General features: G+C 71.0%; 47 protein-coding genes. 18 read left to right on the forward strand and 29 right to left on the reverse strand.

Annotation, left to right across the window (positions count from 1 at the left end; translation table 11 throughout):
• A partial coding sequence (locus ABZV34_RS29460) for a radical SAM protein (protein WP_356283091.1) occupies positions 1-593 on the reverse strand: 593 nt, incomplete at its 3' end.
• Positions 594-788: 195 nt separating this feature from the next.
• On the opposite strand from ABZV34_RS29460, the gene ABZV34_RS29465 reads away from it, so the two are divergent.
• The gene (locus ABZV34_RS29465; protein ID WP_356283094.1) at positions 789-1,496 is read left to right on the forward strand and encodes a DUF3515 family protein; all 708 of its coding nucleotides are present in this window, start codon (positions 789-791) and stop codon (positions 1,494-1,496) included.
• 47 nt (positions 1,497-1,543) lie between these two features.
• On the opposite strand, the gene ABZV34_RS29470 is transcribed toward ABZV34_RS29465, so the two are convergent.
• The 6 genes from ABZV34_RS29470 to ABZV34_RS29495 form a co-directional block, all read right to left on the reverse strand.
• Positions 1,544-2,101, reverse strand: coding sequence for a TlpA disulfide reductase family protein (locus tag ABZV34_RS29470; RefSeq protein WP_356283097.1), 558 nt, complete (start codon positions 2,099-2,101; stop codon positions 1,544-1,546).
• Positions 2,102-2,412: 311 nt separating this feature from the next.
• Complete coding sequence (locus ABZV34_RS29475; RefSeq protein WP_356283100.1) at positions 2,413-2,694, reverse strand: hypothetical protein; 282 nt, start codon at positions 2,692-2,694, stop codon at positions 2,413-2,415.
• A 302-nt stretch (positions 2,695-2,996) separates the two neighbouring features.
• Positions 2,997-3,452, reverse strand: a complete 456-nt coding sequence (locus ABZV34_RS29480) for an Lrp/AsnC family transcriptional regulator (RefSeq protein ID WP_148009934.1) — start codon at positions 3,450-3,452, stop codon at positions 2,997-2,999.
• A 153-nt stretch (positions 3,453-3,605) separates the two neighbouring features.
• Positions 3,606-4,289, reverse strand: coding sequence for a UbiX family flavin prenyltransferase (locus ABZV34_RS29485; protein ID WP_356283102.1), 684 nt, complete (start codon positions 4,287-4,289; stop codon positions 3,606-3,608).
• A gap of 31 nt (positions 4,290-4,320) precedes the next feature.
• Positions 4,321-5,223, reverse strand: a complete 903-nt coding sequence (mqnP, locus tag ABZV34_RS29490; protein WP_356283105.1) for a menaquinone biosynthesis prenyltransferase MqnP — start codon at positions 5,221-5,223, stop codon at positions 4,321-4,323.
• Positions 5,220-6,671 carry a menaquinone biosynthesis decarboxylase gene (locus ABZV34_RS29495; RefSeq protein WP_356283108.1) on the reverse strand — a complete coding sequence of 484 codons (1,452 nt, stop codon included), beginning with the start codon at positions 6,669-6,671 and terminating at the stop codon, positions 5,220-5,222. Before ABZV34_RS29495 ends, mqnP begins: the two co-directional genes overlap by 4 nt.
• A gap of 186 nt (positions 6,672-6,857) precedes the next feature.
• Between ABZV34_RS29495 and ABZV34_RS29500 the strand changes: the two genes are divergently transcribed.
• The 6 genes from ABZV34_RS29500 (at position 6,858) to ABZV34_RS29525 (ending at position 13,965) form a co-directional block, all read left to right on the forward strand.
• Positions 6,858-7,268, forward strand: a complete 411-nt coding sequence (locus ABZV34_RS29500) for a PLD nuclease N-terminal domain-containing protein (protein WP_356283111.1) — start codon at positions 6,858-6,860, stop codon at positions 7,266-7,268.
• 73 nt (positions 7,269-7,341) lie between these two features.
• The gene (locus tag ABZV34_RS29505) at positions 7,342-8,574 is read left to right on the forward strand and encodes a methyltransferase domain-containing protein (RefSeq protein ID WP_356283114.1); all 1,233 of its coding nucleotides are present in this window, start codon (positions 7,342-7,344) and stop codon (positions 8,572-8,574) included.
• A 78-nt stretch (positions 8,575-8,652) separates the two neighbouring features.
• The gene (locus ABZV34_RS29510) at positions 8,653-9,135 is read left to right on the forward strand and encodes a nucleoside deaminase (RefSeq protein WP_356283117.1); all 483 of its coding nucleotides are present in this window, start codon (positions 8,653-8,655) and stop codon (positions 9,133-9,135) included.
• Positions 9,136-9,149: 14 nt separating this feature from the next.
• Positions 9,150-10,151: a 2-oxoglutarate and iron-dependent oxygenase domain-containing protein gene (locus tag ABZV34_RS29515; RefSeq protein WP_356283120.1), complete on the forward strand. Its 1,002-nt coding sequence runs from the start codon at positions 9,150-9,152 to the stop codon at positions 10,149-10,151.
• A 141-nt stretch (positions 10,152-10,292) separates the two neighbouring features.
• Positions 10,293-12,401, forward strand: coding sequence for a hypothetical protein (locus ABZV34_RS29520; RefSeq protein ID WP_356283123.1), 2,109 nt, complete (start codon positions 10,293-10,295; stop codon positions 12,399-12,401).
• A 19-nt stretch (positions 12,402-12,420) separates the two neighbouring features.
• Positions 12,421-13,965 (forward strand): ABC transporter substrate-binding protein, encoded by a 1,545-nt coding sequence (locus ABZV34_RS29525; protein ID WP_356283207.1) that lies wholly within the window; start codon positions 12,421-12,423, stop codon positions 13,963-13,965.
• A gap of 49 nt (positions 13,966-14,014) precedes the next feature.
• Here the strand turns inward: ABZV34_RS29525 and ABZV34_RS29530 are convergent, their stop codons facing one another.
• The 9 genes from ABZV34_RS29530 to ABZV34_RS29570 form a co-directional block, all read right to left on the reverse strand.
• Positions 14,015-14,416: a hypothetical protein gene (locus tag ABZV34_RS29530; protein WP_356283125.1), complete on the reverse strand. Its 402-nt coding sequence runs from the start codon at positions 14,414-14,416 to the stop codon at positions 14,015-14,017.
• A gap of 58 nt (positions 14,417-14,474) precedes the next feature.
• Positions 14,475-15,551, reverse strand: coding sequence for a c-type cytochrome biogenesis protein CcsB (gene ccsB / locus ABZV34_RS29535; protein WP_356283128.1), 1,077 nt, complete (start codon positions 15,549-15,551; stop codon positions 14,475-14,477).
• On the reverse strand, positions 15,548-17,407 hold the full coding sequence (locus ABZV34_RS29540; protein WP_356283131.1) for a cytochrome c biogenesis protein ResB: 1,860 nt from the start codon (positions 17,405-17,407) through the stop codon (positions 15,548-15,550). Before ABZV34_RS29540 ends, ccsB begins: the two co-directional genes overlap by 4 nt.
• A gap of 3 nt (positions 17,408-17,410) precedes the next feature.
• Complete coding sequence (locus ABZV34_RS29545) at positions 17,411-18,148, reverse strand: cytochrome c biogenesis protein CcdA (protein WP_356283210.1); 738 nt, start codon at positions 18,146-18,148, stop codon at positions 17,411-17,413.
• Between the two features lie 45 nt (positions 18,149-18,193).
• Positions 18,194-18,817 carry a TlpA disulfide reductase family protein gene (locus tag ABZV34_RS29550; protein WP_356283134.1) on the reverse strand — a complete coding sequence of 208 codons (624 nt, stop codon included), beginning with the start codon at positions 18,815-18,817 and terminating at the stop codon, positions 18,194-18,196.
• A gap of 66 nt (positions 18,818-18,883) precedes the next feature.
• Positions 18,884-20,185, reverse strand: a complete 1,302-nt coding sequence (locus ABZV34_RS29555) for a hypothetical protein (RefSeq protein ID WP_356283137.1) — start codon at positions 20,183-20,185, stop codon at positions 18,884-18,886.
• A 173-nt stretch (positions 20,186-20,358) separates the two neighbouring features.
• Complete coding sequence (locus ABZV34_RS29560) at positions 20,359-21,072, reverse strand: histidine phosphatase family protein (RefSeq protein WP_356283140.1); 714 nt, start codon at positions 21,070-21,072, stop codon at positions 20,359-20,361.
• Positions 21,069-22,385 (reverse strand): glutamate-1-semialdehyde 2,1-aminomutase, encoded by a 1,317-nt coding sequence (gene hemL / locus ABZV34_RS29565; RefSeq protein ID WP_356283143.1) that lies wholly within the window; start codon positions 22,383-22,385, stop codon positions 21,069-21,071. Before hemL ends, ABZV34_RS29560 begins: the two co-directional genes overlap by 4 nt.
• A gap of 237 nt (positions 22,386-22,622) precedes the next feature.
• Positions 22,623-24,386 carry a recombinase family protein gene (locus ABZV34_RS29570; RefSeq protein WP_356283146.1) on the reverse strand — a complete coding sequence of 588 codons (1,764 nt, stop codon included), beginning with the start codon at positions 24,384-24,386 and terminating at the stop codon, positions 22,623-22,625.
• Between the two features lie 200 nt (positions 24,387-24,586).
• Here ABZV34_RS29570 and ABZV34_RS29575 point away from each other — a divergent pair, with 200 nt between their 5' ends.
• Positions 24,587-25,273 carry a hypothetical protein gene (locus ABZV34_RS29575; RefSeq protein WP_356283149.1) on the forward strand — a complete coding sequence of 229 codons (687 nt, stop codon included), beginning with the start codon at positions 24,587-24,589 and terminating at the stop codon, positions 25,271-25,273.
• A gap of 378 nt (positions 25,274-25,651) precedes the next feature.
• Positions 25,652-26,524 (forward strand): hypothetical protein, encoded by an 873-nt coding sequence (locus tag ABZV34_RS29580; protein ID WP_356283152.1) that lies wholly within the window; start codon positions 25,652-25,654, stop codon positions 26,522-26,524.
• A 62-nt stretch (positions 26,525-26,586) separates the two neighbouring features.
• Here ABZV34_RS29580 and ABZV34_RS29585 read toward each other — a convergent pair whose 3' ends face one another.
• The 6 genes from ABZV34_RS29585 to kdpF all read right to left on the reverse strand — a co-directional run bounded on the left by ABZV34_RS29585 (position 26,587) and on the right by kdpF (position 33,906).
• On the reverse strand, positions 26,587-28,401 hold the full coding sequence (locus tag ABZV34_RS29585; RefSeq protein ID WP_356283155.1) for an APC family permease: 1,815 nt from the start codon (positions 28,399-28,401) through the stop codon (positions 26,587-26,589).
• A 231-nt stretch (positions 28,402-28,632) separates the two neighbouring features.
• Positions 28,633-29,322 carry a response regulator gene (locus ABZV34_RS29590; RefSeq protein ID WP_356283158.1) on the reverse strand — a complete coding sequence of 230 codons (690 nt, stop codon included), beginning with the start codon at positions 29,320-29,322 and terminating at the stop codon, positions 28,633-28,635.
• Positions 29,323-29,343: 21 nt separating this feature from the next.
• The gene (locus ABZV34_RS29595) at positions 29,344-30,009 is read right to left on the reverse strand and encodes a potassium-transporting ATPase subunit C (protein ID WP_356283161.1); all 666 of its coding nucleotides are present in this window, start codon (positions 30,007-30,009) and stop codon (positions 29,344-29,346) included.
• 5 nt (positions 30,010-30,014) lie between these two features.
• A complete protein-coding gene (gene kdpB, locus ABZV34_RS29600) occupies positions 30,015-32,147 on the reverse strand; it encodes a potassium-transporting ATPase subunit KdpB (protein WP_356283164.1) in 2,133 nt (710 codons plus the stop codon).
• Positions 32,144-33,808 carry a potassium-transporting ATPase subunit KdpA gene (kdpA, locus tag ABZV34_RS29605; RefSeq protein ID WP_356283167.1) on the reverse strand — a complete coding sequence of 555 codons (1,665 nt, stop codon included), beginning with the start codon at positions 33,806-33,808 and terminating at the stop codon, positions 32,144-32,146. The genes kdpB and kdpA overlap by 4 nt, the downstream gene beginning before the upstream one ends.
• Before the next feature lie 8 nt (positions 33,809-33,816).
• Positions 33,817-33,906 carry a K(+)-transporting ATPase subunit F gene (gene kdpF / locus ABZV34_RS29610; RefSeq protein WP_055544543.1) on the reverse strand — a complete coding sequence of 30 codons (90 nt, stop codon included), beginning with the start codon at positions 33,904-33,906 and terminating at the stop codon, positions 33,817-33,819.
• Positions 33,907-34,257: 351 nt separating this feature from the next.
• Here kdpF and ABZV34_RS29615 point away from each other — a divergent pair, with 351 nt between their 5' ends.
• Together ABZV34_RS29615 and ABZV34_RS29620 are read left to right on the forward strand one after the other, a co-directional pair.
• Complete coding sequence (locus tag ABZV34_RS29615) at positions 34,258-34,815, forward strand: hypothetical protein (protein ID WP_356283171.1); 558 nt, start codon at positions 34,258-34,260, stop codon at positions 34,813-34,815.
• Positions 34,816-35,139: 324 nt separating this feature from the next.
• On the forward strand, positions 35,140-37,164 hold the full coding sequence (locus ABZV34_RS29620; protein WP_356283174.1) for an APC family permease: 2,025 nt from the start codon (positions 35,140-35,142) through the stop codon (positions 37,162-37,164).
• Between the two features lie 70 nt (positions 37,165-37,234).
• On the opposite strand, the gene ABZV34_RS29625 is transcribed toward ABZV34_RS29620, so the two are convergent.
• Positions 37,235-39,808 carry an ATP-binding protein gene (locus ABZV34_RS29625; protein WP_356283177.1) on the reverse strand — a complete coding sequence of 858 codons (2,574 nt, stop codon included), beginning with the start codon at positions 39,806-39,808 and terminating at the stop codon, positions 37,235-37,237.
• 435 nt (positions 39,809-40,243) lie between these two features.
• Here ABZV34_RS29625 and ABZV34_RS29630 point away from each other — a divergent pair, with 435 nt between their 5' ends.
• The gene (locus ABZV34_RS29630; protein ID WP_356283180.1) at positions 40,244-42,196 is read left to right on the forward strand and encodes an amino acid transporter; all 1,953 of its coding nucleotides are present in this window, start codon (positions 40,244-40,246) and stop codon (positions 42,194-42,196) included.
• Positions 42,197-42,205: 9 nt separating this feature from the next.
• Here ABZV34_RS29630 and ABZV34_RS29635 read toward each other — a convergent pair whose 3' ends face one another.
• The 5 genes from ABZV34_RS29635 to ABZV34_RS29655 all read right to left on the reverse strand — a co-directional run bounded on the left by ABZV34_RS29635 (position 42,206) and on the right by ABZV34_RS29655 (position 47,430).
• Positions 42,206-43,747, reverse strand: coding sequence for a HAMP domain-containing sensor histidine kinase (locus tag ABZV34_RS29635; protein ID WP_356283183.1), 1,542 nt, complete (start codon positions 43,745-43,747; stop codon positions 42,206-42,208).
• Positions 43,748-44,485, reverse strand: coding sequence for a response regulator transcription factor (locus ABZV34_RS29640; protein WP_356283213.1), 738 nt, complete (start codon positions 44,483-44,485; stop codon positions 43,748-43,750).
• Positions 44,486-44,737: 252 nt separating this feature from the next.
• On the reverse strand, positions 44,738-45,544 hold the full coding sequence (locus tag ABZV34_RS29645) for a CE1759 family FMN reductase (RefSeq protein WP_356283186.1): 807 nt from the start codon (positions 45,542-45,544) through the stop codon (positions 44,738-44,740).
• The gene (locus ABZV34_RS29650; protein ID WP_356283189.1) at positions 45,541-46,629 is read right to left on the reverse strand and encodes an LLM class flavin-dependent oxidoreductase; all 1,089 of its coding nucleotides are present in this window, start codon (positions 46,627-46,629) and stop codon (positions 45,541-45,543) included. Before ABZV34_RS29650 ends, ABZV34_RS29645 begins: the two co-directional genes overlap by 4 nt.
• A 333-nt stretch (positions 46,630-46,962) precedes the next feature.
• Positions 46,963-47,430, reverse strand: a complete 468-nt coding sequence (locus ABZV34_RS29655; protein WP_356283192.1) for a hypothetical protein — start codon at positions 47,428-47,430, stop codon at positions 46,963-46,965.
• Between the two features lie 132 nt (positions 47,431-47,562).
• Here ABZV34_RS29655 and ABZV34_RS29660 point away from each other — a divergent pair, with 132 nt between their 5' ends.
• From ABZV34_RS29660 to ABZV34_RS29670, 3 genes are all read left to right on the forward strand, one after another.
• Positions 47,563-47,901, forward strand: a complete 339-nt coding sequence (locus ABZV34_RS29660) for a YnfA family protein (protein ID WP_356283195.1) — start codon at positions 47,563-47,565, stop codon at positions 47,899-47,901.
• 145 nt (positions 47,902-48,046) lie between these two features.
• The gene (locus ABZV34_RS29665; RefSeq protein WP_356283216.1) at positions 48,047-48,823 is read left to right on the forward strand and encodes an SDR family NAD(P)-dependent oxidoreductase; all 777 of its coding nucleotides are present in this window, start codon (positions 48,047-48,049) and stop codon (positions 48,821-48,823) included.
• Positions 48,823-48,981: a hypothetical protein gene (locus ABZV34_RS29670; RefSeq protein ID WP_356283196.1), complete on the forward strand. Its 159-nt coding sequence runs from the start codon at positions 48,823-48,825 to the stop codon at positions 48,979-48,981. The genes ABZV34_RS29665 and ABZV34_RS29670 overlap by 1 nt, the downstream gene beginning before the upstream one ends.
• A gap of 59 nt (positions 48,982-49,040) precedes the next feature.
• Here the strand turns inward: ABZV34_RS29670 and ABZV34_RS29675 are convergent, their stop codons facing one another.
• On the reverse strand, positions 49,041-50,234 hold the full coding sequence (locus ABZV34_RS29675; protein ID WP_356283199.1) for an RtcB family protein: 1,194 nt from the start codon (positions 50,232-50,234) through the stop codon (positions 49,041-49,043).
• A gap of 214 nt (positions 50,235-50,448) precedes the next feature.
• Here ABZV34_RS29675 and ABZV34_RS29680 point away from each other — a divergent pair, with 214 nt between their 5' ends.
• The 3 genes from ABZV34_RS29680 to ABZV34_RS29690 form a co-directional block, all read left to right on the forward strand.
• Positions 50,449-51,315, forward strand: a complete 867-nt coding sequence (locus ABZV34_RS29680) for a DUF3558 domain-containing protein (protein WP_356283202.1) — start codon at positions 50,449-50,451, stop codon at positions 51,313-51,315.
• A gap of 146 nt (positions 51,316-51,461) precedes the next feature.
• On the forward strand, positions 51,462-52,385 hold the full coding sequence (locus ABZV34_RS29685) for a DUF3558 family protein (RefSeq protein ID WP_356283204.1): 924 nt from the start codon (positions 51,462-51,464) through the stop codon (positions 52,383-52,385).
• A gap of 174 nt (positions 52,386-52,559) precedes the next feature.
• On the forward strand, positions 52,560-52,714 hold a 155-nt coding region (locus ABZV34_RS29690), incomplete at its 3' end, for a DUF2637 domain-containing protein (RefSeq protein WP_356283219.1).

The raw sequence follows: 52,714 nt of genomic DNA on the forward strand, positions 1-52,714 counted from the left end.
CAGTCCTCCCAGTGGGTGCGGTGGTCGACGATGTGCTGCCGCACCTCCCAGTCGAAGATCTCCGCGCCGCCGCCGGTCAGCGACTCCAGGCCCGCCTCGATCAGCTCGTCCAGGATGTCGGAGGCCGACATCCCGGAGATCGTCTCGAAGTGGTGGATCTCCGTCGCCGTGAACGCCTTCAGCGAGACGTTCGGCAGTGCCTTCTTCAGCTCGCTGAGGGAACGCGGGTAGTAGCGCCACGGGAGACTCGGGTGCAGGCCGTTGACGATGTGCAGCTCGGTGAGGTTCTCGTTCTCCATCGCCTTGGCGAGGCGGACGGCCTCCTCGATGCGCATCGTGTACGCGTCCTTCTCGCCCGGCTTGCGCTGGAACGAGCAGTAGGCGCACGACGCGGTGCACACGTTCGTCATGTTGAGGTGACGGTTGACGTTGAAGTGGACGACGTCGCCGTTCTTCCGCGTGCGTACCTCGTGGGCGAGGCCGCCCAGCCACGCCAGGTCGTCCGACTCGTAGAGCACGATGCCGTCCTCGCGGGTCAGCCGCTCACCGGCCCGGACCTTGTCCTCCAGCTCGCGCTTGAGCCCGACATCCATGCTCACACCTTTCTCCGACAGACCCCCCAACCGTACGCCCAGGCGGGTCTCCGCCGGTTCACGGGCCCGCCGGAAGGGGGCCGGCGCGCGTGCGGGCGGGGGCGCGCCCCGTGAGTCGGGCACCGGTTCCGGTGCTCCTCGTCATGGAGAGGCAGCGGCCAGTGGGGCCCCAGACCTTTTTCGAGGCGGACGTGGGTGCAGGTCGCCGCGGACCTGACGGCCGCAGGTTTCGCGGTGCTCGCCGCGGCCGTGGCGGCGGTGGCGGTGGCGGTGGCGGTGGCGGTGGCGGTGGCGGGAGCTACGGTGACTGCGGCGGCGACCGCGACCGCTCCGGCGGTGACAGGGCCGCGGATGAGTTCGCGCATGACTTCGCGCATGATGCTTTCTCCCTTTGCGAAAGGGTTGTTGGTGTTGAACGGCTGGTCCCGTAGGTCCTGGACCTCTGCTTGTCTGGCCCTCGCGGCGCTGGTGACAGGGGGAGTTCTGGTCGCACGTGAGGTGACTTCGCCGGTGTTCGCCCTTGAACAGGGCCCGTTGGCGGACACACCGGAGTGTGCGCGGATCGCCGGGAACTATCCGTCGAGCCTGGCCGGCAACGAGCGCGACCGGGTCTCGTACGACGGACTCGCCGCGTGGGGCCGAGGTGCGGTGGAGTTGCGGTGCGGCCTGAATCCGCCGGCGCCGACCACTGACATGTGTGTGACCGTCGACGGTGTGGACTGGGTGCTGGAGGAGGCTCAGTCCCGGGACGGGCGGAAGTACCTGGTCACCTATGGAAGGCGGCCGGCGGTGGAGGTGTCGATCTCCGACGACGTACCGGAGACCGACGTCGTGCTGGTCGGGATGAGCCGCCTCGTCGCCCCGGTGAAGCAGCGCGCAAGGTGCGTCGCTCCGGACGCCTGACGGATCGCACGCCACTCCCCTCCCGCCATCGACTCACTGCCGTGAGGTCAGCGCGCCGATTCGCGCAACAGCGGAGCGGTGACGCGGCGCACGTCGGCTTCCGTGAGGGTGCTGACATGGGCGGCGGCGATCCTGCCCCGGCGGTCGATGAAGAGCGTGAACGGCAGGGCTTGGTACAGATAGCCCTTGGGCAACCGGGACAACTGCCGGTGGCTGGGATCGTGGAGGCTGGGATAGGTGAGACGGTGCTCGCGCTGGAAGGCGCGGCCGTCACTCCTGTCCGCGTCCGTACTGACCCCCAGCACCTGGACCCCCCGCACTTTCAAGTCCTTTTGTGCGCCCGAGAGTTCGGGTGTCTCGGCGCGACAGGGACCGCACCAGGAGGCCCAGACGTTGAGCACGACGACCTTGCCCCGATAGTCGGCGAGGTGAACAGGTGAGCCGTCGAGGGTGGCACCGCCGAGATCGGGCGCGGAGCGGCGATCGGCCGCCGGAATGCTGTCGAGCAGGGAGGCCGGGGAGCCGCCGGACTGGCGCTGGGGGGCGCAGGCTGTCAGCGCGAGCAGGACCAGGGCCAGAGCCATCGACCGGCGGGGGTACTCCATGGGCATGAGTATTCCAACACCTCCCGACAGAAGGGCATGACGCCGCGGGGACGACGCGAGACCTGTGTCGTGTAGGGCTCGGAGGCCGGTTCGTCCGCGGCCGGGTGTCCGGTAACCGGCCCGGGTCGGAGAACTCCCCGGGAAAGCCCGGGAATGCGCAACGGACAAGTACCGCCGCGCACCAACCCGGTGTCGCGGGTCGACTCGGGCCCTGTCACTACGCCCCGTCGACCGTCAGGACGGCGGGGCGGAGCGCTGCGCGCCCACGCTACGGGCCACGTCGAGGCCGGCTCCCCACCGTACGGAGGCGGTCAGGAAGCGAAGGCGACGATGGCGACGATGGCGACGACCGGGTAGAGCACGCCCACGGACCCGGTGGCGAGCCCGATGACGCTCCGACCCCGGTGGGAACCGCGTGTCAGGCCGAGGACGCCGAAGGTGACGGCGAGACTGCCGGCCAGGAGCGGAATCGCGATTCCGATGATGCCGGAGAGCGCCACGGCGATCAGCGCGACGATGCCGAAGCCGAGCGACACCGGCCCGTAGAGAGCCGCGGGGCTGTCGGCAGGAGTGGTTCCGGATCCAGTGGCCATGCCGGCTTCCTTGCTGTCGGGCGCCGGAGTCCCCGGCGTGCAGGTACGAAGATCCTGCCCGCCCCATCATGGCACTCCCGGACATCAGGCAGGCCGAAACCCCGAACGCCCGCGCGACCTGATGGGCTCACCCGGAACCGGTACGGGCAGGGGAAGTGCCGTGCGGACGCGACCACTTGGCCGACGCCCGTCCCGGGAGACCCGGGGGCCACGACCCGCCACCGGCGGGTGCGGGGACCACCGGCGGCACGAGCATCACCGGGTCGGCCACGAGGCGTCCCCGGCGGCCGCGGAACCGGGTCCTACTCCTCCTCGGGCAGCTCCCCCACCCGGTTCTCCCACTTCGTCGAGAGCACGATCGTCGTACGGGTCCTGGAGACGCCCTTCGTTCCCGACAGCCGCCGGATGGTCTTCTCCAGACCGTCCACGTCGCTCGCCCGCACCTTGAGCATGAACGAGTCGTCGCCCGCGATGAACCAGCAGTCCTCGATCTCGCCGAGGTCCCGCATGCGGTGGGCGACGTCCTCGTGGTCGGCCGCGTCGGACAGCGAGATGCCGATCAGGGCGGTGACGCCGAGACCGAGCGAGGCGGAGTCGACGGTGGCGCGGTACCCGGTGATGACCCCGGCCGCCTCCAACCGGTTGATGCGGTCGGTGACGCTGGGCCCCGACAGACCGACGAGGCGCCCCAGCTCGGCGTAGGAGGCTCTGCCGTTCTCTCTCAGGGCCTGGATGAGCTGCCTGTCCACCGCGTCCATGCGATCGCTAGCCTTCCGCTGAAGTGTGTGGGTCCTGAAGTGTGCGACGTCCGCTGAGTCGTGCGAGGTCGTTCGGTCTCGGTCGTGTCGAGATGGTGCTGACGCGGTACCGGGGCGGTACCGGGTGCTGCCGGGAGGTACTGCCGCCGGTGCTCAGGTCGCGCGGGAGCTACCGCCGAGTTCGCCCTCCCACCGGCGGTACAGCCGGTGTTCGACGCCCGCCGCGTCCAGCACCCGCCCCGCGACGAAGTCCACCAGGTCCTGGATGTGCGTGGCGCCCGCGTAGAAGGCCGGCGAGGCGGGCAGCACGGTCGCGCCCGCGTCGTCCAGGGAGACCAGGTGCCGCAGCGTCTGCCCGTTCAGCGGGGTCTCGCGTACGGCGACGACCAGCCGGCGCCCCTCCTTCAGGGTCACGCTCGCGGCGCGCTGCAGCAGGTCCTTCGACAGACCGAGGGCGACCCCCGCCACACAGGCCGTCGAGGCGGGCACGATGAGCATGCCCTTGGAGGGGTACGAACCCGAGGACGGTCCCGCCGCCAGGTCGCCCGCGCTCCAGTGCCGTACCGCGTCGAGATGTTCCTCGAAGGCGTCGAAGGTGCCGGGCTTGCCGTCCGCGCCACGCGCCAGCCATTCCCGCAGGTCGTCCCGCCAGTGCGCATCGCGGAAGGAGAGCCCGGTCTCGTCGAGGAGCGTGAGCCGCGAGGCCCTGCTGACGACCAGGTCCACACTCTCGCCCGCCGCCAGCAGCGCACGCAGCACGGCGGCGGCGTACGGCGTACCGGACGCGCCGGACACCCCCACGATCCAAGGCCGGCGCTGCGTCTGTCCTGGCTTCATGGTGTCGAGGGTATCCGGCGACCGGCGGGATTCAGACCGTGAGCCCGCGGACCAGCAGATCGAGCAGGGCGCACACGAACAGAGCGATGCCGATGAACCCGTTGACGCTGAAGAACGCGCGGTTCAGCCGGGACAGGTCGTGCGGCTTGACGATGCTGTGCTCGTAGACGAAGGCGCCCGCGACGATCACCAGGCCGAACCAGAAGAAGGCACCGGCGCCGGTGGCGAGGGCGTACCAGACGAAGAGCGCGGTGGTGACGGCGTGGCAGACCCGGGCGCCCCGGACGGCGGCGGGGATGCCGAAGCGCGCGGGTACGGACAGGACACCGACCTCGCGGTCCGTCTCGACGTCCTGGCAGGCGTAGATCAGGTCGAAGCCGCCGATCCAGACGCCGACCGCGAGTCCCAGGATCACCGCGTCCCAGGACCATTCGCCGGTGATCGCCAGCCAGCCGCCGATGGGTCCCATCGCCTGCGCGAGGCCCAGGATGGCCTGCGGGAAGTTCGTGAACCGCTTGCCGTAGGGGTACACCACCATCGGGATCACGGCGATGGGCGCGAGCGCCAGGCAGAGCGGGTTCAGCAGGGCCGCCGCGCCCAGGAAGAAGACCAAGGCGACCAGGGCGCCGGTCCAGGCGTGCTTCACGCTCATCGCGCCGGTGACCAGCTCGCGGTGGGCGGTGCGCGGGTTGCGGGCGTCGATCTCGCGGTCGATGATCCGGTTCGCCGCCATCGCGAAGGTGCGCAGCCCGACCATCGCGACGGTCACCAGGAGCAGCCGCCCCCAGTGGATGTTCTCGTCCAGTTCGTACATCGCGGTCAGCGCGGCGATGTACGCGAAGGGCAGCGCGAACACCGAGTGCTCGATCATGACGAGGCGCAGGAACGCCTTGGTGCGGCCCGGCTGCGGGAGCGCCGCGGAAGCTGAACTCACAGCCCGTACTCCTTCCAGCGGCGGTCGACCGTCGCTGCCGTCTGTGGGTCGGACAGCACCATCTCGGGCCAGCCGCCGTCCCGGGTGTAGCCCTCCTCGGGCCATTTCCTGGTCGCGTCGATGCCCGCCTTGCCGCCCCAGAACTGCTGGTAGGAAGCGTGGTCGAGGTGATCGACGGGACCCTCCACGACCGTGAGGTCACGGGAGTAGTCGGTGTTGCCCAGGGCTCGCCACGCGACCTCGTGCAGGTCGTGGACGTCACAGTCCGAGTCGACGACCACGATGAGCTTCGTGAGGGACATCATGTGGGCGCCCCAGACGGCGTGCATCACCTTCTGGGCATGTTTGGGGTATTTCTTGTCGATCGCGACGATCGCGCAGTTGTGGAAGCCGCCCGCCTCGGGCAGGTGGTAGTCCACGATGTCCGGCACGATGATCTTCAGCAGGGGCAGGAAGAAGCGCTCGGTGGCCCGGCCCAGCGGGCCGTCCTCGGTCGGCGGCCGGCCCACGACGATGGACTGGATCAGCGGCCGCTTCCGCATGGTCACGCAGTCGATGGTCAGCGCCGGGAACGGCTCCTGCGGTGTGTAGAACCCGGTGTGGTCGCCGAACGGCCCCTCGGGCAGCGTCTCTCCGGGCTCCAGCCACCCCTCCAGGACGACCTCGGCCTGCGCGGGCACCTGGAGCGGGACGGTCTTGCAGTCCACCATCTCGATCCGCCTGCCCTGGATGAACCCGGCGAAGAGGTACTCGTCGATGTCACCGGGCAGCGGGGCGGTGGAGGCGTAGGTCACGGCGGGGGGACACCCGAAGGCGATCGCGACGGGCAGCCGCTCCCCCCTGCGCGCCGCGACCTGATAGTGGTTGCGGCTGTCCTTGTGGATCTGCCAGTGCATGCCGATGGTGCGCTTGTCGTGGCGCTGAAGGCGGTAGAGCCCGAGGTTGCGGATGCCGCTCTCGGGATCCTTGGTGTGGGTCAGCCCGAGGTTGAAGAAGGAGCCGCCGTCCTGGGGCCAGGTGAAGAGGGCGGGCAGTGCGTCGAGATCGACGTCGCCGCCGCGCAGGACGACCTCCTGCACCGGCGCTTCCTTTACCTTCTTCGGCGGTACGTGGGCCATCGCGCCGAGTTTCCCGAAGGCCTCGCGCACCCCCACGAATCCGTGCGGCAGCTCGGGCCTGAGCAGTCCGCCGATCTTGTCGGAGATCTCGCCGTACGACTTCAGCCCGAGGGCCTTCAGCAGGCGCCGGTCGGTCCCGAAGACGTTCATGGCGAGCGGCATGGCGGAGCCGCGCACGTTCTCGAAGAGCAGCGCGGGGCCGCCGGCCTTCTGCACACGGTCGACGATCTCCCCCACCTCCAGGTACGGGTCCACCTCGGCCTTGATGCGCTTGAGGTCACCCTCGCGCTCCAGTGCCCGCAGCAGGGAGCGAAGATCGTCGTAAGCCATGCGTTCCAGTATCGCCGAGGCCCCTCCGGCGGCTGCGTGCGCCCCACCGTCGCCGGGCCGGGCGGGGCCGCCCGGTCCGGCGATCGGGGCCGATCCGGTTCGCCCCGATGAGGTCAACCGCTACCCTGGCCGCGTCACCGGGGCCCTGTGCCGCCCCGCCGTCGCTCACTGGGGGACCGTTCGGCCATGCTCAGGTATCTGCCCTTCCTGCTGGTCCTGGCGCTGTGGATCTACGCCTTCATCGACTGTCTGAACACCCCCGAGGAAGAGGTCCGCGGTCTGCCGAAGGTGGTGTGGGTGATCATCATCCTGCTCTTCGGCGAGGTACTGGTCGGGCCGGTCGCCTGGCTCGTCGCGGGCCGGACGCGCCGCGGGGGCCCGGCGGGCGCCGCGGCCGGCGGATGGCGTCGCGAACAGGTCGCGCCGTACGTCGCCCCCGACGACAACCCGGAGTTCCTCGACTCGCTCCGGACCGAAAAGTCCGAGCGGCCGGACCGCGACGAGGCACTCCTGAAGGACTGGGAGGCCGACCTGCAGCGCCGCGAGGAGGAACTGCGGCGGCGGGAGCGGCAGAGCAGGCCCGACGACGAGTCCTGAGACCGGCGCACGGCCGGGCGGGCGCCCGAGGTCCGGGGAGCGTTGTCAGTGACGCGGGCTACTGTCCGCCGCCATGGACTCTCGCCTCGACGCCACCAGGGCGTCGTACGACACCGTCGCCGACGACTACGCCGAGCTGCTCAGAACGGAGCTGGCGGACAAGCCGTTCGACCGGGCCATGCTCGGGGCCTTCGCGGAGAAGGTGAAGGACGGCGGGGGCGGGCCGGTCGCGGATCTCGGGTGCGGGCCGGGGCGGGTGACCGCGTATCTGGACGGGCTCGGGCTGGACGCGTACGGGATCGATCTGTCGCCGGGGATGGTGGCGGTGGCCCGCCGCGGCCATCCGGAGCTGCGGTTCGAGGTGGGGTCCATGACCGCTCTCGACGTCGCGGACGGCGCCCTCGCCGGGGCGCTGGCCTGGTACTCCACCGTCCACACGCCGATGGAGGAACTGCCCGTGCTCTTCGGGGAGTTCCACCGCGTACTGGCGCCCGGCGGCCATCTCCTCCTCGCCTGCAAGGTCGGTGACGAGCGGGTGCACCTCAACCACGCGTACGGGCACGACCTGGACCTCGACGTCCACCGCTTCCCGCCCGAGCGCGTCGCGGGACTGCTGCGCGCGGCCGGGCTCGTCGAGATCGCGCGTCTCGTCCGCGAGGCCGACGCGCGGGAGAACACGCCCCAGGCGTTCGTACTGGCCCGCAGGCCGCCCGGGTGGCGGAAGGCCGCCGGCGCGCCACCCATGTCCACCCGCGCCACCCGCCATTTGGTCTACGCGCCCCGGTACGCCGCCGCCCAGGACGAGGACGTCGACTGGGGTCTCTTCGACCTCGTCGGCGTCGACTACTACGGGTTCTTCCGGCACCGGGACGCCTACGTCCGCGATCTCGCCCGGTACACCCGGTTCGGGAAGCCCGTCGCCGTCATGGAGTTCGGCTGCTGCACCTTCGCGGGCGCCCCGGAGCGCGGCGGCATGGGCTGGGACGTCGTCGACTACGCCAAGGAGCCGCCGGAGATCAAGGCGGGCATCGTCCGCAGCGAGCGCGCGCAGGCCGCGTATCTGACGGACGTGCTGTCGGTGTTCGAGTCGATGGGCCTGTACTCGGCGATGGCGTACACCTTCGTCACCCCGGACGCGCCGCACCGTCCTCGCGACCCGCGCCACGACCTCGACACGGCGAGCTACTCCCTCGTCAAGGCGGTCGAGGACCGTCGGCCCGGCGCCCCGGAGGCCGCGGGATGGCACGGGGAGCCGAAGGAGTCCTTCCACGCGCTGGCCCGGCAGTACGCGCGCCACTGCCGCTGACGGTCCGTCCGGGTCCGGCTCGCCGGGAGAGGGTCTTCGCGCGTTGCCCTCGCGCGCCGGCCACAGGAGAGTGGAGTCATGGAGCGCATCGATCAGGCAGTCGGTCAGGAACTCGACCCGGCACGGGCCCGCGCATGGCTCGCCACCGCCGTCGAGGAGGCCCGCGCCGGGCTCGCGGAGGGCGGCATCCCCATCGGCGCCGCGCTGTACGACGCCGACGGCACCCTCCTCGGACGCGGCCACAACCGGCGCGTCCAGGACGGCGACCCGTCCATGCACGCGGAGACCGCGGCCTTCCGTGCCGCCGGACGGCGGCGGACCTACCGCGGTACGACCATGGTGACCACGCTGTCGCCGTGCTGGTACTGCAGCGGTCTGGTCCGGCAGTTCGGCATCTCCCGGGTCGTGATCGGGGAGGCCGGGACCTTCCACGGCGGCCACGACTGGCTGGCCGGACACGGTGTGGAGATCGTCCGGCTGGACGATCCCGGGTGCGCGGCCATGATGCGCGCCTTCGTCGAGAAGAACCCGGCCCTGTGGAACGAGGACATCGGTGAGTGAGATGGGTGAGTGAGATGGCTGATCCCCGGGTCCTCCGGCGGGCGGAGCCCCCGGCCCGCCCCCGTATCCCGACCGTCGACCTGCGCCCGTGGCTGTCCGGCGACCGGGCGGCCCGCGCGCGGATCGCCCGTACCGTCGACGAGGCCCTGCGGACCGCGGGCTTCCTCCTCGTCACCGGCCACGGCGTCGAGGAGTCCCTGCGCGCCCGGATCCGGGCGGCGGCGCGCGCCTTCTTCGTCCTGCCCACGGAGACGAAACAGCCGTACGCCGCCCGGGTCGGCGGACGCGGCTGGCTCGGTCCGGGCGCCGAGGCCAACGGGTACTCCGAGGGCACCGCGACCCCGCCCGACCTCAAGGAGTCGCTGACCTTCGCGACGCACGAGCCGTTCGAGGACCCCGAGACCAACGCGGAGTGGTACGCGCCCAACGTGTGGCCGGCGGAGGCCCCCGGGCTGCGGGAGCTGTGCGCGCGGTACCTGGCCCGGATGGGCGAACTGGAGAACCACCTCCTCGCCCTCCTCGGTGAGGCGCTCGGCCTGGAACCGGACTTCTTCACCCGGCACATGGACCACCCGACCTACGGCTTCAACATCAACTGGTACCCGGGGACGGAGGTCGTGGGCACGCCCGAGCCGGGCCAGTTCCGGATCGGCCCGCACACCGACTTCGGCACCGTCACCCTCCTCGACCGGCAGGCGGGCAAGGGCGGGCTGCAGGTCTTCACGGACGAGGACGGCTGGCGGGACGCGCCCTTCGATCCCGCGGCGTTCACCGTCAACATCGGTGATCTGATGGCCCGTTGGACGGGCGACCGGTGGCGTTCGGGACGGCACCGGGTACTGCCGCCGCCCGCGGACGCGCCCGCCGAGGAGCTGATGTCGCTGGTCTACTTCGGCGAGTGCACGCCGGGGACGGTGGTGGAGTCCGTACCGGCGCCGGTGGGGCGCGTCGCGTACCCGCCGGTCGACTCCCACGCGTACCTGCGGGACAAGCTCAATTCGATCACTGTGGGCTAGCCGCCCGAAAGGATGCGGAAGAATTCCGTAACCAAACGGACATCACGCGCCCTAGTCCGAAGCAACTCCCCCTTTTTACACTGGTATTGATACACCTCACAGCAGCACAGGCACGACCGGACCGCGCCAGGGGGAGATGCGGTGCACAGAGGGCTGCACGGACGCGGGGCGCTGTTCGACACCGACCCGCCCGGTCTCGCTTCACGTCTCGTCGGGCTGCGCCCGTACCAACTGCGCTCGGCCCCGGTCGAACATGCGAAGGAACCGCCCTTCGTGGTGTTCACGGGCGGCCGGGGCCTGGGCAGGAGCGCGGTACTGCGCGAGCTGCGGGACGCCTACCGCGGCCATACGCCGGTCGCGCTCGTCGACGGCGAGGACCGCCAGTTCGCCGCTCCCGCGCCCGAGCGGCCCGCGGAATCCTGGTCGCCGGTCGGGCAGGCGCTCACCACGATCGCCGAGCAGCTCGCCGAGCCGGTGACCGGCGCCGGGCGGATCGGCTTCCCGCGGCTGGCCTCCGGGCTGCTCGCGGTGGCGGCGGGCGGCTGGAGCGACCGCGACGTACCGCGCATCCGGCAGGAGGCGGAGCGCATCCTGCTCCTGAACGAGACGGGCTCACGCCTGTCGGGCTTCGCGGGCCGCTGGGTGAGCAAGGTCGTCGCCAAGCTCATCGCCTCGATGAGCAGTACGGGACCGGTGGTGGAGCCCATCATCGAGGCGACCCTGGAGGCCTTCGCCGAGGGGATCGCCCCCACCCACCGCAGACTGCGCAGGGCAGCCACCTGGTACCGCGACTATCCGAACGCGGGCGGCAACGCCAAGCTCGGACTGATCCTGCTCTCCGCGCACTTCCGCGCCGGCGGCGACTCCCGCACGCACGCCGAACGCCATCTCGTCCGGGCCCTGCTGGCCGATCTCGACGACGCGTACGCGGGGGTCATGCAGCGCTCGCACCGGCTGGGCCGCCCGGTCGTACTGATCGACAACGTGCGGGAGCCGGCAGGCCTCGGCCTGCTGGAACCCGTGCTGCGCGACCGCGCCGACGGCATCGCCGACCAGGTCGTCTTCTTCGCCGCCCTGCGCGGGGACACCCACCCGGCGCTGCGCAACGCGGGCCGGCGCACCCTCCCCGAGGTGATCCGGCACACCGGCTGGGAGCCCGGCGCCTCGCCGTCCTCACGGGCACTGCTCCTCTCGCTGCAGCCGCTGACCCCGGACGACACCCTGCACCTGCTGGGCTCCGCCGCCCAGGGCCTGGACGTGCCACCGCACCTGCCGCACGCGACCCACCGGCTGACCGGCGGCAGCCCGCTCGGCGTGACCCTGCTCGCGGAGTCCGCCCGGCAGAACCTGCCCCGCGGAGCCGCCTCGCTGGGCCCGTTGCTCACCGCGGACGTCGTCGTCCACGAGGACCACGACGGCCGCCCCACGTATCTGGAACTGCTGGACCGGCTGGTGCCCGGCGGCCGGCTCGACGAGCTGACCGTGCTCGCCGCCGCCCACGACCGCGACTCGGCGTGCGCCCTCGCGGAGGCCCAGCTCCCGGACGACTTCGGCGCCTCGGGCGTCCTCGACCTGGAGGAGCGGCTGACGCGGGAGGGCCTGCCCACGGTCGCCGGGCAGTTCGTGGGCGATCCGTTCCTGCGCGCGCTCCTCCTGCTGCGCCTGCACCACGGCGACCCGGACCACGCACGGTGGCGGACCGTGCACCGCACCCTCGTCGACCACTACGGCGACGAGGATCCGCCCGACCGGGACCGCTACCGACTGCACCACGAACTCGCCCTGGGCACAGCGGACCTCGCGGTGGCGCACCTGCGCGACACCTTCCCGCGCACCGACACCAGGACCTGGCTCGCGACGCTGCTCTTCATCGCGTCCGCGCCGTACTACCACGCGCACGGCCCGGACGGCCGGGACGCCGCGAGCCCCGCCGGCCACGACGACCGGGCGTCGATCGCGCTCGGCCGCACGGACGCGGCCCAGCGGCCGCCGGACAGCGTGGACGCCGTCCTGCATCTGCGGGTACGACGGCTGCTGCACGCCGTCTGGCAGCTGACCGATCCGCTGGTGCTGCCGGACCCGAAGGTGGGCGAACGGCTCCGCTTCGAACTGGAGCAGCTGTCGAACCTTCGGCCCGCGGGCAACCCGCTGCTGTGGCGGGCCTCGCGGGAGTGGCCGTCGCACGCGCTGGCCGGACGCCCCCTGCGCGTCCCGGACGACGACGAGAACGGGACCGGGGGGCAGAGATGACAGGGGACGGGGACCGATGATGGCGCGTTGGTGGCGGTGGCTGCGCGAGGACGTCTGGGAGATCCGTTTCCGCCGGTACGTGGCGCTGGCGCTGGCCGCGTCCCTCGCGGCCCTCGGCATCTGGGGCGGTATGACGGCCACCAAGGAGAATCGGTCCTGCGCCCCGGGCGTCGTCCAGCCCGAGGGCAGTGGCGAGTGCGTGGGCGTGTCATGGTCCACGTACGCCTTCGGCCGGCCGCGGTTCGCCGACACCGTACGGGCGATCCACCGGGAGAACGCCCGTCTGGAGCCCGGCAGTTACGTCACCGTCGCCCTGCTGGAGCCGTTCACCGCGACCGACGCCGACAACCTGGCCGACGTCCTGCACGAACTCCAGGGCGCCTACCTGGCCCAGTACGAGGCCAACCACGACACCACCGGGCTGAAGCCGAAGATCCGCCTGGTGCTGGCCAACCCCGGCTCCACCGGTACGCACTGGCGGTACACGGTCGACCGGCTGGAGAAGATGGCGAAGGGGCCCGACCGGCTGCGTGCGGTGACCGGGGTCGGACAGAGCACCGACAACAACAAAAGGGCCGTCGCGGAGCTGACCGCCCGGGGCATCCCGGTGATAGGGAGTTCGATCACCGCCGACGACCTCGCCAACGGGCAGCACGGCAAGGACCCCTTCCCCGGCCTCGCCCGCGTCTCCCCCACCAACACGGACGAGGCCCGCGCCCTCGCCTCCTTCGCCAAGGTCTCGGCCGTCAACGCCTTCCTGGTCTATGACCGGACGGGCGACCCGTACACGCGCACGCTGCAGGGATCGTTCGAGAAGATGCTCACGGGGTCGCGCTACGAGGCCCAGCCCTTCACACCGCCCGCCGACCGCAGCAAGGAGGGCAGCACCTCCAACGTCTTCGCGCAGATCACCAACATCCTGTGCAACACGCCGGCCGGCACCGACACCATCCTCTTCGCGGGGCGCCACACCCAACTGCGCCAGTTCATCAACACGCTGGGCCAGCGCGGCTGCCACGACCGCCGGTTCACCGTGCTCACCGGCGACGAGGGTTCGTACCTCGCCGGCGACAGGGACCTCGACCCGGCCGCCCTCAAGGACCCGCTGCTGACCGTGCGCTACACGGCTCTCGCCCACCCGGACGCCTGGCTGGAGGACTCCGCGAACACCGGGGGCGGCGCGGCCGACGGGAAAGCGCTCCGGGCGCTGCTGGCCGGCGCCACGAAGGAACCGGTCGGTCCCGTCGGCCCGATCGCCCTGGCCGACGGCCAGCTGATCATCGCCCACGACGCGATGCGGCTCGCCGTGCGGGGCATCCGCGGGGCGTCGCCGACCGGGAGGATCCCGGCCCTGGCGGACGTGGGGCTCCAGTGGCCACAGGTCAAGGGCAGGGAACTGCGGGTGAACGGAGCGAGCGGGTGGATCTGTCTGGACGCCCACGGCAATCCGTACGACAAGGCCGTACCGATCGTGCAGCTGACCCCCGAGTCCCGCGCCCGCTTCGTGAAGATCGCCTGGCCGGAGGGAAAGCCGCCGGCGAAGGAGTGCCTGCCGCCGTCGTAGCCGGGCCGGGAACCCCTGTCACGCGCCGGTGTCCTGCGGGGCGGGGACATCAGGACGAGAGCAGGATCAGCAGCCGTTCGAAGCGGATCCGCCAGGGGCCGGGCTCGTAGTCGCCCTCGTACTCGTGGGTGAACCGGACGGTGGTGCCGGTGCCGTCCGGCGGCGCGGGCTCCAGGTGGAACCGGACCCGGCCGCGGCTCTCCATCGTGTACTCGGCGACCCGCTCGACGTCCCAGGCGGTGATCCGGCCGGCGCCGAGCCCGCGCAGGTCGACCGCCCCGCCGAGCCTCGGCTCGAACACCTCCGCCCGCGCCAGCCACCTCACGAGTCCTCCGGGGCTTGCCATCGCCGCCCAGACCTCGTCCACAGGCTGGGGAACACGCAGCAGCCAGTGCCGTACGTGCGTGTCCCCCCGGGTCTCGACGGCTCCCTCTTCGATGGTTCCGGTCATGACACCAGCGTGGCCCGGGGCGGAGGGTTCCGCACCCGTGCTCACGCCGGTGCGGACGTCAGACCCCGGCGTAGGAGTGCTTGCCGGAGACGAAGATGTTGACGCCGTAGTAGTTGAAGAGGAAACACGCGAAGGCGATGAGCGCGATGTACGCGGCTTTGCGGCCCTTCCAGCCGGCCGTGGCACGGGCGTGCAGATAACAGGCGTAGGCGACCCAGGTGATGAACGCCCAGGTCTCCTTCGGGTCCCAGCCCCAGTAGCGGCCCCACGCGTCGCCGGCCCAGATCGCGCCCGCGATGATCGTGAAGGTCCACAGCGGGAAGACGGCGGCGTTGACCCGGTAGGAGAACTTGTCGAGGGAGGCGGAGGAGGGCAGCCGCTCCATGACGGAGGTGGCGAAGCTCCCCGGCCGGCCACCGTTGGCCAGTTTGTTCTCGTAGGAGTCCTTGAAGAGGTACAGCAGGGTGCCGACCGCGCCCACGTAGAAGATCGCACCACAGAGGATCGCGGTCGAGACGTGGATGTAGAGCCAGTACGAGTGGAGTGCGGGAACCAGCTGGTCGCTGGCGGTGTACAGCACCGTGACGGCGAGACCGAGGTCGAGCAGGACCGTGGTGACCAGCGGCAGACCCAGCCAGCGGATGTCCTTCCTCGCCAGCAGGAACGCCAGGTACACGGTCACGGCGACGGTCGAGAAGGTGACGCTGAACTCGTACATGTTGCCCCACGGCGCACGCTGCACCGACAGGGCGCGGGCCACCACACCGGCGGTCTCGACGGCCCAGGCGACCACGGTGAGGGACACCGCGATACGGCCGTACAGGTCGCCCTGTTCGTCACCGCCGTGCGCCCCCGGGCCGTCGGGCACGTCACGGGCGCCGGTCGCGGACCGGGTGACGACCTGCGGCCGCTCCAGGACGGCGGTAGCGCCCGCCGACTTCACGGTGACCGCGGGGGTCGCCTTCTCGGTGCCGGAGGTGAGCGCGGCCGCCGTGCGGGCGACCTTGCTGCGGCTGCCGAAGATCCACTCGGCGATGTAGGCGAAGAAGGCCAGGGTATAGACGGCCATCGCGGAGTAGATCAGCGTGTTGCTGATGTTGGCGAGGTGTTCGTTGGTTGCGGTGGCGAGATTCACTGCTTCTCAGCCCCTTCGGCGGCAGGTACGGCGTGAGGGTCGGGGTCGGTGGTGTCCGAATCGGCGTCCGGCTCGGCGTCGGGGTCCGTCCCCGCGTCGGGTCCGTCGGTCTTGGTGGGTGCCCGCTCGTGCACGAGCGCGGCCAGGTCGCCGAGCTCCTCGGGGAGCTTCGCGGACTCGCTGCGGCCCAGGCCGGCCATCTCCACGACGGTCACGCCGTCCGCGCCCGTGGTGGCGCGCACCCAGACCCGGCGGCGCTGGATGAAGAGGGAACCGGCGAGACCGAAGATCGCCGTGAAGGCTCCGGCGAGCGCCCAGTCACTGCCGGGCTGCTGGGTGACCTGGAAGTTCGCCCACTGCTTGACGCCCTTGTCGAAGGTGATCGAGCCGGCGCCGTCGGGCAGCTTCATGGTCTCGCCGGGCAGCAGACGCGCCTTGAGGATGTCGCCCTTCGCGTCCTTGAACTGCTTCATCCTGGACGTGTCCAGCTGGTACACGTTCTGCGGGATGCCCGCGTCGACCCCCAGGCTGCCGTGGTATCCGGACAGCGCGAGCACGGGGAAGTCCAGCGCGGGGAACTGCGAGAACATCGTGCCCTTGCCCGCGCCCGCGAAGGTCGGCACGAAGAAGGCGGAGAAGCCGAGCTGTTCGGACTGCCCCCGCGCGTTCCGGTAGCCGTCCATGACCTTGATCGCGCCCTGCGAGGTGACGTTCGGGTCGAGCGGCAGCATCGGCACGGCGTCGTGGAAGACGACATCGCCCTTGCCGTTGCGGACCGTGACGACGGGCGCGTAACCGTGGGCGGTGAGGTAGACCTTCGAGTCACCGATCTTCAGCGGCTCGTTGACCTTGACGAGGGTCTTCCGGTCCTTGCCGTAGGCGCCCACGCTGTAGGTGACGGCCGCCTGGTACGTCCGCGGGGTGCCCTTGTTGGGACCGGTCCGCTCGTAGGTACCCGTGAACTTCTTCAGGTCGAAGCTGAACGGCGTGAGGTCGTCGCTGCCGAAGAGGTTGCCGGACTTGAAGTCGTCGTACTGCGAGAGCGTGTTGGAGAAGCCGTCGCCCTCGACGATCAGCTTGTTGCCCTCGGACTTGAAGAGCTGGCCCCAGGCGAAGGCGACGAGCATCACGACGAGCGCGATGTGGAAGAGCAGGTTGCCGGTCTCGCGGAGGTAGCCCTTCTCGGCGGCGACGGCGTCCTTCTCGACGTGCGCCCGGAAGCGGCGCCGCCGGAGCACCTGGAGCGCGGCCTCGCGGACCTGCTCCGGCTCGGCGGCGGTGCGCCAGGTCGCGTACGCGGGCAGCCGGTCCAGCCGTTTCGGCGCGCCCGGCGGACGGCCGCGCAGCTGCCCCACGAACTGCCAGGTGCGGGGCACGATGCAGCCGATGAGCGAGACGAACAGCAGGATGTAGATCGACGAGAACCACACCGAGCTGTAGACGTGGAAGAGTCCCAGCCGGTCGTAGAGCGGGCCGAGGATCGCGTGCGCGTCCTTGAAGTCCGCCACCTTCTGCGCGTCGGTCCCGGACTGCGGGATCAGCGACCCGGGGATCGCGCCGAGCGACAGCAGGAAGAGCAGGATCAGCGCGACCCGCATCGAGGTCAGCTGCCGCCAGAACCAGCGCGCCCAGCCGACGGCCTCACGGCCGGTCCATGCCAGCGCCCCGGCGGGACCGGGCGCCCGCATCCCGCCGAACGAACCGGGCACGGCCGTGTCGACGGGCGCCGTGGACAGCTGGGACCCGGCCTCGCCGAGTTCGCCGTCGGCGCTCACCCCGATGTGCCGCTTGGCGGCCGCCGGTTCCGGCGCCGTCCTACCGGTGCCGTCGTCGGTATCGGTGTCGGTCGTGCTCATCGATCAGATCCCTACCGTGAAGCCGTTGGACCACGTCTGCATCTGCTGCACGATGCTGTCCCAGGCACCGGTGAGCAGAAGCAGGCCGGTCGCGATCATCATGCCGCCGCCGATCCGCATCACCCACACGTAGTGCCGCTTGACCCAGCCGAAGGCGCCGAGCGCCTTGCGGAAGGCCACGGCGGCGAGCACGAAGGGCACACCCAGGCCGAGGCAGTACGCGACGGTCAGTATGGCCCCGCGCCCGGCGCTCGCCTGATCCATCGAGAGAATGTTGACGGAGGTGAGTGTCGGCCCCAGGCACGGCGTCCAGCCGATACCGAAGAGCGCGCCGAGCAGCGGAGCACCCGCCAGACCCGTCACCGGCCGCTTGTGGAAGCGGAACTCGCGCTGCGTCAGCCAGGGCATCATCCCCATGAAGAAGACGCCCATGCCGATCATCAGCACGCCGAGGATCTTGCTGATCGTGCCCTGGTACTCCTGGAGCGTCGACCCGAAGTACCCGAACAGCGCCCCGCCGGAGACGAACACGGCGGTGAAGCCGAGCACGAACAGGCCGGCGCCCGCGACCATCCGCCCCCGTCTGGCCTCCGCGAGATCCGTGCCGGTGACACCGGTGACGTACGACAGATAGCCCGGTACGAGCGGCAGTACGCACGGTGAGAAGAAGGAGACGAGCCCGCCGAGCACGGCGACGGGCAGGGCGAGCAGCAGGGCCCCGCTGTAGACCGTGCCGTTCATTCCGTCGGCGGAGGCGGCAAGAGCGACATGAAGGGACACGTCAGGTCACTTCTCCGCGATGATCGGGTCGAGCATCTCGCGCAGCTTGTCCTCGCTGAGGGCCTGCAGCGTCCGCGCCGCGACCTTCCCGTCCCTGTCGATGACGAGCGTGGAGGGAATCGTCTGCGGGTTGAGCGTGCCCTTCTTGAAGCGGAGCATCAGCTTGCCCTTCGGGTCGTACAGGCTGGGGTACGTGACCCCGAACTCCTTCTCGAAGGCGCGGGCGAGCGAGGCCTCGGAGTCGCGGGTGTTGATCCCGACGAACTGCACGCCCTTCGCCTCGGTGTCCTTGGCGACCCTGACGAAGTTCGGCGCCTCGGCACGGCACGGCGGGCACCAGGAACCCCACACGTTCAGGACGACGATCTTGCCCTTGTAGTCCTCGACGTCGAGTTTCCTGCCGTCGACCGTCGCGCCGGAGAGGTCGGGGGCGTCGACCCGCGACCCCTTGGCGACGGTGGAGATGCCGTCCTTGCCCGCGACGAAGTTGGTGTCGCCCGAGCCCCCGGAGGTCCCCCCGGACCCGCACGCGGACAGGACGAGCGTGGCGACGGCGGCCCCGGCGGTGAGCAGGGCGACGCGGCTACGGGTGCGGTTCGAGCGTGGTCGGGCGCGACAGGCTGCACTCATGTGAAAAGTTTCGCATGCCCGTTTCGGGGATCTTCCGCACCCCCCTCGCGGGCGGAGGGCACCCTTTCAGGTGGCGCTCCCCGACGCGCTGGACGAGGCGCCGCCGGTCACCTTGTCCGTGTCGCCCAGGAACGTCTTCCAGCCGCCGTCCGGCCGCTGCCCCACGTCCAGGGTCTGCAGCTTGGCGACCGTCTCGGGCGGCTGTACGTCCAGCCAGTCCACGAACTGCCGGAAGGAGACGAGCCGCACGTCCTCGCCCTTCTCCTTCTCCCGCGCGATGTACTTGAAGGCCTGCTCGACGGCGTCCATGTAGATGCCGCCGTTCCACTCCTCGAAGTGGTTGCCTATGAAGAAGGGCGCCCGGTTCGACTCGTAGGCCCGCCGGAATCCGGCGATGTAGGCCCCGGCCGCCTGCTTCCGCCAGCCCGGGTAGTTGTACGACGGCGCCTTCGTCGAGTTGACCGACTGGTTGGCGAGCATGTTGTAGTCCATGGACAGGACTTCGAAGCTGTGGCCCGGGAACGGGACGGCCTGCAGCGGGAGATCCCACACGCCCTGGTTCTTCTGCGGCCAGCACTGGCGTCCACCGGGCGAGGAGGCGTCGTAGCGCCAGCCGAGTTCCTTGGCGGTGGGCAGCAGGTTGTTCTGCCCGAGCAGACACGGGGTCCGGCCGCCTATGAGTTCCTTGTCGTAGTCGAACGGCAGCGAGGGCAGATCGCTCCAGCCCGTGTTGGTCCGCCATTCCTTGACGAAGGACTTGGCCTGGTCTATCTCGCTGCGCCACTGGGCCGGCGTCCAGTTGGCGACGGTGCCGTGGCCGGAGCAGAAGTGGCCGTTGAAGTGGGTACCGATCTCGTGGCCGTCGAGCCAGGCCTGCCGGACGCCTTCGAGGGTCGCCTTGACGTGGTCGTCGGCGAGGTAGCCGATGTCCGAGGCGCCGCGGGGGTTGTTCGGCGGCAGGTACTTGCGCTTCTTCGACTCGGGCAGCAGATACAGCCCGGAGAGGAAGAAGGTCATGTGCGCGTCGTGCTCCTCGGCGAGCCGCAGGAACCGGGAGAAGAGGCCGGTCCCGACCTCCCCCGCGCCGTCCCAGGAGAAGATCACGAACTGCGGAGGGGTCTCGCCGGGCTCCAGGGGCACGGGGGCCTTGGGCTGCTTCGGCTGCTTGCCGGTGAAGGAGGTGGAGCCGTCGCCTATCGGGCGCGCGGTGGGCTTGGGGGTGCCGGGCCGGGACGACCGGCCGGGCTTGCCCGGCCGTGATCCGCTCGCGGGGGCGTCGTGTTCCGAGGTGCCGCACGCCGCGAGTCCGAGTGCCGCCGCGGCACCCGTCCCGAGGCCGATCATTCCCCTCCGGCTGATGTCCCGCATGCGGTCCCCATCTCCTTCGCGCCCTCTCAGCTGTTTCTCAGCAGACACATAATGAGAGGGCACGAAGTGCGGATGGGTTCCGCCAACTAGCGCATATTGATCATATTTTACGAATATCGATTCGAGTGGCACACTTCACAGTCACCGGAAGTTCATATTCGGGACCGGGACGGCTACGCGCCGAACGCCTTGCTCTTTCCCTTCACCGGCTTGGCGCCCGCGAGGAGATGGGACGGGACGAGATCCCGGGCGGGCTCGCTGTAGCCGACGGAAACGATCTTGTCGCCGCGGTAGGTGAAGGACGTGAGGGACGCCAGCGTGCACTGCCGCTTCCTCGGGTCGTGCCACAACCGCCGCCGCTCGACGAAGGAACGCACGATCCAGATCGGCAACTGGTGGCTGACCAGCACCGCTTCATGACCGCGGGCCGCGTCCTTGGCGGCGTCGAGCGCCCCCATCATCCGGACGACCTGCTCCACGTACGGCTCGCCCCAGGACGGCTTGACCGGGTTGACGAGGTACTTCCAGTTCTCGGGCCTGCGCAGCGCGCCGTCGCCCACCCCGAAGGTCTTGCCCTGGAAGACGTTCTCGGCCTCGATCAGCCGCCCGTCGGTGCCGAGGTCGAGTCCGTGCGCCTTGGCGATGGGCGTCGCGGTCTCCTGCGCCCGCTCCAGCGGGGACGCGATCACCTGCGTGACGTCCCGGGAGGCCAGGTGCTCGGCGACCCGGCCGGCCATCTGCCGCCCCAGCTCGGAGAGGTGGTACCCGGGCAGCCTCCCGTAGAGCACCCCGTCCGGGTTGGCGACCTCGCCGTGCCGCATCAGGTGGACGACGGTGATGTCCTGGTCCCGGATCTCGCTCATGCTCCCGCTCACGCTCTCGCTCATGCCGTGGCCTCCGCCGCTGCCCGCGCCGCCGCCGGAAGGGCGTCGGCGATCCGCTGGATGGCCCGCTCGTCGTGGGCCGTGGACACGAACCACGACTCGAAGGACGACGGCGGCAGGTAGACGCCCTGCGCCAGCATCGCGTGGAAGAACGCGGTGAACCGGAAGGACTCCTGCGCCTTCGCGTCCTCGTAGTCGCGCACCTCACGCCCGGTGAAGAAGACCGAGAACATGTTGGAGGCGTTCTGCAGCCGGTGCGCCACGCCCTCCTTGGTGAGCGCCTCCGTGACGAGCGCGCGGATCTGCGCGGAGACGGCGTCGACCGTCTCGTACGCGGCGTCGTCGAGCAGCCGCAGCTGCGCGAGTCCGGCGGCGGTCGCGACGGGGTTCCCGGAGAGCGTGCCGGCCTGGTAGACGGGCCCGGCGGGGGCCAGATGCCCCATGATGTCCTCCCGGCCCCCGAAGGCCGCGGCCGGGAAGCCGCCGCCCATGACCTTGCCGAAGGTCATCAGGTCGGGCTTGACCCCGTCGATGCCGTACCAGCCGGACCTGCTGGTACGGAAGCCGGTCATGACCTCGTCGGAGATGAACAGGGCGCCGTTCTTCGCGCAGGCGTCCTTGAGGCCCTGGTTGAAGCCGGGACGCGGCGGCACCACACCCATGTTGCCGGGCGAGGCCTCGGTGATCACACAGGCGATCTCGCCCGGGTGCGCGTGGAAGGCCGCGTTCACGGCTTCGAGGTCGTTGTAGGGAAGGACGATGGTGTCGCCGGCCTGGGCGCCGGTGACGCCGGGGGTGTCGGGCAGGGCGAAGGTCGCGAGGCCGCTGCCGGCCGCGGCGAGCAGGGCGTCCACGTGTCCGTGGTAGCACCCGGCGAACTTGATGACCTTGGGCCGCCCGGTGAACCCGCGCGCGAGGCGGATGGCGGACATCGTCGCCTCGGTCCCGCTGGAGACGAGCCGGACCTGCTCGACCGGCTCGACGCGGGCGACGATCTCCTCCGCGAGCGCGACCTCGCCCTCGCCCGGCGTACCGAAGGACGTACCGCGGGCGACGGCCTCCTGCGCGGCGGCGACGACCTCGGGCCGGGAGTGACCGAGGATCATCGGCCCCCAGGAACAAACGAGGTCGACGTATTCCCTCCCGTCGGCATCGGTCAGGTACGGACCGTCTCCGGACACCATGAAGCGGGGCGTACCGCCCACGGCGCGGAACGCGCGCACCGGAGAGTTCACGCCGCCCGGCGTGACGGCAGCCGCACGGTCGAAAAGAGTCTGCGAAGCTGGGGCTTCATAGCTGTAGGGCAGTTCGGTCATGACCTGCGGTTCCTCGTAGTGACGGGCATCCGACGTCCCCCAGCGTAGGGCAGGGACGTTGTCGGCCACCCTCGCCCTGCGACGCACGGCCTCTCCCTCAGTACGGTGTGGAGGTTCCCCCTCCGCGCGCGGCGGGATCGGCCACCGCACACGGAACCGGTCCCCGTCGGGTGGCCGCCCGCGTCGACGTGCCGGCGCAACCCGTCCGCGACCTGGGGCCGCACGGGCTCGCTCAGGTCAGGACCGACGCGTCGGGGACGCGCGTACGTCCGAACGGTCCGACGACGCCATGGTCACCGTGACACGGTCCTGGACCCGGCACATGGGCCGCCTGCCGCCCCGGGGCTCCGCCTTGGCGACATCGATCCGGTCGACGAAGAGCCGCACGAGCATCCGCCTGTCGTCGACGTCAGCACGTCCCCACCACGAGGTGGGACCCACGGGGTCCCCGTCTTCCGACTCGCCCCACTGTTCGATGGGGAGCGTCGTCAGCTCCGGACGCCCCACTGCGGCGATCCGGTCGTCCAGCGCTTCCAGCCGCGCTTCGCCGGACCGCTTGTCCGCCAGGAACCGTGAGCGTCCGATCGGGCCGTCGTAGATCCCGATCTTCAGATCCGAGTAGAGCTGCTCGATGGACCGGACGACGGAAGCTCTCTCCCCGAGCAGAGCCGCGCGCTCACCGCGCGTTCCGGGGCTCTCGGTGAGTCTCGTGAGCCGCGCCATGGCTTCGGCGATGAGATCCGTCGTATTCGGGTCGTCCTCACCGGCGTTCCTGATGACGGACATGATCCGGTCTGCGACGTAGATGTCCACGTCGCGCCGTCGGATCGTGCTCCCGCCCTCGTGCCTGCCCGGCTCGACGACACCTGACGGCCGACTGCATTTGTAGACGTCGCGTGACCCCGTCATCGGGCGCCCGCACTCGCAGTGGAGCACTCCCATCGCAGTCAGTACGTACCTGCCGGGCGCCGCCGGCCCGCTCCTGCGCCCTCGTCCGGTGAGCCACTCCTGCAGCTCGAAGAACCGTGCGCGGGGGACGAGCGCGTCACCGATGACGATCGGCGCCTCGTTCTCGTCTCGCAGGATCCGGTATCCACTGACGTTCCGGGTCCGGTTCCCCTGTTTGTCGAGCGCGTACACGGACTCTGCCCCGATGCCCGCTAACCGCGGGTCCGTGAGCAGCCTTTTGACCGCCCTTTCCCGCCAGAGTCCGCCGTTCTGCGTAGGCACGGCGCGCGTGTTGAGCCACGACACGACAGCGCCCACGGACGCGGGATGCGCGTTCTTCTTTCCCTCCCACGGCTTGTCCTTGAATTCAAGGATGCGGTCGACCATCCTCAGGACTTCGCCGGCCTGATCCGTGCCGTCCTCGCGCACCGCGGCGGGACGGAGCTTCCGGACCGTCACGGCCACGGGCTTTCCGTCGATGACCTTGGTCACGGATTCAGGGTAGGACTCCAGCCCGTAGGGAACGGCGCCTCCCGTCCACCCCCCGAACTCCTTCGCCTTCTGTTTCGCCCCGGCGATGGCGTCACTCCTGTCGCGGCTGTCCTGATGGGCCGCGTCCAATCGCATGATCAACATGATCAGTTCCATGGTGTCGCCAGGCGAGAACGAGCCTTCGGACACCGAGGTGATCACGACGCCGAGAGAGAGGAGTTCCAGGACGACGGGGATGGCGTCCTTCGGCTCCCTGCGGGAAAGCCTGGTGACATTGAAGACGATGATCTCGTGCACGCGTCCCGCGCGGCATTCGTTCAAAAGCCGCTCGAATGCCGTCCGCTCAGCGTTCGGGTCGTATCCCGATACGCCAATGTCCCTGTAGTGCGCCTCGAATGAGCAGCCTCGCTCGCGGGCTTTCTTTTCGGTCGCCATGTCCTGCGTTTGTGGGCTAGCTTCCGACTTGTCCGCTTTGGCTTTTGACTGACGGGTATATCCTGCCGCTACCCGAAGCACGGTGGCAACGCGCTCCGGGTCCCCCGCCTCAGTGGATGGGCGCATGATCCCCAAGGTACCCGGTCGGCATGAAGCCGGGCTTCGTACGGATAGCGCACCCAGCTATGGTGTCAGAGGCTGCGAAGATCCCGCGGACAGGTGTTTCGGCGTACGTTTCGGCGTGCGGCCGTGGGGGAGGTCACTGTCACGATGATCGGGTTGCGTGGCGGGGGTCGCGCGCCTTAGAAAAGCAGTCGGGTGGAGATATGCATCGCGGTGGCGGACTGGGCGAGGGGACCGACGACCTCGGTCCTCGGCGTGCCCGGCAGGGGAAGCACCGGCGCGAGGCGGAAGAAGCCGAGGCACGGCAGGCACAGGGCACGCCGGGATCGCAAGGGTCACAAGGATCACAGGGCGATCCTGAGCGGATCGACTCGTCGGCCCGTATGGACGGTATGGACTACACGGACCGCGGGGCAGACCGGCTCAGGGCAGGAAGCGGGAATGGTGGCCGGGTGGGGGTGACGTACAAATACTTCGGCGCACCGGACGGCGCGACCGCGGCCCGGGTGCCGATCTCCATGCGCCCCGAGGAACTCGGTGGCGACGAGCTCGGCATGAACGGCATGTTCACCAAGATCAAGCCGGAGACGATGGCCGCGATGGTCCTCACCGGTATCGAGGGCGTCCCCCTGCACAAGGTGCCCCCGCTGGAACTCGTCGTCCTCCACCCCGACTACGCCGTCGTGAAGCTCCCCATGACCGTCGTCGACCCGCTCCGTGGCATCGGCGAGGAAGCCGTCGGCGCGGCCGCGTTCATCTGGTCGACGGTGCCGGACCGGGGTGGCCCCCGGGACGCGTTCAACGTGTACCAGCTTCTCCACGAATGGCAGGATTTCAGCCATCGTCTGCACGAGGCGGGGCATCAGCCGTACTGCCTGGTGTGGCCCTGAGTCCCGTTCTTCGGTGACACGGGGGGACTCGGGAGCGAGCCGGAGTGAGAACGGGCGGGGCCTCGGGGTCCCGCCCTCACCGCTGCCGCCACCCGGCCGACGGGCCCCCGGCCGGCGAGGCGCCTGTTCCGGTCGTCGTCCCGGCTCCGCCGACCCCTCGTCCGCAGGGCTCCGGTCGCCCACGGCTCTCCCCCAAGAACCGGGTGGAAAGAACCAACCCCCCTCCTCCTCCCGCCCGTTCACCCTCAGGAGTGACCCGGTTGCGGTGAGCGGCCACGGAGGGTTACGTTCCCGGCGACAACCCCACAAAGGACGGCCCCCGGCCAGGACTGCAATCCTGATCGAGGGCCTGACCGCTCAGGAAGAAGCACCTTCCCAATGGCTGAACCGCAGTCTAACGCGCCCGTGCGCGCCGCCGCCGGAGCTCCGGCCTCCGGCGTGATCCACGTCCGCACCCGTCTCACCGCCGAGTTCACCGTGCTCGCCAACGCCCTCGCGCAGCGGCGCGGCAGCGCGGTCACCATCGGGGTCGCGGCCTACATCGCCTCCCTGCCGGACGGCACCCCCGTCAGCATCACCGCGCTGTGCGCCCACTTCAGCGAGGGCGAGATCCTGATCTCGCGGGCGCTGCGGGAGTTGGAGGCCGCCGGTTACCTGGAAAGGCGCCGCGAGCGCGGCCCCGACGGCCAGGTCCGCACCCGGACCTTCTTCCACGACGTACCGCGAGGCCCCGGCCGCCGCACCCCGCCGCCACCCCGGCCACGGCGGTCCGCGGTGTCTCCCGCGCCCGCGACCGCCACCCCACCCGAACCCGCCCGCCTGGCGCCTCCTCCCCCGCTCCGGCCGGAGGACACCGCCGACCGCGCCGCCACCGACACTGACGCCGACCCTCGGAGTGTCCTCGTCCTCGCCTCTCTCCAAAACGCCGACCGGAGGCTGATCCTGTCCCGCCGCGAGGTCGCCGAACTGGCCCCGGCCGTCGCCCGGTGGCTCGCGCTGGGGCTCGGCCCCGAGGACATCACCGGCCTGCTCACCGCCGGGCTCCCCGCGCACTTCCGGGCCCGTCCGGCCCGCGTCCTCGCCCACCGCCTCCGCGAGGTCCCGCTCCCGCCGCCCGCCCCGACCCCACCACGCGCCGGACCCACCGCCCCCGCCGTACACCCCTGGCAGACCTGCGACGGCTGCGAACGCGCCTTCCGGGCGCCGGGGCCCGCCGCCTGCCGGGACTGCCGGAGCCAACCGGCGGCCTGATGCCCCGGGGCGCCCGGACGCACCCGGGACGGCGCACTCCGGAGCCCGTGAAGCCCCGGCTCTCACACGCTCAGCCGGTACGGCACCACGCAGACGACCACGTCCGTACGGGCCCGCAGCACCGTGGCGAGCAGCAGGCCGCGCTGGTTCTGCAGGATCTGGTAGCGGCGGTGGAGCGGTTCGACCTCGGGGATGAGGACGGCGATCTGCCGGCCTCCCTCCGCCGCCCGCCGGACGTACGCGACGATCGGTTCCACCAGCGAGCGCTGGGGACTGTCGATGACGTCAAGCCGTACACCGGGATTCCAGCGGTCCCAACTCTCCCTGAGCGCGGCGACCTTGGCCGGGTCGGAGTACACGGCGACCGCGACGACCTCGTGGCCGAGAGCGAGGGCGGCCTGCAGCCCGTGCCGGGTGAGCAGGCTGACCTGGCTGACGGGAACGATGACCAGGGAGTCGGCGACGCTCAGCGGCGGCGGGGTCTCGCCGAGCCCGAGTTCGCGGCCGGCCTCGGTGTAGTAGCGCTGGATACGGGAGAACAGCAGCATCAGCAGCGGGATGGTGACGACCACCACCCAGGCACCCTCCAGGAACTTGGTGGCCAGCAGGACGATCCCCGCCACGACGGTCAGGACGGCGCCGATCCCGTTGAGCGTCGCGCGCCGCAGCCAGCCGCGCGGCCGCTCCCCCGCCCAGTGCCGCACCAGCCCGATCTGGCTGACGCTGAATCCGATGAACACCCCGATGGCGAAGAGCGGGATCATGCGGTGGGTGTCGGCGTCCACGGCGATCAGCAGCACCGCCGCGAGCAGCGCGAGCGAGACCACGCCCCAGCGGTACACCGGGCGCTCCGCGCGCAGCCCGAACAAGTGCGGCAGCCGGTGGTCCCTGGCGAGCAGGCTCATCAGGACGGGCAGTCCGCCGAAACTGGTGTTGGCGGCGAAGGCGAGCGCCAGGGTGACGATGAGGTTCGTGGCGTAGTACGGCCATCCCGTGCCGTACGCGCCCGCCGTGAGCTGTGCCAGTACGGTCACGCCGCCGCGCGGGGCCAGCTGGTCGCGGCGGATCAGCAGGGCCATGCCGATCAGCATCAGGCCGAGCAGCGCGCCGAGCATCAGTTCGGTGCGCTGGGCGCGCTTGACGCGCGGATCGCGGAAGGAGGGCACGCCGTTGGCGATGGCCTCCACCCCGGTGAGCGCGGAGCAGCCGGAGGAGAACGCCTTGAGGAGCAGCAGGACGCCCAGCGTCTCGGTGGCGTGCACGGGGTGCGCGGTGCCCACGACGGCCACGGGGTGGCCGCGCAGCAGCCCGAGCACGACGATGCCGAGGATGCTCACGACGAACAGCGCGGTGGGCAGCATCAGCACCCGGGCGCTCTCGGCCACGCCCCGCAGGTTCACCGCCGTGAGCAGGGCGAGGCCGATCAGGCAGATCGTGAGCAGGTGTGAGCCGAGGGACGGGAAGGCGGAGGCGAGGCTCGCGGCGCCCGCCGCCAGACTGACGGTCACGGTGAGGACGTAGTCGACGACGAGGCTGGCCGCCGCGAGCAGGCTGACGGTCGGCCCCAGGTCCTTCTTCGCCACCGCGTACGCGCCGCCCCCGTCGGGGTGGACGGCGATCACCTGCCCGTACGACACGACCAGCACCGCCAGCAGCGCGGCGATGACCAGTGTCACCGGCAGCGTGGCGGTGAGCGCGCCCGTTCCGGCGGCGACCAGGACGAGCACGATCGCCTCGGGTCCGTACGCCACCGAGCTGAGCGCGTCCAGGGACAGTGCGGCGAGCCCCTCGATGCTGGTCAGGCGGTACTTGTCGCCCTCTCCATGTCGCAGGGGCACTCTCGGCCGCAGTTCGCGGCGGGCCAGTCCGTACGCCATCGGGACCTCGCGATACAGGGTGGTTTCGACTGGTTCGTCCTGTCCGGAGCCAGTCTGGCGGGTCCACCTCGCCGCGAGCCGCCAAGGACGCGCCCGGCGGGGCGCGCCCCGGGCCCGGGGTCGCTCGGTCCTCGTCACCCCGGCCGGGACCGGCCGGAGAACACCGCCTGGCCCGCGGGCCGCGCCGGCGTGAAGCACGGGCTCCCCTCCCGCCCGTGCGTCTCCCCGGTCTCAGTCGCCGGCCTCGAAGCGGTACCCCATTCCCGCCTCCGTGATGAAGTGGCGGGGATGGGACGGGTCGGCTTCGAGTTTGCGGCGGAGCTGGGCCATGTAGACCCGCAGGTAGTTGGTCTTGGTGCTCCGGGAGGCGCCCCACACCTCCTCGAGCAGCCGGCGCTGCGGGACCAGGCGGCCGGGGTTGCTGACCAGGATCTCCAGCAGGTGCCACTCCGTGGGCGTGAGCCGGACGTCCCGGCCCGCGCGTCTCGCCTTCTTGGCCACCAGGTCGACGGTGAATTCGGCGGTGGTGACCACGTCGGACCCGGGCGCGAGCGCCGGGGTCTCCGTGCGGCGGACGGCGGCGCGCAGCCGGGCCAGGAGTTCGTCCATGCTGAACGGCTTGGTGATGTAGTCGTCGGCGCCCGCGTCGAGCGCGGCGACCTTCTCGCCGGAGGCGCGGCGCGCGGACAGCACCAGGATCGGTACGCGGGTCCAGCCGCGCAGCGCCCTGATGACGTCCACGCCGTCCATGTCGGGCAGCCCGAGGTCGAGCACGACGGCATCGGGCTGCCGTACGGCCGCCAGCCGGAGGGCCGTGGTGCCGTCGGGCGCCGCGTCCACTCCGTACTGACGGACCTGCAGGTTGATCACGAGCGCTCGTACGAGCTGGGGGTCGTCTTCCACGACCAGCACCCGGGTCATCGTCGATTCACTGGCTCCCGGTCATTTCCCGGTCAGTGCCTTGAGCGCGATGTTGAGTTCGAGGACGTTGACGCGGGGTTCGCCGATGAAGCCGAGGGTGCGGCTGTCGGTGTGCTCGTCGACCAGCTTGCGTACCTGGGCGACGGACAGACCGTTCTTCTCCGCGATCCGGTGCACCTGGATGCCGGCGTACCGGGTGGAGATGTCCGGGTCCAGGCCGGAGCCGGAGGACGTCACCGCGTCGGCGGGCACGTCGGAGGGCCTGACCGTGTAGCCGTTCACCGAGTTGTCCTTGACGACGGCCTTCTTGGCCGCGGTCACCCAGTCGATCAGGTCCTTGTTGTCGCCCGACCGGTTGGTGGCGCCGGACAGGATCAGCTTGTACTGGGTGTTGACCGAGTTCGTCCCCAGACCGTTGGCGGGGCGTCCCTGGAACCACTTCAGGTCGGGCTCCGGGGTCTCCTGGCCCTTCTTCAGCGGCAGGTTGTAGGACTGGCCGATCAGGGAGGAGCCGACGACCTTCCCACCGGCGCTGATCTCCGAGCCGTTGGCCTTGTCGTGGAACAGGGCCTGGCCGACGCCGGTGACGGCGAGCGGGTAGATCACCCCGCAGACGACGGTGAGGACCAGGAGGGCCCGCAGGCCGGCCCAGAGCAACCGGGCCGTGTTCGTAACCGAGTTGTTCATGGCGATCAGCCGATTCCGGGGATGAGGGAGATGAGCAGGTCAATGATCTTGATGCCGACGAAGGGGGCGATCAGGCCGCCGATGCCGTAGATCCCGAGGTTGCGCCGCAGCATCCGGTCGGCGCTCATGGGCCGGTAGCGCACACCCCGCAGGGCCAGCGGCACCAGCGCGATGATGATCAGCGCGTTGAAGATGACCGCCGACAGGATCGCGGAGTCGGGCGAGGACAGGTGCATGATGTTCAGCTTGTCCAGGCCCGGGTAGACCACTGCGAACAGCGCCGGGATGATCGCGAAGTACTTCGCGACGTCGTTGGCGATGGAGAACGTCGTCAGCGCGCCCCGGGTGATCAGCAGCTGCTTGCCGATCTCGACGATCTCGATGAGCTTGGTCGGGTTCGAGTCGAGGTCGACCATGTTGCCGGCCTCCTTGGCGGCCGACGTGCCCGTGTTCATCGCCACGCCGACGTCCGCCTGGGCGAGGGCCGGGGCGTCGTTGGTGCCGTCGCCGGTCATCGCGACCAGCTTGCCGCCGGCCTGCTCGCGCTTGATGAGCGCCATCTTGTCCTCGGGAGTGGCCTCCGCGAGGAAGTCGTCGACGCCGGCCTCCTCCGCGATCGCCTTGGCCGTCAGCGGGTTGTCACCCGTGATCATGACGGTCCTGATGCCCATGCGGCGCAGCTCGTCGAACCGCTCGCGCATGCCCTCCTTGACGACGTCCTTGAGGTGGATCACCCCGAGGACGCGGGCGCCCTCGGTGTCCTCGACGGCCACCAGCAGCGGGGTACCGCCCGCCTGGGCGATGCGGTCGGAGAGGGTGGTGGCGTCCGCGGACACCTCGCCGCCCCGCTCCGTGACCCAGGCCACGACCGAACCGGCCGCGCCCTTGCGGATCCTGCGCCCGTCGACGTCCACACCCGACATCCGGGTCTGGGCGGTGAAGGCGATCCACTCGGCGCCCGCGAGTTCGCCCTGGTGGCGCTCGCGCAGACCGTACTTCTCCTTCGCCAGGACGACGATGGAGCGGCCCTCGGGTGTCTCGTCGGCCAGCGAGGAGAGCTGGGCGGCGTCCGCGACCTCGGCCTCGGTGGTGCCCGTCACCGGTACGAACTCGGCGGCCTGGCGGTTGCCGAGGGTGATGGTGCCGGTCTTGTCCAGGAGGAGGGTCGACACGTCGCCCGCCGCCTCGACCGCGCGGCCGGACATGGCCAGCACGTTGCGCTGTACCAGCCGGTCCATGCCCGCGATGCCGATCGCGGAGAGCAGGGCGCCGATCGTGGTCGGGATCAGGCAGACCAGCAGGGCCACCAGCACGACCATGGTGAGGTGCGTACCCGCGTAGTTCGCGAACGGCGGCAGTGTGGCCACCGCGAGCAGGAAGACGATCGTGAGGGACGCGAGAAGGATGTTCAGCGCGATCTCGTTCGGGGTCTTCTGCCGGGACGCGCCCTCGACCAGTGCGATCATGCGGTCGATGAAGGTCTCGCCGGGCTTCGTCGTGATCTTGACGACGATCCGGTCGGAGAGGACCTTCGTACCGCCGGTGACGGCCGAGCGGTCGCCGCCGGACTCCCGGATGACCGGGGCCGACTCACCCGTGATGGCCGACTCGTCGACGGACGCGACGCCCTCGACGACGTCACCGTCGCCGGGGATGATGTCGCCCGCCTCGCAGACCACCAGGTCACCGACGCGCAGTTCGGTGCCGGGCACCCGCTCCTCGGCGGAGCCGGTCAGGCGGCGCGCGACGGTGTCCGTCTTCGCCTTCCTGAGGGTGTCCGCCTGGGCCTTGCCGCGGCCCTCGGCCACCGCCTCCGCCAGGTTGGCGAAGATCACGGTCAGCCACAGCCAGGCGCTGATCGCCCAGCCGAACCAGTCGCCCGGGTCCTTGAAGGAGAAGACCGTCGTCAGGACCGAGCCGACCAGTACCACGAACATGACGGGCGACTTGATCATCACCCGCGGGTCGAGCTTGCGGAAGGCGTCCGGCAGCGACCTCAGCAGCTGCCGCGCGTCGAACAGACCCGCGCCGACACGGCCTTCGTCGGACTTGTGGCCGGTCGGCACATCGCTGTGCGGCGCCCGGGTCGGAGTGGCTGTGGACATCTCGTCCTCTTGGTTCGTTACGTCGGTGGTCATGACGCCAGCCCCTCGGCCAGCGGGCCCAGTGCGAGGGCCGGGAAGTAGGTCAGACCGGTGATGATCAGGATCGCGCCCACCAGCAGGCCCACGAACAGCGGCTTGTGGGTGCGCAGGGTGCCCGCGGTCTCCGGGACGGGACGCTGCTCGGCGAGCGAACCGGCCAGCGCCAGCACGAACACCATCGGCAGGAACCGGCCCAGCAGCATCGCGAGACCGATCGTGCTGTTGAACCACTGCGTGTCCGCGTTCAGACCCGCGAAGGCCGAACCGTTGTTGTTGGCGCCCGAGGAATAGGCGTACAGGATCTCGGAGAATCCGTGCGCCCCGCTGTTGGTCATCGAATGACCCGGGGTGGACAGCGCCATCGCCGCCGCGGTGAAGACGAGCACCAGGGCCGGGGTGACGAGGATGTAGCAGGCCGCGAACTTCATCTCGCGGGTGCCGATCTTCTTGCCCAGGTACTCCGGGGTGCGGCCGACCATCAGACCGGCGATGAACACCGCGATGACCGCCATGATCAGCATGCCGTAGAGACCGGAGCCGGTACCACCGGGCGCGATCTCCCCGAGCTGCATGCCCAGGATCGTGATGCCGCCGCCGAGACCGGTGAACGACGAGTGGAAGGAGTCCACCGCACCGGTCGAGGTCAGGGTCGTGGACACCGCGAAGATCGAGGACGCTCCGACGCCGAAGCGCTGCTCCTTGCCCTCCATCGCCCCGCCGGCGATCTGGAACGCCGGTCCGTGGTGGGCGAACTCGGTCCACATCATCAGGGCGACGAAGCCGAGCCAGATGGTGGCCATGGTGGCGAGGATCGCGTAGCCCTGCTTGAGGGAGCCGACCATCCGGCCGAAGGTGCGGGTCAGCGCGAACGGGATGACCAGCAGCAGGAAGATCTCGAAGAGGTTGGTGAACGGGGTGGGGTTCTCGAAGGGGTGCGCGGAGTTGGCGTTGAAGTAACCGCCACCGTTGGTGCCCAGCTCCTTGATGGCCTCCTGCGAGGCGACCGCCCCGCCGTTCCACTGCTGCGAGCCGCCCATGAACTGGCCGACCTCGTGGATGCCGGCGAAGTTCTGGATCGCCCCGCACGCCACCAGGATGATCGCGCCGACCACCGAGAGCGGGATCAGGATGCGTATGGTGCCGCGCACCAGGTCCGACCAGAAGTTGCCGAGCTCACCGGTGCGGGAGCGCGCGAACCCTCGGACGAGCGCCACGGCGACCGCGATGCCGACGGCCGCGGAGACGAAGTTCTGGACGGCGAGACCGGCGGTCTGCACGACGTGGCCCATGGCCTGCTCGCCGTAGTACGACTGCCAGTTGGTGTTCGACACGAACGACGCGGCCGTGTTGAACGCCTGGTCCGGGTCGATCGCGGAGAAGCCGAGCGAACCGGGCAGGTGACCCTGCAGCCGCTGCAGCAGGTAGAGGAAGAGCACGCTGACGGCGGAGAAGGCGAGGACACCGCGCAGATAGGCGGGCCAGCGCATCTCCGTGTTCGGATTGGCGCCGATGCCCTTGTAGATCCACTTCTCGACACGCCAGTGCTTGTCGGAGGAGTAGACCTTGGCCATGTAGTCGCCAAGCGGGATGTAGGCGAGAGCCAGCGCCGCGATGAGAGCGATCAGCTGGAGCACGCCGGCGAGGACGGGACTCATGTCGAGACTCAGAACCTCTCCGGGAAGACGAGAGCGAGGACGAGATAGCCCAGCAGGGCGACGGCCACGATCAGGCCGACGATGTTCTCGGCGGTCACAGCTTCGTCACCCCCTTGGCGACGAGCGCCACCAGCGCGAATACCGCGATCGTGGTGACGACGAAGGCCAGATCGGCCATCGTGAGCTCCTGGATGAGGTTCGGAAAACGACTCGGACGCTTAGAGCAAAACCCCTCGATGGCTGGAATCGAGCGCCGTTGACGTCTCCCTTACGGCGGCTCGTACGGCCTTGACGCAACCCATACGCGAGCCTCCGGCGGGCGGCCCGGGACGATGATCACCTCGCCACCGTCCGTCCCCGCGGCCTTGTCACAACCCTGACGGCCCCGCCCGTCAAAGGGCCGTCAAGGTGGGGTGACCACGGCTTTCGCGGTCTCTACCGTCGGTGCCATGGACCGCCGCGACCACACCCGCGACGCCCCCGCACCGGTACCGCACAGGGAACCGGTCGAGGTGGCGTACGACCGCCTCTGGGAACGAGACCTGCGCAGCTCGCTCCGCTGCGCGGGCGCTCTCCTCGCCCTTCTGCTGCTGATCGACGCAGCCGCCGGCAGCCTCACCCCCGTACGCGCCTCGCTGTGGACCGCGCTCGCGGTGCTGCTGTTCCTGGTGCTGTACCCCTCCCGGGTCGCCGCCGGCGAGGGCTGGCTGAGCACACGCGGACCACTGCGCGGGCACCGGGTGCGCACCGACCACCTGGTGTCGGTGCGCTGCCTGGACGGGGTCGGGCAGCGCCTCGTCCTGCGGGACGCCTTCGGCGCCCGGGCCGAGATCGACCCCCGCGTCCTGGTCGCCAACCCCCCGCTGTGGCACCGCCTCGACGAGGACGCCCGCCGCTCCGCCCGCCGCGGCTCGCTGACCTGCGGAGAGACCGCCCTGCGCCGCGTCTCGGAACGGATCGACCGCGAGACGGCGCAGACGGTCTTCAGGATGTCGGGGCTGGACTAGTGCCGCGGGCCGCGGCAGTGGTGCCGCGGCACCCGGACCCGGACCCGTCCCCTCCCGGAGTCGCCGTCTTTATTGATCTCCGCGTCGGTCCCCCGTCTTTTGTGATCGCCGCATGTTCGAAGGCGCATCGGTGAAGCTGCGCGCCGAGGACGCGGAACACCGTCTGAGGAGCAGGGGGCCGTCCGCCGGCGCCGAGCCGGCCGGGACCCTCCCGCGTCCCTTGCTCCATCTGCACGCGTGCGGCGGGACCCTAACGGTCCCTTAAAGGTCCCCCGACCGTTCGCCCTCCCCCTCCCGGGCGCCGGCCCGGCTTAGTCTCCGCCCGTGTTCAACGTGACGGGGATCCTCAAGCGGCTGGTGATCGGCCGGGCCATGCGGAGCGAAGAGCTGCACGAGACGCTCCTGCCCAAACGGCTCGCGCTGCCCGTCTTCGCCTCGGACCCGTTGTCCTCGGTGGCGTACGCGACCCAGGAGATCCTGCTGGTCCTCACGCTCGGCGGGCTGGCGTATCTGCACTTCGCCCCGTGGATCGCGGCCGCGGTCGTCGCCCTGATGACGGTCGTGGTGCTGTCGTACCGCCAGGTGGTGCACGCCTACCCGAGCGGCGGCGGCTCCTACGAGGTGGTGTCGACCAACCTCGGCCCCTCCGCCGGCCTCGTGGTGGCCGCCTCCCTGCTCGTCGACTACGTCATGACGGTGGCCGTCTCGGTCGCCTCCGGCGTGGACAACGTCATCTCGGCCGCCCCCCAACTGGCCCCCCACCGCGTCCCGCTGGCCATCGGCTTCGTCGCGGTCCTGACCGCGGCCAACCTGCGGGGCGTACGCGAGTCGGGACGGGCCTTCGCCGCCCCCACCTACCTCTTCGTCGGCGGCGTACTCATCATGGTGATCACGGGCCTGGTCCGCTACGCCCTCGGGGACGCGCCGGTCGCCGAGAGCGCGGGCTACGGCATCACCGCGGCCCCCTCCGACGCGGGCCTCACGGGCCTCGCCCTGCTGATGCTGGTGCTGCGGGCGTTCTCCTCCGGCTGCACGGCGCTGACGGGAGTGGAGGCCATCTCCAACGGCGTACCGGCGTTCCGCAAGCCCAAGTCGGCGAACGCGGCCGCCACGCTGGCCGCGATGGGCATCACCGCGGTCGTCATGTTCGCGGGCGTCACCGCGCTCGCGCTGATCACGAAGGTGCACATCACGGGCGACCCGTGCCGCCTGACGGGCCTGACCGGCTCCTGCTCCGCCTACACCCAGCGCACGGTCATCGCCCAGATCGCGGCGGCGGTCTTCGGCGGCGAGCACAGCCTCGGCTTCTACCTCATCCAGACCGTGACCGCGCTCGTCCTGATCCTGGCGGCGAACACCGCCTTCAACGGCTTCCCGCTGCTCGCCTCGATCCTGGCCCAGCACCGCTTCCTGCCGCACCAGTTGCACAACCGCGGCGACCGGCTGGCCTTCTCCAACGGCATCCTGGCGCTGGCGGTCGTCGCCGGCCTGCTGCTGTGGGGCTTCAGGGCGAACGTCACCAGTCTCATCCACCTCTACATCCTGGGCGTGTTCACCTCCTTCACGCTCTCCCAGCTCGGCATGGTCCGGCACTGGAACGGCGAACTGCGCGCCGAACACGACCCGGCACGGCGCCGCCACCATCACACGGCCCGCGTGATCAACACGATCGGCGCGGTCGTCACCGGCCTGGTCCTGGTGATCGTGCTGGCCACCAAGTTCACCCAGGGCGCGTGGCTCGCCGTCCTCGCGGCCGTCGCCCTGTGGGTGATGATGCGCGGGATCCGCCGCCACTACGACACCACCGCGGCGGAACTGGCGGTGACCGATCCGAAGACCGAACTCACCTTCCCCTCGCGGGTGCTGGCCATCGTCCTGGTGTCCACCCTGCACAAGCCCACGCTGCGCGCCCTCGCCTACGCGCGGGCCCTGCGCCCCGACCATCTGGAGGCGCTGACGGTCTCCGTGGACCGCGACGAGGCGGCGGCGCTGCGCGGGCGCTGGGAGGAGTACGGCATCGAGGTCCCGCTGAAGGTCATCGACTCGCCCTACCGCGAGGTGACCCGGCCGGTCGTGGAGTACGTCCGATCGGTGCGCAGGGAGAGCCCGCGCGACATCGTCGCCGTCTTCGTCCCCGAGTACGTCGTCGGCCGCTGGTGGGAGAACCTCCTCCACAACCAGTCGGCCCTGTGGCTGAAGAACCGGCTGCTGTTCACACCCGGTGTCATGGTCACGAGTGTGCCGTGGCAGCTGACCTCGGCCGCCCACGCCGACCGGCCGGCCGCCCGCGCGCCGGGATCGGTGCGCCGGGGCGAGCCGCGGGGCACCGCGCCACGGCACCACCCCTGACGGCGCACCCGCCTTCCGGGCACCGCCGCCGACGCCCCCGGACGCCCCTCGACGGCACCACCACCGGCGGCTACGGCACCACCACCGGCGGCACGCGGTCCCGCGCGTCCCGCGCGCACGGCAGTGACAGCACCATCGTGAGACCGCCGCCCGGAGTGTCCTCCGGGACGAGGGTGCCGTCCATCGCCTCGGTCAGGCCCCGGGACAGGGCGAGGCCGAGCCCCAGACCGGTCGAGTTGTCGGTGTCGCCCAGCCGCTGGAAGGGCTCGAAGAGACGGTCGCGGTCCGACGGCGGGATACCGGGACCGCGGTCCACGATCCGTACCTCGACCCGGCCCGCGTGGGCGCTGGCGGTCAGCAGCACCGGGCGCCCCACGGGGGTGTGCCGGGCGGCGTTGCCGGCCAGGTTGGCGATCACCCGTTCCAGGAGCGGCGGGTCGGCGAGGACGGCCGGGAGCTTCTCCAGGTCGTGGACCTCGACCCCGGGAACATCCGCGAGGGCCGCCGGGAGCACCTCCTCCAGGGCGGTGGCCCGCAGGTTCAGACGCAGCGCGCCGGCCTGCAGACGGCTGAGGTCGAGCAGGTTCTCCACCAGCCGGTTCAGCTTGGCCATCGACTCGTCGGCGGTGGCGAGGAGTTCGTCGCGGTCCGCGGCGGAGAACTCGACGTCACGGCTGCGCAGCGAGGCGACGGCGGCCCAGCCGGCGGCGAGCGGGGTGCGCAGGTCGTGGCCGACCGCCCGCAGCAGCGCCGTACGCATCCGGTCGGCGGCCCGGACCGGCTCCACCTCGGCGGCGGCCTCCGCGAGCCGGGCCCGCTCGACCGCGGAGCCGACGTGCGCGGCGAAGGCGGCCAGCACCCGCCGCTCGGAGGAGGCGAGCGTGCGTCCGCGCAGGACCAGGTGGGAGCCCGGCCCCGCGGGCACGACCACGACCGCCCCGCTGTCCGTGCCCGGCGGGGGCGGCCGGTCCACCAGTTCCGCGGAGTCCGTCCCGAACGTCTCCCGGGTACGTTCCAGCAGCGCCGGGATCGTCTCGCCGCCCCGCACGATGGTGCCCGCGAGCGACGACATGGTCTCGGCCTCGGCGGTGGCGCGGGCGGCGCGCCGGGACAGCCGCAGCGACCGGTCGACGACGGCCGCGACCGTGGCGGCGACGACCGTGAAGACGCCGACCGCGAGCACGGCGTTGGGATCGGCGAGCGTGAACGAGCCGACCGGCGGGATGAACCAGTAGTTGAGCAGCAGCGACGCCGTGACCGAGGCGATCACGGCCGAGGCGACACCGCCGATGCAGGCCACGCCCACCACGGTGAGCAGGTACAGCAGCGCCTCACTGGTGAGGTTGACGGTGCCGCGCACCTGGGCGAGGAGAAGGGTGAGCAGCACCGGCAGGACGAGACCGGCGACCGGTCCGGCGACCAGCCGCGCGGTGGGCAGCGTACGGCGCCTCGACGGCAGCAGGGTGCCCCGGCCCGCCCGCTCGTGCGTGACCATGTGGACGTCGAGGTCGGCGGAGAGCCCGACCACCGTCTCTCCGGTGCCGCGTCCGGTGACAAAGCGCTCGACGCGTCCGCGGCGGCTGGTGCCGAGGACGAGCTGGGTGGCGTTCTCGGCGCGCGCGAACTCGACCAGCGCGGTGGCCACGTCGTCGCCGACGACCGAGTGGTAGCTGCCGCCGAGGTTCTCGACGAGCCGCCGCTGCCGGGCGAGGGAGGCGTGCGAGGCGCCCGCGGCGAGGGAGCCGCTGCGCGTCACGTGCACGGCGAGCAGATCGCTGCCGGCCCGCGGGGCCGCCCCCGAGCCGACGGGGTCGAGAGCGCCGAGTCCGTCGAGAGCGCGCGGGAGGCCCGCGATCCGGGCGGCGCGCCGGATGAGGGTGTCGCCCTCACGGCCGCCGGTGAGCGCGACCACGACCCGCTCGCGGGACTCCCGTCCGCCGTCGGCCGCCCGCTCCGGCCGGTACGACCGCAGCGCCTCGTCGACGCGGTCGGCCATCCACAGCAGGGCGAGCCGGCGCAGCGCGGTCAGATTGGCGGGGCGGAAGTGGTCGGCGAGGGCCGCGTCGATCCGTTCGGGCGGGTAGATGGTGCCGTGCGCCATGCGGCGGCGCAGGTCCCGCGGGTCCATGTCCACCAGTTCGATCCGGTCGGCCCGGCGGACGGCCTCGTCGGGCACCGTCTCGCGCTGCGGTACCCGCGTGATCCTCTCGACGACGTCGCCGAGCGATTCCAGGTGCTGGATGTCCAGCGCCGTGATGACGTCGATCCCGGCGGCCAGCAACTCCTCGATGTCCTGGCGGCGCTCCGGGTTGCGGCCGCCGCCGGGCACGTTGGCATGGGCGAACTCGTCGACGATCACGACCTGCGGACGGCGCGCGAGGACCGCGGCGAGGTCCATCTCCTCGCGCTCCTCACCCCGGTGGCGGCAACGGACCGGTGGCACCCGCTCCAGGCCGTCGAGCATCGCCTCGGTGCGCGGGCGTCCATGGCACCGCGCGAACCCCACCACCACGTCGGCGCCGCGTGCCGCCCTGCGGTGCCCCTCGTCGAGCATGCGGTAGGTCTTGCCGACACCCGGGGCAGCCCCGAGGTAGACCTTCAGCCGTCCGGGCCGCACCTCACGCGTCGGCCGTGCATCGTTCATCACCTCTCAGCCAACGCCCCGGTGCCCGCGCGGCGCAGCGGCCTTGACGCTTCCCTGGCGCCGCTCACCGGGAAGTTGACACCGCCTTGACGGGCGGGCGCGCCGCCCCGCGACGACGGGACGGGCGTGACAGGACCACACCCATGGGGCTCGCCGCCCGGCTGGACACGCCCGCACCCGGCACCGGGCGCCCCGCGCGCCCGTGATGCGCGACCAGCCACTCCTGACGCAAGCTTGACGCGTCCGGACCCTTCGCCCGCGGGTCCTTGGCCCGCGGACCCTTCGCCCGCGGGTCCTCGCCTTCCTCTCCGCATGGGCGGATCGCGCCGTCTCCTCGACGGCCGGAGACTCCGGAACCCGGGCACTCAAGCGCCCAGACACCAGGCACCAAGCACCAAGAGAAACCGAAGGGCCGCACGTCAGGAGAGCACGCCGATGGCCAGCACCGAGCACGCCCCCACGAGCCGCTTGCGGGCGTGGATGCTGGAGGGCCTGTCCGACATGGGCAAGGGCCGCCGGGTGCCGGAGCCCGCCGCGCCTGAGCCCGGGCACAGGGGGCAGCGGTGGTGGCGCGTCATGTGCCTCACCGGCGTCGACTACTTCTCCACCCTCGGCTACCAGCCCGGCATCGCGGCCTTGGCCGCCGGACTGCTGTCCCCGGTGGCGACCGTCGTGCTCGTCGTCGTCACCCTCGCGGGCGCGCTGCCCGTCTACCGGCGGGTGGCCGAGGAGAGCCCCCGGGGCGAGGGTTCGATCGCGATGCTGGAACGGCTGCTGACGTTCTGGAAGGGCAAGCTCTTCGTCCTGACCCTGCTGGGCTTCGCCGCCACCGACTTCCTGATCACCATCACCCTTTCGGCCGCGGACGCCTCCACCCACCTCGTCGAGAACCCGCACCTCACCAACGCCCTGCACGACCGGCAGATGCTCATCACACTCATCCTGGTGGCCCTGCTCGGTGCCGTCTTCCTCAAGGGCTTCCTGGAGGCGATCGGCGTCGCGGTCGTCCTCGTGGGGATCTACCTGGTGCTCAACGTGGTGGTCGCGGTGACCGGGCTGTGGCACGTGGCGACCGAGGCACATGTGGTCACCGACTGGGGCACGGCCCTGACCGCGGAGCACGGGAACGCCTTCGCGATGATCGGGGTGGCCCTGCTGGTCTTCCCGAAGCTCGCGCTCGGTCTGTCCGGCTTCGAGACCGGAGTGGCCGTCATGCCGCACGTCGAGGGCGACCCCGAGGACACCGAGGAGAGCCCCGCGGGCCGTATCCGGGGCACGAAGAAGCTGCTGACCACGGCCGCGCTGATCATGAGCGTGTTCCTGATCGTGACCAGCTTCATCACCACCGTGCTCATCCCGGAGAAGGAGTTCGAGTCGGGCGGCCGGGCCAACGGCCGCGCGCTCGCGTACCTCGCGCACGAGTACCTCGGCGGCGTCTTCGGCACGGTGTACGACGTGTCGACGATCGCCATCCTGTGGTTCGCCGGCGCCTCGGCCATGGCCGGACTGCTCAACCTGATGCCCCGCTACCTGCCCCGCTACGGCATGGCTCCCCACTGGGCGCGCGCCGTCCGACCCATGGTGATCGTCTTCACCCTGGTCGCCTTCCTGGTCACCTGGATCTTCGACGCCGACGTCGACGCCCAGGGCGGTGCGTACGCCACCGGTGTGCTGGTGCTGATCAGCTCCGCGGCGATCGCGGTGACCATCGCCGCCCGCAAGGCCGGCCAGCGCAACTGGACCGTCGCCTTCGCCGTCATCTCCGTGGTCTTCCTCTACACGACCGTCGTCAACGTCATCGAGCGTCCCGACGGTGTCAAGATCGGCGCCTGCTTCATCGCCGGCATCATCCTCGTCTCGCTCCTCTCGCGGCTCGCCCGCGCCTTCGAGCTGCGCGTGACCAGCGTGACCCTCGACGCCATGGCCGAACGCTTCGTCCGCGACATCGCGAGCCGTCGGATCCGCTTCATCGCCAACGAGCCGGACAGCCGTGACATCGGCGAGTACCGGGAGAAGATCAAACAGATCCGCGCCGACAACGACGTCCCCGGCACGGAGGACTTCGTGTTCGTCGAGGTCACCGTCCTCGACGCGTCCGAGTTCGAGACGGGGCTCACGGTACGGGGGGAGGTGCTGCACGGGCGTTATCGCGTGCTGACGCTGGAGTCGTCGTCGGTGCCCAACGCGCTCGCGGCGCTGCTCCTCCACGTCCGGGACAGCACGCGGCGCACTCCGCACATCTACTTCGAGTGGACCGAGGGGAATCCCTTCGCGAACTTCCTGCGCTTCTTCCTCTTCGGCCAGGGCGAGGTCGCTCCCGTCACCCGGGAGGTCCTCCGCGAGGCCGAACCGGACCCCACGTGCCGGCCCCGCGTCCACGTCGGCTGAACCCCGGGGTCAGGAATCGGGCGGAGGACGGTCACCCGTGCCGCTCACCGTGAACCCGAACACCGCCCCTCCTCCCTCCCGCCGGAAGGCGAACGACGCCCCGCCATGCGCCATGGCGACCTCCCGCACGATGGACAACCCGAGCCCGGACCCGGGCAGACTGCGCGCGTCGGCCGCACGATAGAAACGGTCGAAGACCCGCACGAGATCCCCCTCGGCAAGACCCGGCCCCCGGTCGAGCACCTCGATCCGGACATTGCCCGGACGCAGGGCACCGGTACCGACGCCGTTACCGACACCAGGACCAAGACCAGGACCACCGGAACCAGCACCAGCGGAACCCGTACCGACCCGCATCCGTACCGGCCCCGCGACCGCGATCTCGATCGGCACCTTCCCGTCCCGGTCGAACTTCACCGCGTTCTCCACCAGATTCGACACCGCTCGCTGCAACGCCGTCGGACGCCCGTCCACCGCCGTGTCCCCACTCACCCGCACCACGACGTCCCGCCCGCTGCGCCGCCGCGCGACGATCGCGACGTCCTCGGCGAGATCGGCGAGATCGATCCGCTGCACGGGCTCGGTGTCGGACTGCCCGGCGGCGAGCGCCACCAGTTCGTTGACGAGATCGGTCAGTTCACGGGACTCCTGGGCGAGGTCGGCGACCAGTTCCTCCCGGGCGCCGGGCGGCAGCTCGTCGATGCGCCGGAGCATCGAGATGTTCGTACGCAGCGAGGTCAGCGGCGTACGGAGTTCGTGCCCCGCGTCCTGGACCAGCCGCCGCTGGTCCTCCTCGGACCGGGCCAGACGCCCGAGCATCCGGTCGAAGGAGCGGCCGAGCCGCGCCACCTCGTCGTATCCGGCGACCGGCACCTGGATGCCGAGCCGCCCGGTGCGCGCCACGTCCTCCGCGGCCCCCGCGAGCCGCACCAGCCGTCGCGTGATCCGCCGCGCCAGCCACCATCCGAACAGCCCCGCCGCGATCACCACCGCGCCGACGAGCAGCACGGTCCGCTGCTGGAGGTCCCGCAGCAGATCCTCCGTGTCGCTGAACTGCTGGGCGACCTGCACCGCGCCCCGCCCGCCGCCGAGCGCGACCGTGGCCACCCGGTAGAGGTCCCCTCCGACGTCCACCTCACGGTGCTCCACCCACGTACCCGCGGCCGGGGACCCGGCGATCCGCCGGTCGCCCGCGACGACGGGCAGGACCGGTCTTCCTCGGTCGGCGACCGCCCCGTCGCGCCCGAGCACCTGCACATCCGTCCGGCTGGGCCGGATGATGTCGTCGAGCGGCCCGTCGTGGTCGGGGTCGGAGGACGAGAAGTCACCCGGGTCGAGCGGCGTCTCCCGCACCTGGCCGCGCAGGTCCTGCACGACCTCGGCGAAGACGGTCTGCTGGTCCACGCGCACCAGCCGGGCCGCGGCGTCGTAGCTGAGGAACCCGACGAGGACCGTGACCACGGCGGCCGCCGCCGCGAAGGACAGGGTGAAGGTCGCCCGGAGGGAGGACAGCCGCCGGGGCCGCAGCCCCGTGAGCCATCCCGGGGGCACTCAGTCCTCCCTCAGGACGTACCCCACGCCCCGCACCGTGTGGATCAGCGCCGGCGCCCCCGGCCCGTCGAGTTTGCGCCGCAGGTATCCCACGTAGACGGCGAGGTTCTTGGAGCCGGGTCCGAAGTCGTAGCCCCAGATGCGGTCGTAGATCGTGGCGTGGTCGAGGACGATGCCCGCGTTGCGGACGAGCAGTTCGAGCAGTTCGAACTCGGTGCGGGTGAGTTCCAGCTCGCGCTGCCCGCGCCAGGCGCGACGCGCCTGGACGTCCATGTGCAGCCCGGCCGCGGAGATCTGGCCCAGGGTCTCCCGGGACGCCGGCACCGGGGCCGGGGCCGGGGCGGAGGCGACCTCCGGTGCGGCGGCGGGAGCGCCGTTCACCGGGCTCGTACGGCGCAGCAGCGCCCGCAGCCGGGCGAACACCTCCTCCACGTCGAACGGCTTGACCACGTAGTCGTCGGCGCCGGCGTCCAGGCCCGCGATACGGTCGGCCGTCTCGACCAGGGCGGTGAGCATCAGGATCGGGGTGCGGTCGCCCTCCGCGCGCAGCACGCGGCACACCTGGAGTCCGTCGATGCCGGGCATCATGACGTCCAGGACCAGGATGTCCGGTGGAGTGCGGTGGGCCTGCGCCAGCGCCTCGACGCCGTCGGCGACGGCCGTCACCGCGTAGCCCTCCAGCGTCAGCGCCCTCTCCAGGGCATGGCGGATGGCACGGTCGTCCTCGGCGAGCAGCACAGTCTGGGGCACCTCCCCAGTCTGCCAAGCCCCCGGCCGCCCACCACCCGATGGGCCAGGTGAGCGTGGGCTTCTTACCCGGATCTCACCCCTCCCCGCGCGGGCCCCTACCTCGCGGGGCCACTCTGTCCCGTATGCCAGGACGGTCCGGCGGACCAGGGACGTGCCGGTGGAGGTGTGCCGGGTGAAGCGCTCGAAGCGCGTGTCACCGCCGCGCCGCGCCTACGCCATCGGCGGCACCGGCCCGCTCGCCTACGGTCGCAGCGCCGCGAGCTGCTGCTCGAAAGGGACGACCTCGAAGCCTCCGCCGGACGCGCTCGGCACGGGTACGGCACGCACAGGCACGGTCCTGGCCGAAGGAGTCCGGGTCGGGGCGGTCCTCGCCGGAACGGGGGCCCTCGGAGCGGGCGCCGCACCGGCCCGCCGCACCACCCCGGCGCCCTCGGCATCCTCGGCGACCTCAGCGCCCGCCGCGACCCCAGCACCGACCGCGACCTCGGCACCGTCGGTACCGACCCCGGCCGTCGCCGTACCGGCAGCCGCCGCCGCGAGTCCCGTCATCAGCGCCGCCAGTTCCCCGGCCGCCCGGTCGATCCGTTCGGCCAGTCCCTCCGCGCCCCAGTCCTCGGACGCCGCGTACACCGCGGTCGGTACGACGACGGCGCGCAGGTAGGCGAAGAGCGGGCGCAGGGCGTGTTCGGTCACGAGGGAGTGCCGGGACGAGCCGCCGGTCGCGGCGATCAGGACCGGCTTCCCGGCGAGCGCGTCCTTGTCCAGCACGTCGAAGAAGGACTTGAACAGGCCGCTGTACGACGCCGAGAACACCGGCGTGACGACGATCAGGCCGTCCGCCGCCGTCACGGCGTCGAGCGCGGAGCCCAGGGCCCGCCCGGGGAACCCGTTGGTGAAGTGGTGCGCGATCTCGACGGCCAGGTCGCGCAGTTCGACCACCTCGACGCGAGAGGCGCTCTCCCGGACGGTTGCCGCCGCCAGCCGGTCGGCCAGCAGCCGGGTGGACGACGGGACGCTCAGCCCCGCCGAGACGACGACGAGCCTCATGCGACGGTCACCTCCCGGGCGGCGGCCACGCGGGCCTGGTGGGTCGGGGCGTCCGGCACCGTGGCCGGACGGTTCTTGGCGAACTCCTCGCGCAGGACGGGAACGACCTCCTCGCCCAGCAGGTCGAGCTGCTCCAGCACGGTCTTCAGCGGCAGTCCGGCGTGGTCCACCAGGAACAGCTGGCGCTGGTAGTCACCGGCGTACTCCCGGAAGGCCAGCGTCTTCTCGATGACCTGCTGGGGAGAGCCGACGGTCAGCGGCGTCTGGTCGGTGAATTCCTCCATGGACGGCCCGTGTCCGTACACCGGCGCGTTGTCGAAGTAGGGCCGGAACTCCCGTACGGCGTCCTGCGAGTTGTGCCGCATGAAGACCTGACCGCCCAGGCCGACGATGGCCTGCTCGGCGGTGCCGTGCCCGTAGTGCGCGTACCGCTCGCGGTAGAGCTCGACCATCCGCTGCGTGTGGTCGGCCGGCCAGAAGATGTTGTTGTGGAAGAAGCCGTCGCCGTAGTACGCGGCCTGCTCGGCGATCTCCGGGGAGCGGATCGAGCCGTGCCAGACGAACGGCGGCACGCCGTCCAGCGGCCGGGGAGTCGAGGTGAACGACTGGAGGGGCGTACGGAACTTGCCCTCCCACGTCACCACGTCCTCGCGCCACAGGCGGTGCAGCAGCGCGTAGTTCTCGATGGCGAGGTTGATGCCCTGGCGGATGTCCTGTCCGAACCAGGGGTACACCGGCCCGGTGTTGCCGCGGCCCATCATCACGTCGACCCGGCCCTCCGCCAGATGCTGGAGCATCGCGAAGTCCTCGGCGATCTTCACCGGGTCGTTGGTGGTGATCAGGGTGGTGGAGGTGGACAGGATGAGGTTCTCGGTGCGCGCCGCCACGTAGCCGAGCATCGTGGTCGGCGACGAGGGCACGAACGGCGGGTTGTGGTGCTCACCGGTCGCGAAGACGTCCAGGCCGACTTCCTCGGCCTTCTGCGCGATGGCGACCATGGCCTTGATGCGCTCGTGCTCGCTCGGTGACCGGCCGGTGGTCGGATCCGGTGTCACGTCGCCGACGGTGAATATCCCGAACTGCATGGTCGCTCGCCCTCCAGGTTGTTTACGATTCAACTTTACTCGCAAACGACGCCCGCCGCCGACCTATTCCCGGCCCCACCTCCCCCGGGCGCCGCTCCGGCCCCGTTCCCCGGGCGCGGCGCCGCTCCACCCCTGGCCCCCGCGGGCGCCGCTCCCGCCCCGGGTGACAAGGACCACCCGCCCCGCGGACCGCCCGCCCCGCGGACCGCCCTCCGCCGGCCGGGCGCGCGTCCCGGCCGCCCGTCCAGGGCGAACGCCTCGGCGACCCGGGATGCGAACACCCCCGCGACGTTCGACCCGTCACGGCGCCCGGCACACTCCCCCGCCGCCGCTCTAGAAGGCGTACGAGTCACCCGTGTCCAGCGCCAGCACCCGCTGCCGGTCGTTGGCGTGGTTGCGGTCCACCGCGCCGCCGCCCCACACCGTGTCGATCTCCAGCGTCACCTCGGACGGCGCGTCCCGCAGCCGTACCGCCAGCTCGATCGGAACCCCCAGCCCGTCCGCCGGCAGTTCCCCCGTCCGGCACACCACGCTGCGCCCGCCCGAGCGCGCGCAGCCGCCCGGCAGCACCTGCCGGTCCGCGAGCGGGGCCGACCAGCGCAGCCGGACCGTCGCTTCGGCGACCGCGCTCGGGCCGTGGTTCTGCGGGGTCAGCCGCAGGTCGAAGAGCCCGGCCGCCATGGCCACGGAGCCGTGGTAGGCGAGGTCGGCCTCCGGGGAGAGGGCCCGCGCAGGGCACACCCCGGCCATCACCAAGACCGCTCCCGCACCCATCGCGCCCACCGCAGAGAGAATCCGCATGCCGTCACTTCCTTCGCTCGGAACACCCAGAACGCTCATCAGGTCACCCGATGTATGCCACCCCTGGCCGCCGACAGGCGCCCTCCAACAGGTGACGGCGGCCGCGCGCAACGCCCGTGCGAAAGTGACCGCATGGTGATCGTCCGTTCCGTGGCCCTCTTCGTCGTCGCCGCGCTCTTCGAGATCGGCGGCGCCTGGCTCGTCTGGCAAGGCGTCCGCGAGCATCGCGGCTGGCTCTGGATCGGCGCCGGCGTCATGGCACTGGGCGTCTACGGCTTCGTGGCCACGCTCCAGCCGGACGCCGAGTTCGGCCGCATCCTCGCCGCGTACGGCGGCGTCTTCGTGGCCGGCTCGCTCGTCTGGGGCGTGGTCGCGGACGGCTACCGCCCCGACCGCTGGGACATCACCGGCGCGCTGATCTGTCTCGCCGGAATGGCCGTGATCATGTACGTGCCGCGCGGCGGCCGCTGAGACGGCCCGCCCGGGGAGCGGACGGACCCGACGCGCGCGACGGCCGCCTGCCTATCCTGGCCAGGACCGACCACCGCATGCCGTACGCCCGTGCACGCACCCCGACGTGCGCGCGGCCGTACGCCGTACGCCTCTGGAGCAGCTCATGACGTCCGCCGCGCCCTCCGCCTCCTCCCGCATCGCCGTCATCACCGGCGCGAGCAGCGGCATCGGCGCGGCGACGGCCCGGCAGCTCGCCGCGGCCGGCTACCGCGTCGTCCTGACCGCCCGCCGCAAGGACCGCATCGAGGCGCTGGCCGAGGAGATCAACGCGGCGGGGCACCAGGCCGCCGCGTACACGCTGGACGTCACGGACCGCGCGGCGGTGGACGAGTTCGCCACGGCCTTCCGGACGATCGGCGTCCTGGTCAACAACGCGGGCGGCGCGCTGGGCGCCGACCCGGTGGCCACCGGCGACCCGGCCGAGTGGCGGCAGATGTACGAGACCAACGTCATCGGCACGCTGAACGTCACCCAGGCCCTGCTCCCCGCCCTCACCTCCAGCGGCGACGGCACGGTGGTGGTGCTCTCCTCCACCGCCGGCCACGGCACCTACGAGGGCGGCGCCGGCTACGTCGCGGCCAAGCACGCCGAGCACGTCCTCGCCGAGACCCTCCGGCTGGAGATCGTCGGCACCCCGGTCCGTGTCATCGAGGTCGCGCCCGGGATGGTCAAGACGGACGAGTTCGCGCTGACCCGCTTCGGCGGCGACACCGAGAAGGCGGAGAAGGTGTACGCGGGCGTGGCCGAGCCGCTCACCGCCGACGACGTGGCGGACACCATCACCTGGGCGGTCACCCGCCCCAGCCACGTCAACATCGACCTTCTCGTGGTGCGCCCCCGCGCCCAGGCCTCCAACACGAAGGTCCACCGGGAGCTGTGATGCCGGACGAGACGCCGGACGCGCTCTCCCCGGAGCGACGCCGGCTGGCCGAGGAGAAGAAGAACGAACGCATGGTCTGGTACTACCTCGCGTACTTCCTCTTCGGCATCCACATCGTGGCGTTCGTGATGATCTACGCGGTGATGCACGCGAAGTAGTCCCGTGCGCTCGTGCACAAGGGCCCGGACCGGCAACGGCCCGGGCCCTTGTGCACGGTTCAGCCCTTCACACAGACGACCTGCTTGAGCTTCGCCACGACCTCCACGAGGTCGCGCTGCTGCTCGATGACCTGCTCGATCGGCTTGTACGCGCCCGGGATCTCGTCGACGACGCCGGAGTCCTTGCGGCACTCGACGCCCCGCGTCTGCTCCTCCAGGTCGCGCGTCGAGAAGCGGCGCTTCGCCGCGTTGCGGCTCATGCGCCGGCCCGCGCCGTGCGACGCCGAGTTGAAGGACTTCTCGTTGCCGAGGCCCTTCACGATGTACGAGCCCGTCCCCATCGACCCCGGGATGATGCCGAACTCCCCGGCGCGGGCGCTGATGGCGCCCTTGCGCGTGACGAGCAGGTCCATGCCTTCGTAGCGTTCGATGTTGACGTAGTTGTGATGGCAGCTGACCTCCGGCTCGAAGGTCGGCCTCGCCTTCCTGAACTCCTTGCGGATGACGTCCTTCAGGAGCGCCATCATCATCGTGCGGTTGTACTTCGCGTACTCCTGCGCCCAGAAGAGGTCGTTGCGGTAGGCCGCCATCTGCGGGGTGTCCGCGACGAAGACCGCCAGGTCACGGTCGACGAGGTCCTGGTTGTGCGGGAGTTTCTGGGCGACGCCGATGTGGTGCTCGGCCAGTTCCTTGCCGATGTTCCGCGAACCGGAGTGCAGCATCAGCCAGACGGAACCGGTCGTGTCCGTGCAGATCTCGACGAAATGGTTGCCCGAGCCCAGCGTCCCCATCTGCTTCGCGGCCCGCTCCTGCCGGAACTTCACGGCATCCGCGATCCCGTCGAACCGCCCCCACAGGTCGTCCCACCCCGCCGCGGCCAGTCCGTACACGTCGCCGGGCTCGACGGGCGCGTCGTGCATCCCCCGCCCCACCGGGATCGCCTGCTCGACCTTCGACCGCAGCCGGGACAGATCCCCCGGCAGGTCGCCCGCGGTCAGCGACGTCCTGACCGCGGACATCCCGCAGCCGATGTCGACGCCCACCGCCGCCGGGCACACCGCGTCCCGCATCGCGATGACCGACCCGACCGTGGCACCCTTCCCGAAATGCACGTCCGGCATCACGGCGAGGCCCTTGATCCACGGCAGCGTCGCCACGTTCCGCAGCTGGCGCAGCGCGACGTCCTCGACCGACGCCGGGTCGGCCCACATACGGATGGGTACCTGCGCGCCCGGCATCTCCACGTACGACATAACATCCCCATTCCCCCGGAAAGCAACAAAAGTCATACAACGCAAAAGCAGCGCCAAGGTCGACGTAAGGGACAACGGACCGGCGTCCACGGCAGTGCGTGCGATACACATTGTCTGCGGGAGCCGCCCCCACACGGCAACCGAATAACCACAGGACAGCACCACAGGACCTCCCGGGCCACGGGCCCCGGAGTCCGTCGAGAGGAGCCTCACCGTGCAGCGGAAGGCGTACGTCCCCGGGACCGCCGTGCTCCTCGCGGCCCTGCTGGCCGGCTGCACCGGCGGTTCGGGAAGCGGGGACACCACGGCGGACCCCAAGCCGGGTGACGTCGGCGCGACCACCCCGGCCGCCCAGCCGGGCAAGTACCGCACGCTGCCGGAGGCCTGCGCGGCCGTCAGCCACGACAGCCTCGACTCGCTGCTGCCCGGCATCAGGCAGATCACCGACCAGGAGCAGCGCGACACCGCGTACGAGGGCGAGGCCACCCTCACCTACGACACCGACCGCCGCGTCGGCTGCGGCTGGAAGGTGGAGTCGACCGACGCCACCGACCATCTCCTCGTCGACTTCGAGCGCGTGGTCTCGTACGACAACGCGATCAGCGACGACGCCCGCGCCCAGAACATCTACGCGGCCAAGGAGGCAGCGGCCGACCTCCCCGCGCCCGCCGATCCGGCCACCGCCTCCGCCACCGGCAGCCCGTCCGCCACCGGCTCCGACTCCGGCTCCGGCTCCCCCACCGGCAGCGGCGGCGGGGCCCCCACCCCGTCCTCCTCCGCGTCCACTCCCGTCACCGGCGGCGGCGCCCCCTCCGCCGGTACGAGCGGGACCCCGGCCGACCTCCAGCCCCGCCGCCTCGACTCCGTGGGCGACGAGGCGTTCCTCGACGACAAGCTCAACTCGGCCTCCTCGACGACCCAGCAGCGCACGGTGACTGTGGTGTTCCGCACGTCCAACGTGATCGTGACGGTCGAGTACGCCGAGCAGCCGACCGCCTCCGCCGGTGCCCCGGACAGCAAGGAAATGCAGGACAAGGCACGGAATCTGGCCCAGAAGCTGGTCGACAGGTTCACCGACTAGGGGCCCCGCGGGGGCGTCCGGGGCTCCCCCGAGAACCCCTGGAACCGGAAACACGCGGCTGCCCACCGCGTACCGTGGCCCCTCGGACCCGACCGGCCGCACGTTCCATGTGCGGCCGCACCACGAGCGCCACGAGTGAAGGAACCATGCACCGACCAGCACAGCGAGTAGGCCGAGCCCCGCGACTCACCCGCATCCTTGTCAGCGCAGCCGCCGTCCCGGTGATGCTCGTCGCCGCCGGCTGTTCCTCGGACTCCGGCTCGGACTCGGGCTCCGGCTCCGGTTCCGGCGACGCGAAGCCGAGTACCGGCACGAGTGCGGCGGGATCACCGGACGCCACCGCGAACGCCGTCAAGGAGGCCGCGTACGCGACGCTGCCCAACCCCTGCTCGGTGCTCTCGAAGAAGACGCTGGACGAGCTCGTCCCGAAGGGTCTGAAGTCGGCCAAGGCGGGCCAGTCGAACGACGCCGCGAACCGCGGCAACTGCTCCTGGAACAGCCTCGACAACAAGGGCGTCAAGGGCTCGCAGTTCCGCTGGCTGAACGTCTCCCTGCTGCGCTTCGACTCGGACGCGGCCCGCGGCGAGGGCAACCAGCTCGCGCAGACCTACTACGAGAAGCAGGTCAAGGACGCGCAGACGGTGACCGGGGCGAAGGGCTCCGGCTCGGCGCCGGTGTCCGGGGCCGGCGACACGTCGACGGCGGTGCACTACGACCTGAAGAAGAAGGAAGGCACCTTCAAGCAGCAGACGGTCGTGACGCGCGTCGAGAACGTCGTCATCACGCTCGACTACAACGGCGCCGGTCTGGCCGGCGACAAGGCGCCCGGCGCGGACGACCTGACGAAGGCCGCCGAGAAGGCCGCCAAGGAGGTGGTGGCCGCGGTGGCCACCGCGAACCGGGACGGCAGCAGGTCGGGCGGCGCGCCCGACCGGTCCGGCGCGCCCTCGAAGTCGGCGTCCCCGTCCGCCTCCGCCTCGAAGTCCGCGAAGCCGTCGAAGTCCCCGAGCCCTTCGAAGTCGACCTCCAAGGGTGCTTCGCCTTCCAAGTCCGCGGCCGCGAAGAGCTGACATCGCGGCCGCTTCGGCGGCGCAACTCGTAGGTGTTCCAGCGCATTTGACGGGGCCCGGGTCCTGCGGGGACCGGGCTCCTTGGCTACCGCCCACCCGTACGCCATACACATGTGCCACCCTGTTGCGCGCAACAACACGCAAGGAACAACACGCAAGGGGAGGGGAGTACGGGTGTCCGCGCCCATTCAGCTCACCCGGATGCACCGGATTCTCATCGGCGTGGTCGTCGCCGGTGCGCTCGTCATCGCGGGAATCGGCTTCGCGGGTTCGTACGCGGCCGTACGCGAACTTGCCCTCAAGAAGGGCTTCGGGAACTTCGCGTACGT

This window comes from Streptomyces sp. NPDC005195, from assembly GCF_040608315.1.
Lineage (GTDB): Bacteria > Actinomycetota > Actinomycetes > Streptomycetales > Streptomycetaceae > Streptomyces > Streptomyces kaempferi.

Excerpts from the sequence above, each read along its gene's own strand:
- ABZV34_RS29485 (WP_356283102.1), bottom strand. The coding sequence starts at position 4,289 with ATGAAGCCAGGACAGACGCAGCGCCGGCCTTGGATCGTGGGGGTGTCC.
- ABZV34_RS29595 (WP_356283161.1), bottom strand. The coding sequence starts at position 30,009 with ATGAACAACTCGGTTACGAACACGGCCCGGTTGCTCTGGGCCGGCCTG.
- ABZV34_RS29585 (WP_356283155.1), bottom strand. The coding sequence starts at position 28,401 with ATGGCGTACGGACTGGCCCGCCGCGAACTGCGGCCGAGAGTGCCCCTG.
- ABZV34_RS29510 (WP_356283117.1), top strand. The coding sequence starts at position 8,653 with ATGGAGCGCATCGATCAGGCAGTCGGTCAGGAACTCGACCCGGCACGG.
- kdpB (WP_356283164.1), bottom strand. The coding sequence starts at position 32,147 with ATGACCACCGACGTAACGAACCAAGAGGACGAGATGTCCACAGCCACT.
- ABZV34_RS29590 (WP_356283158.1), bottom strand. The coding sequence starts at position 29,322 with ATGACCCGGGTGCTGGTCGTGGAAGACGACCCCCAGCTCGTACGAGCG.
- ABZV34_RS29660 (WP_356283195.1), top strand. The coding sequence starts at position 47,563 with ATGGTGATCGTCCGTTCCGTGGCCCTCTTCGTCGTCGCCGCGCTCTTC.
- ABZV34_RS29540 (WP_356283131.1), bottom strand. The coding sequence starts at position 17,407 with ATGAGCACGACCGACACCGATACCGACGACGGCACCGGTAGGACGGCG.
- ABZV34_RS29550 (WP_356283134.1), bottom strand. The coding sequence starts at position 18,817 with ATGAGTGCAGCCTGTCGCGCCCGACCACGCTCGAACCGCACCCGTAGC.
- ABZV34_RS29650 (WP_356283189.1), bottom strand. The coding sequence starts at position 46,629 with ATGCAGTTCGGGATATTCACCGTCGGCGACGTGACACCGGATCCGACC.
- ABZV34_RS29505 (WP_356283114.1), top strand. The coding sequence starts at position 7,342 with ATGGACTCTCGCCTCGACGCCACCAGGGCGTCGTACGACACCGTCGCC.
- ABZV34_RS29665 (WP_356283216.1), top strand. The coding sequence starts at position 48,047 with ATGACGTCCGCCGCGCCCTCCGCCTCCTCCCGCATCGCCGTCATCACC.
- ABZV34_RS29685 (WP_356283204.1), top strand. The coding sequence starts at position 51,462 with ATGCACCGACCAGCACAGCGAGTAGGCCGAGCCCCGCGACTCACCCGC.
- ABZV34_RS29480 (WP_148009934.1), bottom strand. The coding sequence starts at position 3,452 with ATGGACGCGGTGGACAGGCAGCTCATCCAGGCCCTGAGAGAGAACGGC.
- ABZV34_RS29615 (WP_356283171.1), top strand. The coding sequence starts at position 34,258 with ATGGACCGCCGCGACCACACCCGCGACGCCCCCGCACCGGTACCGCAC.
- ABZV34_RS29500 (WP_356283111.1), top strand. The coding sequence starts at position 6,858 with ATGCTCAGGTATCTGCCCTTCCTGCTGGTCCTGGCGCTGTGGATCTAC.
- ABZV34_RS29670 (WP_356283196.1), top strand. The coding sequence starts at position 48,823 with ATGCCGGACGAGACGCCGGACGCGCTCTCCCCGGAGCGACGCCGGCTG.
- ABZV34_RS29515 (WP_356283120.1), top strand. The coding sequence starts at position 9,150 with ATGGCTGATCCCCGGGTCCTCCGGCGGGCGGAGCCCCCGGCCCGCCCC.
- ABZV34_RS29575 (WP_356283149.1), top strand. The coding sequence starts at position 24,587 with ATGCATCGCGGTGGCGGACTGGGCGAGGGGACCGACGACCTCGGTCCT.
- ABZV34_RS29625 (WP_356283177.1), bottom strand. The coding sequence starts at position 39,808 with ATGAACGATGCACGGCCGACGCGTGAGGTGCGGCCCGGACGGCTGAAG.
- ABZV34_RS29655 (WP_356283192.1), bottom strand. The coding sequence starts at position 47,430 with ATGCGGATTCTCTCTGCGGTGGGCGCGATGGGTGCGGGAGCGGTCTTG.
- ABZV34_RS29470 (WP_356283097.1), bottom strand. The coding sequence starts at position 2,101 with ATGGAGTACCCCCGCCGGTCGATGGCTCTGGCCCTGGTCCTGCTCGCG.
- kdpA (WP_356283167.1), bottom strand. The coding sequence starts at position 33,808 with ATGAGTCCCGTCCTCGCCGGCGTGCTCCAGCTGATCGCTCTCATCGCG.
- ABZV34_RS29545 (WP_356283210.1), bottom strand. The coding sequence starts at position 18,148 with ATGAACGGCACGGTCTACAGCGGGGCCCTGCTGCTCGCCCTGCCCGTC.
- ABZV34_RS29495 (WP_356283108.1), bottom strand. The coding sequence starts at position 6,671 with ATGGCTTACGACGATCTTCGCTCCCTGCTGCGGGCACTGGAGCGCGAG.
- ABZV34_RS29560 (WP_356283140.1), bottom strand. The coding sequence starts at position 21,072 with ATGAGCGAGAGCGTGAGCGGGAGCATGAGCGAGATCCGGGACCAGGAC.
- ABZV34_RS29555 (WP_356283137.1), bottom strand. The coding sequence starts at position 20,185 with ATGCGGGACATCAGCCGGAGGGGAATGATCGGCCTCGGGACGGGTGCC.
- ABZV34_RS29580 (WP_356283152.1), top strand. The coding sequence starts at position 25,652 with ATGGCTGAACCGCAGTCTAACGCGCCCGTGCGCGCCGCCGCCGGAGCT.
- hemL (WP_356283143.1), bottom strand. The coding sequence starts at position 22,385 with ATGACCGAACTGCCCTACAGCTATGAAGCCCCAGCTTCGCAGACTCTT.
- ABZV34_RS29675 (WP_356283199.1), bottom strand. The coding sequence starts at position 50,234 with ATGTCGTACGTGGAGATGCCGGGCGCGCAGGTACCCATCCGTATGTGG.
- ABZV34_RS29530 (WP_356283125.1), bottom strand. The coding sequence starts at position 14,416 with ATGACCGGAACCATCGAAGAGGGAGCCGTCGAGACCCGGGGGGACACG.
- ABZV34_RS29645 (WP_356283186.1), bottom strand. The coding sequence starts at position 45,544 with ATGAGGCTCGTCGTCGTCTCGGCGGGGCTGAGCGTCCCGTCGTCCACC.
- ABZV34_RS29630 (WP_356283180.1), top strand. The coding sequence starts at position 40,244 with ATGGCCAGCACCGAGCACGCCCCCACGAGCCGCTTGCGGGCGTGGATG.
- ABZV34_RS29475 (WP_356283100.1), bottom strand. The coding sequence starts at position 2,694 with ATGGCCACTGGATCCGGAACCACTCCTGCCGACAGCCCCGCGGCTCTC.
- ABZV34_RS29525 (WP_356283207.1), top strand. The coding sequence starts at position 12,421 with ATGGCGCGTTGGTGGCGGTGGCTGCGCGAGGACGTCTGGGAGATCCGT.
- ABZV34_RS29570 (WP_356283146.1), bottom strand. The coding sequence starts at position 24,386 with ATGCGCCCATCCACTGAGGCGGGGGACCCGGAGCGCGTTGCCACCGTG.